At 73.2% G+C, this 57,671-nt stretch carries 47 protein-coding genes (2 of these 47 only partly in view); 18 read left to right on the top strand and 29 right to left on the bottom strand.

Annotation, left to right across the window (positions count from 1 at the left end):
- On the top strand, window positions 1–66 hold the end of the coding sequence (locus ACBI99_RS04415; RefSeq protein WP_375071713.1) for an amidohydrolase family protein. Its footprint begins 1,392 nt before the window's first position; only the last 66 of its 1,458 coding nucleotides appear in the window; its start codon lies beyond the left edge, outside the window; it ends in the stop codon at window positions 64–66.
- Between the two features lie 57 nt (window positions 67–123).
- Here ACBI99_RS04415 and ACBI99_RS04420 read toward each other — a convergent pair whose 3' ends face one another.
- Complete coding sequence (locus tag ACBI99_RS04420) at window positions 124–2,445, bottom strand: transglycosylase domain-containing protein (protein ID WP_375071714.1); 2,322 nt, start codon at window positions 2,443–2,445, stop codon at window positions 124–126.
- A 52-nt stretch (window positions 2,446–2,497) separates the two neighbouring features.
- Window positions 2,498–3,808 (bottom strand): UDP-N-acetylglucosamine 1-carboxyvinyltransferase, encoded by a 1,311-nt coding sequence (murA, locus tag ACBI99_RS04425; RefSeq protein WP_357592650.1) that lies wholly within the window; start codon window positions 3,806–3,808, stop codon window positions 2,498–2,500.
- A gap of 64 nt (window positions 3,809–3,872) precedes the next feature.
- On the opposite strand from murA, the gene ACBI99_RS04430 reads away from it, so the two are divergent.
- Window positions 3,873–4,406, top strand: coding sequence for a hypothetical protein (locus tag ACBI99_RS04430; protein WP_357592648.1), 534 nt, complete (start codon window positions 3,873–3,875; stop codon window positions 4,404–4,406).
- Window positions 4,407–4,417: 11 nt separating this feature from the next.
- On the opposite strand, the gene ACBI99_RS04435 is transcribed toward ACBI99_RS04430, so the two are convergent.
- On the bottom strand, window positions 4,418–5,839 hold the full coding sequence (locus ACBI99_RS04435; protein ID WP_375071715.1) for an amidase: 1,422 nt from the start codon (window positions 5,837–5,839) through the stop codon (window positions 4,418–4,420).
- Between the two features lie 16 nt (window positions 5,840–5,855).
- Between ACBI99_RS04435 and ACBI99_RS04440 the strand changes: the two genes are divergently transcribed.
- Entirely contained in the window at window positions 5,856–6,512 is a 657-nt protein-coding gene (locus ACBI99_RS04440) for a trans-aconitate 2-methyltransferase (protein ID WP_219502345.1), read from the top strand.
- A gap of 117 nt (window positions 6,513–6,629) precedes the next feature.
- Here ACBI99_RS04440 and ACBI99_RS04445 read toward each other — a convergent pair whose 3' ends face one another.
- The gene (locus tag ACBI99_RS04445) at window positions 6,630–7,250 is read right to left on the bottom strand and encodes a TIGR03086 family metal-binding protein (RefSeq protein WP_375071716.1); all 621 of its coding nucleotides are present in this window, start codon (window positions 7,248–7,250) and stop codon (window positions 6,630–6,632) included.
- Window positions 7,251–7,377: 127 nt separating this feature from the next.
- Complete coding sequence (dnaE, locus tag ACBI99_RS04450; protein ID WP_219502344.1) at window positions 7,378–10,905, bottom strand: DNA polymerase III subunit alpha; 3,528 nt, start codon at window positions 10,903–10,905, stop codon at window positions 7,378–7,380.
- 147 nt (window positions 10,906–11,052) lie between these two features.
- Between dnaE and ACBI99_RS04455 the strand changes: the two genes are divergently transcribed.
- Window positions 11,053–12,423, top strand: a complete 1,371-nt coding sequence (locus tag ACBI99_RS04455; RefSeq protein WP_375071717.1) for an amino acid permease — start codon at window positions 11,053–11,055, stop codon at window positions 12,421–12,423.
- A gap of 7 nt (window positions 12,424–12,430) precedes the next feature.
- Here the strand turns inward: ACBI99_RS04455 and ACBI99_RS04460 are convergent, their stop codons facing one another.
- Window positions 12,431–13,336, bottom strand: a complete 906-nt coding sequence (locus tag ACBI99_RS04460) for an RNA polymerase sigma-70 factor (RefSeq protein WP_357592642.1) — start codon at window positions 13,334–13,336, stop codon at window positions 12,431–12,433.
- 191 nt (window positions 13,337–13,527) lie between these two features.
- On the opposite strand from ACBI99_RS04460, the gene ACBI99_RS04465 reads away from it, so the two are divergent.
- Window positions 13,528–14,379, top strand: coding sequence for an SDR family NAD(P)-dependent oxidoreductase (locus ACBI99_RS04465; protein ID WP_375071718.1), 852 nt, complete (start codon window positions 13,528–13,530; stop codon window positions 14,377–14,379).
- Window positions 14,380–14,554: 175 nt separating this feature from the next.
- On the top strand, window positions 14,555–15,556 hold the full coding sequence (locus tag ACBI99_RS04470; protein ID WP_375071719.1) for an SGNH/GDSL hydrolase family protein: 1,002 nt from the start codon (window positions 14,555–14,557) through the stop codon (window positions 15,554–15,556).
- 16 nt (window positions 15,557–15,572) lie between these two features.
- Here ACBI99_RS04470 and ACBI99_RS04475 read toward each other — a convergent pair whose 3' ends face one another.
- Window positions 15,573–16,475 (bottom strand): chorismate mutase, encoded by a 903-nt coding sequence (locus ACBI99_RS04475; protein WP_219502336.1) that lies wholly within the window; start codon window positions 16,473–16,475, stop codon window positions 15,573–15,575.
- A 286-nt stretch (window positions 16,476–16,761) separates the two neighbouring features.
- Between ACBI99_RS04475 and ACBI99_RS04480 the strand changes: the two genes are divergently transcribed.
- Genes ACBI99_RS04480 through ACBI99_RS04505 form a run of 6 tightly spaced genes read left to right on the top strand, consistent with a single transcriptional unit; the run spans window position 16,762 to window position 23,901 of the window.
- The gene (locus tag ACBI99_RS04480; RefSeq protein WP_375071720.1) at window positions 16,762–18,714 is read left to right on the top strand and encodes a protein kinase; all 1,953 of its coding nucleotides are present in this window, start codon (window positions 16,762–16,764) and stop codon (window positions 18,712–18,714) included.
- 10 nt (window positions 18,715–18,724) lie between these two features.
- Window positions 18,725–20,656: a protein kinase gene (locus ACBI99_RS04485; protein WP_375071721.1), complete on the top strand. Its 1,932-nt coding sequence runs from the start codon at window positions 18,725–18,727 to the stop codon at window positions 20,654–20,656.
- The gene (locus ACBI99_RS04490; protein ID WP_308125668.1) at window positions 20,653–21,483 is read left to right on the top strand and encodes an AraC family transcriptional regulator; all 831 of its coding nucleotides are present in this window, start codon (window positions 20,653–20,655) and stop codon (window positions 21,481–21,483) included. Before ACBI99_RS04485 ends, ACBI99_RS04490 begins: the two co-directional genes overlap by 4 nt.
- A 22-nt stretch (window positions 21,484–21,505) precedes the next feature.
- Window positions 21,506–22,168 (top strand): AzlC family ABC transporter permease, encoded by a 663-nt coding sequence (locus tag ACBI99_RS04495; protein WP_219502332.1) that lies wholly within the window; start codon window positions 21,506–21,508, stop codon window positions 22,166–22,168.
- The gene (locus ACBI99_RS04500) at window positions 22,165–22,476 is read left to right on the top strand and encodes an AzlD domain-containing protein (RefSeq protein ID WP_219502330.1); all 312 of its coding nucleotides are present in this window, start codon (window positions 22,165–22,167) and stop codon (window positions 22,474–22,476) included. Before ACBI99_RS04495 ends, ACBI99_RS04500 begins: the two co-directional genes overlap by 4 nt.
- Window positions 22,477–22,485: 9 nt before the next feature.
- Entirely contained in the window at window positions 22,486–23,901 is a 1,416-nt protein-coding gene (locus ACBI99_RS04505; protein WP_375071722.1) for a protein kinase, read from the top strand.
- A gap of 4 nt (window positions 23,902–23,905) precedes the next feature.
- Here ACBI99_RS04505 and ACBI99_RS04510 read toward each other — a convergent pair whose 3' ends face one another.
- The 3 genes from ACBI99_RS04510 to ACBI99_RS04520 are packed head-to-tail and all read right to left on the bottom strand — an operon-like array spanning window position 23,906 to window position 25,777.
- Window positions 23,906–24,835, bottom strand: a complete 930-nt coding sequence (locus tag ACBI99_RS04510; protein ID WP_219502325.1) for an RluA family pseudouridine synthase — start codon at window positions 24,833–24,835, stop codon at window positions 23,906–23,908.
- Entirely contained in the window at window positions 24,819–25,409 is a 591-nt protein-coding gene (gene lspA / locus ACBI99_RS04515) for a signal peptidase II (protein ID WP_308125667.1), read from the bottom strand. The genes ACBI99_RS04510 and lspA overlap by 17 nt, the downstream gene beginning before the upstream one ends.
- Window positions 25,373–25,777 carry a TraR/DksA C4-type zinc finger protein gene (locus tag ACBI99_RS04520; RefSeq protein ID WP_246644367.1) on the bottom strand — a complete coding sequence of 135 codons (405 nt, stop codon included), beginning with the start codon at window positions 25,775–25,777 and terminating at the stop codon, window positions 25,373–25,375. The genes lspA and ACBI99_RS04520 overlap by 37 nt, the downstream gene beginning before the upstream one ends.
- Before the next feature lie 420 nt (window positions 25,778–26,197).
- Here ACBI99_RS04520 and ileS point away from each other — a divergent pair, with 420 nt between their 5' ends.
- The 3 genes from ileS to ACBI99_RS04535 all read left to right on the top strand — a co-directional run bounded on the left by ileS (window position 26,198) and on the right by ACBI99_RS04535 (window position 30,938).
- Window positions 26,198–29,347, top strand: coding sequence for an isoleucine--tRNA ligase (gene ileS, locus ACBI99_RS04525; RefSeq protein WP_357592630.1), 3,150 nt, complete (start codon window positions 26,198–26,200; stop codon window positions 29,345–29,347).
- A 137-nt stretch (window positions 29,348–29,484) separates the two neighbouring features.
- Window positions 29,485–30,327, top strand: a complete 843-nt coding sequence (locus tag ACBI99_RS04530) for an alpha/beta fold hydrolase (protein ID WP_375071723.1) — start codon at window positions 29,485–29,487, stop codon at window positions 30,325–30,327.
- On the top strand, window positions 30,324–30,938 hold the full coding sequence (locus ACBI99_RS04535) for a TetR/AcrR family transcriptional regulator (protein WP_219502319.1): 615 nt from the start codon (window positions 30,324–30,326) through the stop codon (window positions 30,936–30,938). The genes ACBI99_RS04530 and ACBI99_RS04535 overlap by 4 nt, the downstream gene beginning before the upstream one ends.
- A 167-nt stretch (window positions 30,939–31,105) precedes the next feature.
- On the opposite strand, the gene ACBI99_RS04540 is transcribed toward ACBI99_RS04535, so the two are convergent.
- The 19 genes from ACBI99_RS04540 to mraZ all read right to left on the bottom strand — a co-directional run bounded on the left by ACBI99_RS04540 (window position 31,106) and on the right by mraZ (window position 54,289).
- Complete coding sequence (locus ACBI99_RS04540) at window positions 31,106–31,741, bottom strand: MBL fold metallo-hydrolase (protein WP_375071724.1); 636 nt, start codon at window positions 31,739–31,741, stop codon at window positions 31,106–31,108.
- A 99-nt stretch (window positions 31,742–31,840) separates the two neighbouring features.
- The gene (locus tag ACBI99_RS04545; RefSeq protein WP_375071725.1) at window positions 31,841–34,102 is read right to left on the bottom strand and encodes a hypothetical protein; all 2,262 of its coding nucleotides are present in this window, start codon (window positions 34,100–34,102) and stop codon (window positions 31,841–31,843) included.
- Between the two features lie 62 nt (window positions 34,103–34,164).
- Window positions 34,165–35,031 carry a DivIVA domain-containing protein gene (locus ACBI99_RS04550; protein ID WP_219502314.1) on the bottom strand — a complete coding sequence of 289 codons (867 nt, stop codon included), beginning with the start codon at window positions 35,029–35,031 and terminating at the stop codon, window positions 34,165–34,167.
- Between the two features lie 107 nt (window positions 35,032–35,138).
- Complete coding sequence (locus tag ACBI99_RS04555) at window positions 35,139–35,432, bottom strand: YggT family protein (protein WP_049564087.1); 294 nt, start codon at window positions 35,430–35,432, stop codon at window positions 35,139–35,141.
- An 80-nt stretch (window positions 35,433–35,512) separates the two neighbouring features.
- Window positions 35,513–36,013 carry a cell division protein SepF gene (locus tag ACBI99_RS04560; protein WP_049564089.1) on the bottom strand — a complete coding sequence of 167 codons (501 nt, stop codon included), beginning with the start codon at window positions 36,011–36,013 and terminating at the stop codon, window positions 35,513–35,515.
- Between the two features lie 139 nt (window positions 36,014–36,152).
- The gene (locus ACBI99_RS04565) at window positions 36,153–36,845 is read right to left on the bottom strand and encodes a YggS family pyridoxal phosphate-dependent enzyme (protein ID WP_219502312.1); all 693 of its coding nucleotides are present in this window, start codon (window positions 36,843–36,845) and stop codon (window positions 36,153–36,155) included.
- A 166-nt stretch (window positions 36,846–37,011) separates the two neighbouring features.
- A complete protein-coding gene (gene ftsZ / locus ACBI99_RS04570) occupies window positions 37,012–38,532 on the bottom strand; it encodes a cell division protein FtsZ (RefSeq protein ID WP_357592622.1) in 1,521 nt (506 codons plus the stop codon).
- A gap of 342 nt (window positions 38,533–38,874) precedes the next feature.
- Window positions 38,875–39,537: a cell division protein FtsQ/DivIB gene (locus tag ACBI99_RS04575; protein WP_219502308.1), complete on the bottom strand. Its 663-nt coding sequence runs from the start codon at window positions 39,535–39,537 to the stop codon at window positions 38,875–38,877.
- A gap of 86 nt (window positions 39,538–39,623) precedes the next feature.
- Entirely contained in the window at window positions 39,624–41,036 is a 1,413-nt protein-coding gene (gene murC, locus ACBI99_RS04580) for a UDP-N-acetylmuramate--L-alanine ligase (protein WP_357592620.1), read from the bottom strand.
- Window positions 41,033–42,109 (bottom strand): undecaprenyldiphospho-muramoylpentapeptide beta-N-acetylglucosaminyltransferase, encoded by a 1,077-nt coding sequence (gene murG, locus ACBI99_RS04585; RefSeq protein WP_219502304.1) that lies wholly within the window; start codon window positions 42,107–42,109, stop codon window positions 41,033–41,035. The genes murC and murG overlap by 4 nt, the downstream gene beginning before the upstream one ends.
- A gap of 12 nt (window positions 42,110–42,121) precedes the next feature.
- Window positions 42,122–43,408, bottom strand: coding sequence for a putative lipid II flippase FtsW (gene ftsW / locus ACBI99_RS04590; protein WP_219502302.1), 1,287 nt, complete (start codon window positions 43,406–43,408; stop codon window positions 42,122–42,124).
- Window positions 43,405–44,784 (bottom strand): UDP-N-acetylmuramoyl-L-alanine--D-glutamate ligase, encoded by a 1,380-nt coding sequence (murD, locus tag ACBI99_RS04595; RefSeq protein WP_364172279.1) that lies wholly within the window; start codon window positions 44,782–44,784, stop codon window positions 43,405–43,407. Before murD ends, ftsW begins: the two co-directional genes overlap by 4 nt.
- The gene (gene mraY, locus ACBI99_RS04600; RefSeq protein WP_219502300.1) at window positions 44,769–45,824 is read right to left on the bottom strand and encodes a phospho-N-acetylmuramoyl-pentapeptide-transferase; all 1,056 of its coding nucleotides are present in this window, start codon (window positions 45,822–45,824) and stop codon (window positions 44,769–44,771) included. Before mraY ends, murD begins: the two co-directional genes overlap by 16 nt.
- Complete coding sequence (gene murF, locus ACBI99_RS04605) at window positions 45,821–47,245, bottom strand: UDP-N-acetylmuramoyl-tripeptide--D-alanyl-D-alanine ligase (protein WP_219502298.1); 1,425 nt, start codon at window positions 47,243–47,245, stop codon at window positions 45,821–45,823. Before murF ends, mraY begins: the two co-directional genes overlap by 4 nt.
- Complete coding sequence (locus ACBI99_RS04610; protein ID WP_375071726.1) at window positions 47,242–48,774, bottom strand: UDP-N-acetylmuramoyl-L-alanyl-D-glutamate--2,6-diaminopimelate ligase; 1,533 nt, start codon at window positions 48,772–48,774, stop codon at window positions 47,242–47,244. The genes murF and ACBI99_RS04610 overlap by 4 nt, the downstream gene beginning before the upstream one ends.
- 40 nt (window positions 48,775–48,814) lie before the next feature.
- Entirely contained in the window at window positions 48,815–51,010 is a 2,196-nt protein-coding gene (locus ACBI99_RS04615; protein WP_375071727.1) for a penicillin-binding transpeptidase domain-containing protein, read from the bottom strand.
- 731 nt (window positions 51,011–51,741) lie between these two features.
- Complete coding sequence (locus ACBI99_RS04620; RefSeq protein ID WP_375071728.1) at window positions 51,742–52,680, bottom strand: hypothetical protein; 939 nt, start codon at window positions 52,678–52,680, stop codon at window positions 51,742–51,744.
- Window positions 52,664–53,635 (bottom strand): 16S rRNA (cytosine(1402)-N(4))-methyltransferase RsmH, encoded by a 972-nt coding sequence (gene rsmH / locus ACBI99_RS04625; RefSeq protein WP_219507286.1) that lies wholly within the window; start codon window positions 53,633–53,635, stop codon window positions 52,664–52,666. The genes ACBI99_RS04620 and rsmH overlap by 17 nt, the downstream gene beginning before the upstream one ends.
- 222 nt (window positions 53,636–53,857) lie before the next feature.
- Window positions 53,858–54,289 (bottom strand): division/cell wall cluster transcriptional repressor MraZ, encoded by a 432-nt coding sequence (gene mraZ / locus ACBI99_RS04630; protein WP_219507284.1) that lies wholly within the window; start codon window positions 54,287–54,289, stop codon window positions 53,858–53,860.
- A 411-nt stretch (window positions 54,290–54,700) separates the two neighbouring features.
- Between mraZ and ACBI99_RS04635 the strand changes: the two genes are divergently transcribed.
- The 3 genes in view from ACBI99_RS04635 to ACBI99_RS04645 are tightly spaced (each overlapping or abutting the next) and all read left to right on the top strand, a layout consistent with a single transcriptional unit that may run on beyond the window.
- Entirely contained in the window at window positions 54,701–55,738 is a 1,038-nt protein-coding gene (locus tag ACBI99_RS04635; protein WP_375071729.1) for an AAA family ATPase, read from the top strand.
- Complete coding sequence (locus ACBI99_RS04640) at window positions 55,735–56,982, top strand: DUF58 domain-containing protein (protein WP_219507281.1); 1,248 nt, start codon at window positions 55,735–55,737, stop codon at window positions 56,980–56,982. The genes ACBI99_RS04635 and ACBI99_RS04640 overlap by 4 nt, the downstream gene beginning before the upstream one ends.
- Window positions 56,979–57,671 carry the start of a DUF3488 and transglutaminase-like domain-containing protein gene (locus tag ACBI99_RS04645; RefSeq protein ID WP_357586600.1) on the top strand. Its footprint extends 1,731 nt past the window's final position, so only the first 693 of its 2,424 coding nucleotides appear in the window; its start codon is at window positions 56,979–56,981; the stop codon falls past the right edge of the window. The genes ACBI99_RS04640 and ACBI99_RS04645 overlap by 4 nt, the downstream gene beginning before the upstream one ends.

A 57,671-nucleotide genomic window follows, 5' to 3' on the forward strand; every position in this document is an offset into this window, starting at 1 on the left:
GTCCCGGTCGTCCAGGACGGCGCCCTCCTCCCGGACGCCCGGCCCGGCCGCCCCGTCCGCGCCTGACCTCCACCGGGTGACGGCCCGCCACCGGGCGCGGCCCCGACCCCCTGAGCGGGCAGGTCAGTGGCGGTCGCGGCGGTGCCGGGGGGCGGCGTCGCGGCGGTGGCCGTCACCGTGGCGGCGGCGGGCCTCCGGCGGGCGGCCCTCACGGAGCGGGCCCTCGTACGGGCGCGACTCGTGGGGGCGCGACTCGTGGGGGCGGGCGCCGTGGCCGAAGAGCCAGCGGAGAAGCTTGCGGTGGCGCTTGGCGTACGCGCGGTGCCGGCCACGGCGGCCGTTCTCCTCGCCTGCTTCCTCCTCGCCCTCCTCCAGGCCCGGCGTGTTGCCGCCGCCGAAGCGGCTCATGTCGGGCCCCGGGAACCCCTTGGCCTCGGTGTGGCGCAGGGCGGCGCGCATGGAGTCCACCCAGATGGGCCCCGGCAGCGAGGCGCCCTGGACGGAGCCGTAGTACTGGTCGCCGATGCGCACGTCGGTGAGCGGGTGCTTGTAGGAGCCGCGGATGTCGCCGACGCTCACCGCCGCCGCCAGATGGGGCGTGTAGCCGGCGAACCAGGCGGAGGTGTAGCCGTTGTTGGTGCCGGTCTTGCCGGCGGCGGGCCGGTCCAGGTCCTGGCCCTTCATCGTGCCCTTGTCGAACACGCCGGTGAGCACCCAGTTGACGGCGTCGGCCACCTGCCGGTCGATCACCTGCTCGCAGGCGGGCGAGACGTGGGTGCGCCGCCCGTCGCGGTCGACGATCTCGGTGATGGCGAGCGGCTCGCAGTAGCGCCCCCGGGCGGCGAAGGCGGCGAACGACGCGGCCACGGTGAGCGGGTCCATCTCGTTGACGCCGAGCGTGAAGGTCGGCACCTCGCGCAGCGGCGTCCCGTCGGCGCGGGTCACGCCGAGCGCCTTGGCGGTCTTGACCACGTTGCAGAGCCCGACCTTGCGCTCCAGCATCATGTAGAAGATGTTGACGGACTTCCAGGTGCCGGTGGAGATGCTGTGCGGGCCGCCCTTGCCCTCGCCGCTGGCGTTGTGGATCTCGGTGCCGGGGTCGTTGACGGGCCGTCCCGAGCAGTCGCGGTAGCCCTGTGCCGGGGTCATCACGCCGGGGGTGTCGAAGCCGTCGTCGAAGCGCCAGCCCTGCTGGAGCGCCGTGGCGAGGGTGAACACCTTGAACGTGGAGCCCGCCTGGAGTCCCTGGCCGCCGCCGTGCCGCACGTCGGCGACGAGGTTGAACGTGGTCCTCGGCCCGTTCTTCTTGTTGCCGGGGTTGCGGCCGAACCGCTTGCTGGCGGCCATCGCCTTGATCCAGCCGGTGCCGGGCTCGATCATGGCCTCGGCGGCCACCTCGGTGTCCTCGGCGGAGACCCGCTGGCGGATGGCCTGGTCGGCGGCCCGTTGCGCGCGCGGGTCGAGGCTGGTCCTGACGACGAGGCCGCCTCGGGCGAGCCGCGCCCGGCGCACGTCCGCCGTGGCGCCGAACACCTCGTTCGTCATCAGCTCGCGGTGCACGTACAGGCAGTAGTAGGGGTGGTCGCTCTGCGCGCAGCCGCCGGGCTCGGGGCGCAGGCGGATGTTCAGCGGGCTGGCCTTGGCCTCGGCCGCCTGCGCCTGGGTGATGAGCTTGAGCCCGGCCATCCGGTCGAGGACGAGGTCGCGGCGCATCTTCAGGCGGGCGCGGTGCTCCTGGCCGATGGACGGGTCGGTGGAGTACGGGGCGCGGACGGCGCCGGCGAGGGTGGCCGCCTGGGTGAGCGTCAGCTCGGCGGCCGTGGTGGAGAAGAACCGCCTGGCCGCGGCCTCGACGCCGTGGGCGCCCGCGCCGAAGTAGGCGATGTTGAGGTACTTCTCCAGGATCTCGTCCTTGCGGTACTTGCGTTCCAGGGCGAGCGCCAGCCGCAGCTCGGTGATCTTGCGGGCGAGGTTGGGGGCGCGGGCCCTGTCGCGTTCCGCCTCGGTGCGGGCGCTCTCGACGAGGATGTTCTTGACGAGCTGCTGGGTGAGCGAGGAGCCGCCCTGCTTGATGCCGCCCGCCTGGGTGTTGGTGATCAGCGCCCGGAGCGTGCCGATGACGTCGAGGCCGCCGTGCTCGTAGAAGCGGGCGTCCTCGATGGCGACGATGGCGCGGCGCATCACCGCCGACACCTTGTCCAGCGGGACGACGGTGCGGTTGGCCTCGTAGAACTGGGCGAACGTCCGGCCGGTGCGGTCGACCAGCCGGGTGACCTGCGACAGCGGCTCCTCCCGGGGTGCGGGCGGCAGGTCGTTGAAGGTGTCGGCGACGCTCTTGGCGCCGATCCCGGCTCCGCTCACGACGGGCGCGGCCAGTGCCGCGACCAGCACCCCGCTGAGCGCCCCCGCCGCCCCGAGCCTGGTGATGGATTTGAGCACAGTCACGCAGATGATCTGCTACCACCCGATCACCGGCAAACGACCCGCTCTTAACTCTTTACTCTCCTCTGCGGATGTTCAGACCAAGCGACTCGAACTGCTCGAACGGGCGGTGGTAGCCGCGCTCGATGTGGTGCACGCCGCGCAGCGTCGACTGCCCGTCGGCCACGGCCGCCGCCAGCACCGCGGAGAAGCCGGCCCGGATGTCGGGCAGCACCACGTCGGCGCCCTTGAGCTGCGACACGCCGCGCACCACGGCCGAGTGGCGGGCGTTGGTGTCGTGGTAGCGGCAGGCGGGACCGCCCAGGCACTGGTCGAACACCTCGATCTCGCAGCCCATGCTCTGCAGCGCGGGCACGTACACGAGCCTGTTCTCGAAGACCGTCTCGTGCAGCACCGACATGCCCTGGCTCTGCGTGAACAGCACCATGAGCGGCGTCTGCCAGTCGGTCATGAAGCCGGGGTGGGTGTCGGTCTGCACCGCCGCCGCGCGCAGCCCCTCGGGCGGGGCGGTCGCGCACACGTACTCGTCGTTGATGTCGAACTGGGCGCCCATCCGGGCCAGCGTGGTGATCGCGGTGACCAGCCGGTCCTGCGGGCAGCCGTGCACGCGCACCTCGCCGCCCGTCACGAGCCCGGCGGCCAGGTACGAGAACGCCTCGATGCGGTCGCCGGCCAGCCAGGTGGAGGCGCCGCGCAGCCGTTCGACGCCCTCGATGACGATGCGCCGGTCGGGCGACAGCTCGATGCGGGCGCCCATCCGCTGCAGGAACAGCGCCAGCTCCACGACCTCGGGCTCCATCGCGGCGTTCTTCACCACGGTCTTGCCCTCGGCCAGCACCGCCGACATGAGGATCGTCTCGGTCGCGCCGACGCTCGGGTACGGCAGCTCCAGCCGGGTGCCGTTGAGCCGCTTGGCCTTGGCGTAGATGCCGGTGTCGCCGACCTCCACCTCGGCGCCCATCGCGCGCAGCGCCTCCACGTGGAAGTTGACCGGCCGCCGCCCGATCGGGTCGCCGCCCACCAGCGGCACGAACGCCTCGCCCGCCAGGTGCAGCAGCGGGCCGAGCATGAGGATCGGGATGCGGTTCAGTCCGGTGAACGCGTCGGGCACCCGGGGCCTGATCTCCGGGCCGCGCCCGATGCGGATCTCCGTCCGGCCGATCTCCACGCTGATGCCCAGGGCGCGCAGCATGTCGGCGGTGATGCCGACCTCGCCCACCTCGGGGGCGTTGTGGATGCTGCTCTCGCCGCTGCCCAGCATGGCGGCGACCATGTGCTTGGACACGCCGTTCTTGGAGCCGCGCACGACGACGTCGCCCCGGAGCGGGCCGGAGGGTTCGATGAGCCAGACCTTCTCTTCAATCACGAAGTGAGCCTAACCGGGAGATACCATCGGTCTGGCAGAGACTCAGAACGCGAAGGGGAGTGGCGTGGCGAGGGAAGTACGCGTTTTCGCGGTCACTGTCCTCTCCCTCGCCGCACTGGGGGTGCCCGCCGGGCTGGTGTGGTCGGCCCTGTCACCCCGGCCGCCGTACCTGGTCACCCAGGAGGCGACCGTGCTCGCCGACCCGTCCACGCAGGCGCTGATCGCCGCCGACGGCTGGTTCGCCACCGTGACCGGCGCGCTCGGGCTCGCGTGCGGGGCGCTCGCCTGGTTCCTGAGCCGCCGCCGCCAGCTCGCGGCGCTGCTCGGGCTCTGCGCGGGCGGGGTCCTGGGCGCGTACGTGACGCTCTGGGTGGGGTCGGCGTTCACGATCGGCGTGGTCACGGTGGAGGCCGCGGCGGCGCCGGGCGCGCAGCTGACGCCGGGGCCGCTGCACCTGACGGCCAAGGGCGTGCTGGTGTTCTGGCCGCTGCTGGCGGTGGGGCTGTTCGGGCTGCTGGAGGGCATGCACGGCTACCGCGACTCGCCGCTGCGGCGGCCGTACGGGCTGGCGCCGCCCCTGCCGCCGCCGGACCGCTGACCGCCTGCTCCTCAGAGCGGCGGGCGGCGCAGGCCGTGGCCGGTGGCCTGCTCGAACGCCCGGGCCACCCGCAGCACCCTGGCGTCCTCGAACGGCGCCCCCACGATCTGCACCCCGACCGGCAGCCCCTCCGGCGTGAACCCGGCGGGCACGGACGCGGCCGGCGCGTGCAGCACGCTCACCCAGTACGCCGACCGCATCCAGGTCAGGTAGTCGGGCAGCTCGATCCCGTTGATCTCGCGCACGTACGGGTCCTCGACCGGGAACGGCGGCACCTGGCTGACGGGCGCGATCAGCACGTCGTGGTCGTCGAAGAAGGCGGCCATCCGCTGGTAGAGGCGGCTGCGGGCGCGCTCGGCGCGGGCCAGGTCGGCGCCGGTCACCGTGCGGCCCTGCTCGACGTTCCACGCGGTGTTGGCGCCCAGCCCGTCGAGGTCGCCGTAGGCGAGCGCGTAGAACCAGGCCCGGTAGGTGCGGAAGGCGTCGTCGGCGTCGCTCAGGTCGAGCTCCACCTGCTCCACCCGCGCGCCGAGGCGTTCGAGCACGGCGGGCGCGGTCGCGGTGACCGCCGCCGTCGCGGCGTCGACGGGCAGCCCGCCGAGGTCCGGGCTCCACGCCACCCGCAGCCCGGCGACCCCCTCTTCGGGGTCGGGGGTGAAGGGCTCCCTGATCGCGTACGGTGACCGCCGGTCGAATCCCGAAATGACCGACATCATCAGGGTGAGGTCGTCGACCGTCCTGGCCATCGGCCCCGGCACCGACAGCGTGTACCAGGCGGCGATCTCGGACGGGCTCGGCACCCGGCCCGGCGTCGGCCGCAGCCCCACCACGTTGCAGAACGACGCCGGGTTGCGCAGCGACCCGCCCATGTCGGAGCCGTCCGCCAGCGGCGTCATCCCGCAGGCGAGCGCCGCCGCCGCGCCCCCGCTGCTCCCCCCGGCCGACCGGCTCAGGTCGTACGGGTTGCGGGTCACCCCGAAGACCTCGTTGACCGTGTGGGAGCCGGTGCCGAACTCGGGCGTGTTCGTCTTGCCGAGCGAGACGGCGCCCGCCTCCTTCAACCGCCGGACGACGAGCGCGTCCTGGTCCGGCACGTGACCCGCGTACAGCGGCGAGCCGTACGTGGTGCGGATCCCGGCCGTGTCGGCCAGGTCCTTGTGCGCGACCGGCACCCCGTGCAGCGGGCCCGCGGGCTCCGCCGCGTCGGCCGCCTTGGCCGCGTCGAGCGCCTGCTCGGCGGCCAGCGTGACGATCGCGTTGACCTGCGGGTTCGCCTGCTCGATGCGGTCCAGGTGCGCCTGGAGCAGCTCGACGGCGCTCACCTGGCGGGTCCTGACGAGGCGGGCCATCTCGGTCGCGGTCAGGTAGTGCAGCTCGCTCATCCTGCGATCCTCCCGCACCCCCTCGGGGGCGGCGACGGCAAGGGTTGCCATCTCCTAGGATGCCGGAATGTCCGAAACGCTCTCTCCCCCGCCGGGCAGCGCCGCCTCCGTCGCCCACCTATGGGACGCCCGCGCCGACCGCTACCTCGAGCTGTTCCGCCACGAACTGGCCGGCAAGCCCCACGACCGCGAGGTCCTGGCGGCGTTCGCCGGGCGTGTCGGCCCGGGCGGGCGGGTCTGCGACGCCGGCTGCGGGCCCTGCGGGCACGTCACCGCGCTGCTCGCCGGGCACGGCCTGGACGTGCTGGGCGTCGACCTGTCGCCGCGCTGCGTCGAACTGGCCGCGCGCGAGCAGCCCGGGTGCCGGTTCGCGGTGATGGACCAGCGCGACGTGACCGGCGGGCTCGACGGGCTGGTCTCGTACTACTCGCTGCACGACCAGCCGAAACGCGAGCTGCCCGGCACCCTCGCGGCATGGGCGCGAGCCCTGCGGCCCGGCGGCGAGCTCCTCGTCGTGGCCAAGCAGGGCGACGGCGACGGCGTCATCGACGACCCCCTCGGCACCGGGCTGCGCGTCTACTGGGCCGAGTTCACGCCTGGCGAGCTGGAGACGGCGGCCCGGGCCGCCGGGTTCACGATCGGCGAGATCACGGTACGGGAGGCGTACGAGGACGAGATCGCCGCCCGGCGCATCTACCTGACCGCCACCACCCGCCACCCCTGACCAGCTAGAACTACCCGCCCAGCGGCACACGCCCAGAACCACCGGCGGAGGCCCCTGCTCAGGACGGCCCGCCCGAGCCGCTGCCCGGAAGCCCCCCACTCCGTCCGGGGTGCCCGGTCAGGGGTGCCAGTGGGGGTCGCGGCCGATGAAGGCGAGGAGGCGGTCCTGGGTGGAGGCGTCGTCGCCCACCGGCACTTCGGGGCCGAACACCTCGACACCGGGACCGAAGGCGCCCGGCTCGCGGAACTTCGCCACGAGGTCGGCAGGCAGCGCCCGCATGGCGGCCCAGCCCTGTTCGACGTCCTCGGGGTCGATCGTGGCGTCCTGGGAGGTGGCGACCGCGAGGTCCCAGCCGTGCAGCGGCAGGTCGGCGCTGACCACCTGGTCGATGTGCTCGGCCGCGGTGAGCCTGCCCGCGGGCGTGTCGCAGAGGCGGCCGGCGAGCGCGGGATCGGCCAGGATCGCCTCCACGTCGGCGCGGGCGGCGCGGTAGGCGGCCACCGGGTCCTCGGCGGCCGGCGGGGCCGGGCTGAGGCCGCGGTCGAACGGCCGCAGCATCACCGCGTGCATGTCGATGATGTGCCGCAGCACGTCCAGGACCGTCCACTTGGCGCACGGGGTCGGCCCGTCCCACTGCCCGGGCCGTACGGCGACGACCTTGCGCTCGAACGCGTCGGCCCTGCGCCGGTAGCGGGCGGCGATCTCGGCGACCCTCTCGGCGGTGATCTCGCTGGTCACGGGACTTCCCCTTTCCTGGCGGACGGTGCTGCCTGACGTGCGGCTCTCTGCCCGGACAACTCCCTCGGACCGACCCCCTGGGGAAGCGGCCCGAGGTGGCCGTCCGCAGGGAAGCGGTCCCGGGGGGTCAGGCGCCCAGGCAGGCGGGGCCCAGGAGTTCCTTCAGGTCGCCCATGAGGGCCGGGGAGGGCGCCACGCGGAGCCGGTCGTCGACCCGCATGACGGTGGTCTTGGGGCCGTTGTGCACCTGCAGGTGGACCTCGGAGGTGCCCGGATGCGTGGTGAGGATCTCCTTCAGCCGGCTCACCACCGGCGGCGTGCAGCGGGTCAGCGGCAGGCTCACCAGCAGCGGCCCGCCCGCCTCCTGGGTCAGGTCGGGGGCCGTCACCTCCATGGCGATGATCTTGGCGACGTCCTCCCGCTTGTCGATGCGCCCCTTGACGAAGACGATCGCGTCCTCGGCGAGGATGGTCGAGCACAGCTGGTAGGCCGACGGGAAGATCATCACCTCGATGGCGCCTTCGAGGTCCTCCAGCTGGGTGAGCACCCAGGTGTCGCCCTTCTTGGTGACCTTGCGCTGGACGCCGCTGAGGATGCCGCCGAGGGTGACGACCTGGCCGTCGGCGCGGCTCTCGTCCTGGACGGCGGCGATGGAGCAGTCGGCGCCCGAGGCGAGGATGTGCTCGACGCCGAACAGCGGGTGGTCCGACACGTACAGGCCGAGCATCTCCCGCTCGAACTGCAGCAGCGTGTTCTTGTCCCATTCGCCGACGGGGATCTGCACGTCGAAGGTCTGGTCCTCGCCGCCGTCGATGGCGCCGAACAGGGAGTCCTGGCCGATGGCCTCGTTCTTCTTGATGTCGATGATCGCGTCGACGGCCTGTTCGTGCACCATGACCAGGCCCTTGCGGACGTGGCCGAGGGAGTCGAAGGCGCCCGCCTTGATCAGCGACTCGATGACGCGCTTGTTGCAGACGATCGCCGGGACCTTGCGCAGGAACTCCTTGAAGTCGGCGAAGCGGCCCTTCTCCTTGCGGGCGGTGAGGATGCCGTCGACGACGTTGCCGCCCACGTTGCGCACGGCCGACAGGCCGAACCGGATGTCGGTGCCACGCGGGGTGAAGTCGAAGTCGGAGTCGTTGACGTCCGGCGGGAACACCTTGATGCCCATGCGGCGGCACTCGTTGAGGTAGAGGGCCGACTTGTCCTTGTCGTCCTTGACCGACGAGAGCAGCGCGGCCATGTAGGCGGCCGGGTGGTTGGCCTTGAGGTAGGCCGTCCAGTAAGCGATGAGGCCGTAGGCGGCGGTGTGCGCCTTGTTGAAGGCGTAGTCGGAGAACGGCAGCAGGATGTCCCAGAGCGCCTTGATGGCGGCGTCGGGGAAGCCGTTGTCCTTCATGCCCTTTTCGAAGGAGGCGTACTGCTTGTCCAGCTCCGACTTCTTCTTCTTGCCCATCGCGCGGCGCAGCAGGTCGGCGCTGCCGAGCGAGTAGCCGGCCACCCGCTGGGCGATGGCCATGACCTGCTCCTGGTAGATGATCAGGCCGTAGGTGGTGTCGAGGATGTCGCGCAGCGGCTCCTCGAGCGCCGGGTGGATCGGCGTGATCTCCTGCTGGCCGTTCTTGCGCAGGGCGTAGTTGGTGTGCGAGTTGGCGCCCATCGGGCCGGGCCGGTAGAGCGCTAGGGCGGCGGAGATGTCCTCGAAGTTGTCGGGGCGCATGAGCCGCAGCAGCGAGCGCATGCCGCCGCCGTCGAGCTGGAACACGCCCAGCGTGTCGCCCTTGGACAGCAGCTCGTAGCTCTTGCGGTCGTCGAGCGGCAGCCCGAGCAGGTCGACCTTCTCACCCGTGGTCGCCTCGATCATCTTGAGGCAGTCGTCCATGATGGTGAGGTTGCGCAGGCCCAGGAAGTCCATCTTGAGCAGGCCGAGCGTCTCGCAGGTCGGGTAGTCGAACTGCGTGATGATCGCGCCGTCGGAGTCGCGGCGCATGATCGGGATGTGGTCGGTCAGCACCTCGGCCGACATGATCACGCCGGCGGCGTGCACGCCGGTCTGCCGGATCAGCCCCTCCAGGCCCTTGCCGAGGTCCATCGTCGCCTTGACGTCGACGTCCTCCTCGTAGAGCCTGCGCAGCTCGCCCGCCTCGTTGTAGCGCGGGTGGTCCTTGTCGAAGATGCCCGCCAGCGGGATGTCCTTGCCCATGACGGCGGGCGGGAACGCCTTGGACACCTTGTCGCCGAGCGCGTAGGGGTAGCCCAGGACGCGGCCGGCGTCCTTGATGGCGGCCTTCGCCTTGATGGTGCCGAACGTGGCGATCATGGCGACCTTGTCGGCGCCCCACTTCTCCGTCACGTAGCGGATGACGTCGCCGCGCCTGCGCTCGTCGAAGTCGATGTCGACGTCGGGCATGGAGACGCGCTCGGGGTTGAGGAACCGCTCGAAGATCAGGCCGTGCGGCAGCGGGTCGAGGTCGGTGATGCCCATCGCGTACGCCACCAGCGACCCGGCGGCCGAGCCTCGGCCGGGGCCGACCGGGATGCCGTTCTCCTTGGCCCACATGATGAAGTCGGCGACCACGAGGAAGTAGCTCGGGAAGCCCATCTGCTCGATGATGCCGATCTCGTACTCGGCCTGCCTGCGGTGCTCGTCGTCGTAGCCCTCCGGCCAGCGCCGGTCCATGCCCTCCCAGACGGTCTTGCGGAAGAACTCGCTCTCCGTCATGCCGTCGGGGATCGGGTAGGTGGGCATCAGGTTCTTGAACTCGAAGAACCCGGACGGGTCGACCTTCTCGGCCACGAGCAGCGTGTTGCGGCAGCCCTCGGCCCACAGGTCGGAGGAGTCGACGGCGCGCATCTCGTCGGCGGTCTTGATGTAGTAGCCGCTGCCGTCGAAGCGGAACCGGTCGGGGTCGGAGAGCTGCTTGCCCGTCTGGATGCACAGCAGGGCGTCGTGCGAGGCGGCGTCGGACTCGTAGGTGTAGTGCGAGTCGTTGGTGACCAGCGGCGGGATGCCCAGCTCCTTGCTGATGCGGGTCAGCCCGTCGCGGACGCGGCGCTCGATGTCGAGGCCGTGGTCCATGATCTCCAGGTAGAAGTTGTCCTTGCCGAAGATCTCCTGGTATTTGGCGGCGGCCTTGACCGCCTCGTCGTACTGGCCGAGGCGCAGGCGCGTCTGCACCTCGCCCGACGGGCACCCCGTGGTCGCCATCAGGCCCTCGGAGTGCTCGGCGAGGATCTCGGCGTCCATCCGCGCCCACTTGCGGACGAATCCCTCGGTGTAGGCGCGCGAGGACAGCCGCATCAGGTTGTGCAGGCCCGTCTTGTTGCGCGCCCAGATCGTCATGTGGGTGTAGTAGCCGCCCGCGGAGACGTCGTCCTTCTTCTGGTGCGGCTCGCCCCACAGCACCGGCTTCTTGTTGTGGCGCAGCTCGGGCGCCACGTAGGCCTCGATGCCGATGATCGGCTTGATGCCGGCGCCGGTCGCCTGCTTGAAGAAGTCGTAGGCGCCGTGCATGTTGCCGTGGTCGGTGATCGCGATCGCCGGCATGCCCAGGTCGCCGACCTGTTTGAACATCTGCTTGAGGCGCGCGGCACCGTCGAGCATGGAGTATTCGGTGTGCACATGCAGATGGACGAACGAGTCGCTGGACGACATGGAGCGGCGCCTCCCCGGTCTGAATGTGGTTGTGCGCTCCGACTCTAGTGGTCCCCGCCGACACTCCGGGCGCGGCGTGCCGCACCCCGCCCGGAGCTGCCGCGCCGATATCGTCGCCGTCACGGACCGTGACGAAGGAGACACCCAGTGCCTGCCGAGACGGACGAGGGATACAGGCCCGCGCTGGGCAACCGCCAGGTGCAGATGATCGCGATCGGCGGGGCGATCGGCGTGGGGCTGTTCCTCGGCGCGGGCGGCCGGCTGGCCGCCTCGGGCCCCGCGCTCGTGCTGTCGTACGCCGCCGCCGGCGTCGCCGCGTTCTTCGTCATGCGGGCGCTGGGCGAGCTCGTGCTCTACCGGCCCGCCTCCGGGTCGTTCGTCGAGTACGCGGGCGAGTTCGTCGGGCCGTGGGCCGCCTTCGCCAGCGGCTGGATGTACTGGCTGAACTGGGCGTTCACCGGCATCGCCGAGCTGACCGCGATCGCCGCGTACGTGCACTACTGGGCGCCGGCGTTCCCCCAGTGGGCGACCGCGCTGCTGGCGCTGGCGTTCGTGCTCGTCGTCAACCTGCTGTCGGTCCGGCTCTTCGGCGAGCTGGAGTTCTGGTTCGCGCTGCTGAAGGTGCTGGCCATCGTCACGTTCCTGGTGGTCGGGCTGGTGCTGGTGGTGTTCGCCGTCGGGCAGGCCGGGCCTGGCAACCTGGTGGCGCACGGCGGTTTCCTCCCGACCGGGTTCCCGATGGTGCTGATGAGCCTGCAGTCGGTGGTGTTCGCGTACGCCTCCATCGAGCTCGTCGGGATCGCCGCGGGCGAGACCGCCAGACCGCGCGAGGTCATCCCGAAGGCCGTCAACGGCGTCGTGTGGCGCATCGCGATCTTCTACGTGGGCTCGGTGCTGCTGCTGGCGATGGTGCTGCCGTGGACCGCGTACGAGGCGGGCACCTCGCCGTTCGTGACCGTCTTCGCCGGGCTGGGGGTGCCGTGGGCGGCCGACGCGATGAACCTCGTGGTGATCACCGCGGCGCTGTCGTCGTGCAACTCCGGCCTGTACGCGACGGGCCGCATCCTGCGCTCGATGGCCCGCAAGCGGGAGGCGCCCGGGTTCGCCGCGGCGCTCAGCTCGCGGCACGTGCCGGTCGGCGGCGTGGTGTTCACCGCCGCGATGTTCCTGGGAGGCGTGGCGCTGTTCTACTTCCTGCCCGCGCGGGCGTTCAACATCGCCACCGCCGCCGCCTCCCTCGGCGTGATCACCACCTGGGGCACGCTGGTCTACTGCCAGCTCCGGCTGCGCGCCACCGGGCACCGCTCGGCGTTCCCGATGCCCGGCAGCCCGTACACCAACTGGCTGACGCTGGCGTTCCTGGCGCTGGTCGTCGTGCTGATGCCGTTCGCCGACGAGGACCAGCGGGTGGCGTTCTTCCTGCTGCCGGTGGTGGCGGCGGCGATCGCGGCGGGCTGGGCGGCGCTCAGGCGGCGGGGGCGCGCCGCCGCGCCCGCCGATCCGGCCGTGGCCGACTGAGCGGGGTTCAGCGGAGGGTGAGCCGGACCTCCGACTCGATGCGGGTCAGCTTGTGCGGGTTGCGGACGTAGTACAGGCCGGTGATGCGGGCCCCCTCGACCTGGAGGGCGATGACGCCGTCCGTCTCGCCGTCCACGCGCACGACCAGGCCGGGGGCGCCGTTGATCACCGTGGGCTCGCCGGTGAGCGTGACCTGTGCCTTGCCGATGCCGCCGACGATGTAACGGGCCACCTTGCCGGCTCCGCTGATCGGCCTCGGCGCGGCCTGGCGGACGCCGCCGCCGTCGCTCAGCAGGACGACGTCGGGGGCGAGCACGTCGAGCAGGCCCTGCGTGTCGCCGGTCTCCAGGGCGCGCAGGAACGACTCCATCACCGCGCGGGTCTCGTCCGGCGAGACCGTCTCGCGGGGGCGGCGGGCCTCGACGTGCCTGCGGGCCCGGTGCGCGATCTGTCGGACGGTGGCGGGGGTCTTGCCGACGGCCTCCGCGATCTCGTCGTACGCGACGTCAAACACCTCGCGCAGCACGAACACGGCCCGCTCGGTCGGCGACAGGGTCTCCAGGACGAGCATGAGCGCCATCGACAGGCTCTCGGCGAGCTCCACGTCCTCGGCCACGTCGGGCGTGGTGAGCAGCGGCTCGGGCAGCCACGGGCCGACGTACGCCTCCTTGCGCCGCTTCAGCGTGCGCAGCCGGTCGAGCGCCCGCCTGGTCGTGATCCGCACCAGGTAGGCGCGCTCGTCGCGCACCTGCTCCAGGTCGATCCTCGTCCAGCGCAGCCAGGCCTCCTGAAGGACGTCCTCGGCGTCGGCCGCCGAGCCGAGCATCTCGTACGCGACCGTGAACAGCAGGTTGCGATGGGTGAGGAACGCAGCGGTCGCCTGGTCCGTCGTCGGGTCGCTGTGCTCGTCCATCTCCGGCTCCTGTCCGTCCCGCTGTGTCTCATGCACAAGGCGCCGGCCGGGGCCCCGGCGTGACAGCCGTGACCGGTGACACACGTCACACCATCGCGGCTGTCACAGCCGCCAGGGGGCCGGCGACTCATGGGCGTCAGCGTGCCGCACGGCACACACCCCTGACGACTGAGCATGAACGGGAGAACGCCATGAGCAAGGTCTGGTTCATCACCGGCACGTCCCGCGGCCTGGGCCGTGAGTTCGCCGAGGCGGCGCTGTCGCGCGGCGACCGGGTGGCCGCGGCCGCCCGTGACCCCAGGAGCCTGGAGGCGCTGGTGGACGCCCACGGTGACGCGGTGCTCCCCCTCGCCCTGGACGTGACCGACAGGGCCGCCGCCTTCGAGAGCGTCAGGCGCGCCCAGGAGCGGTTCGGCCGCCTGGACGTCATCGTGAACAACGCCGGGTACGCCCAGGTCGGCGCGGTCGAGGAGCTGACCGAGCGGGAGCTGCGCGACCAGATGGAGACGAACCTGTTCGGCGCCGTGTGGGTGGTCCAGGCCGCGCTGCCGTATCTGCGCGAGCAGCGTTCCGGGCACATCGTCCAGCTCTCGTCGGCGGCCGGGCTCATCGCCATGCCGCTCGGCGGCGCCTACCACGCCTCCAAGTGGGCGCTCGAAGGGCTCAACGAGGCCCTGGCCGGCGAGGTCGCCGGGTTCGGCGTCAAGGTGACCGTCATCGAGCCCGGCGGCTTCGCCACCCGCGACGGCAAGAACCCGGACCCGCTGGCCAACGGTCACATGGCCAGGATGGACCCGGCCTACGACGAGCTGCGGCAGCGGCTCGGCGCCGCCGCCGGGAGCCAGCCCGCCGGTGACCCGGCCGCCGCGGCCCAGGCGCTGCTCACGCTCGTCGACCTGGACAACCCGCCGCTGCGGGTGCTGTTCGGGCTGGGCTTCCAGCCGATGATCGAGCGCGCCTACGCCGACCGGCTCAGGACCTGGGCCGACTGGCAGGACCTCTCGGCGCGGGCGCAGGGAGCCGGGGCGAGCGCCCGCGCCTGATCATCCGGTGTTCTAGGCTCGGTGGCGGAATGGCCGTCACCGGGGGGAGGCAGCGCTGGACGGGGCGAGGACGCGCACGGAGCGGTGGGCGGGGCTGAAGACAGCGATACGCGGGTCAGCCTGGATCGCCGGGCCGGCGGGGAAGGTCAGGCTCGCCCTGGCCGCCCGGATCGGTGTGGCCGTGGTGGCGGGGGCGGCGCTGGCGCTGTCGGTGGTGCCGCTCGGGCTGCACACCGTGCTCGGCTGCGCCGTCCTCGACGTCGGCTGCGCCCCGGCCGAGCCGCGCGGGCGGCTGCCGGAGCTGACCCGGCTGACGCCCGTGGAGGTGGCGCTGAGCGGCGGCTACGTGGCGCTCGGCGACTCCTACTCCTCCGGCGAGGGCGTCTACGACGGCGCGGGGGCGCCCGCCGGTGAGGGCGCGGCGCGCTGCCACCGCTCCGAGGGCTCCTACGCGCCGCAGGTCGCGGGCGCGCACGCGTTCGGCGGCGAGGCGGGCTTCTGGGCGTGCAGCGGCGCCACCACCGGCCAGCTCCTGCGCGGCCAGCACGGCCACGCGCCCCAGGTCAGCCGCGTCAGCGCCGGGACGAGCCTGGTGACGCTGAGCATCGGCGGCAACGACGCGGGGTTCGCCCCCGTGCTCACCGAGTGCATCGCCAAGCTGCCGTGGTCGTCGGCCTGCGTCGACCAGGACGCCCGGGTGCGGCAGCGCATCGACGAGCTGCGGCCCCGGCTGCGCCAGGTGCTGGCCGGGATCCGGGCGCGGGCGCCCGAGGCGCGGGTGATCGTGCTCGGCTACCCGAGGCCGTTCCCCGCCGCGCCGTCGAAGACCGTCACCAACCTCTCCGCCGCCGACCAGCGCTGGCTCAACGGCGTCACCCGCCTGCTCAACGACGCCGTGGGGGCGGTGGCGCGGGAGTTCGAGCAGCTGATCACCGCGTTCGGCGCGCCGGGGAGCGTCGAGTACGTGGACGCCTACGACGCCTTCGACGGGCACGAGGTGGGGCAGCCGCGCCCGTACCTGAACGGGCTGGTCGTGGACCTCGGCGAGCTGACCGTCAACGCGCGCAGCTTCCATCCCACCGCCGACGGCTACCGCCGCTTCGCCGAGCTGGTCAACGAGCGCATCGCCGCCGGGCCCGGCCGCCCGATGAACAACTTCCGCCTCGCCACCCCCTGACCCCGCCCGGGACGGGTCACCGGCGGGCGCGCTCTTCGGCGAGGTGGAGTCCGGCCTCGATGACGGCGTTCATGACGGGGGCCAGGCGGGCCTCGCCGAGCTCCGGGGCGCGCTGCGCCATCCGGGTCACCAGGGCGCGCTCGCGGGCCGGGTCGCGGCCGGCGAAACCGCCGACCGGCTTGAGGCGCTGCACAATTCCCGCCAGCTCGGCGCGGCGCTCCAGGAGGGTGGCCAGCGCGGCGTCGACCCGGTCGATGGCCTGGCGGCAGTCGGCGAGCGTGCCGGGCGCCTCGGGGCGCAGCAGCGCGCCGACGAGCGTCACGGCCTCCTCGGCCAGGGCGCGCTCCTCGGCGGAGCCGTCGACGACGAGCCCGTCGGCCCCCGCCGCCACGGCCGCCGCGCTCAGCTCCGCGCCGAGCCGCACGCCCTGCGCGCCGCCGCCCGGAGCAGGGTCGGGGCTCGTGCTGATATTTCCGGACAAGTCGGCGAACACCGGCAGGCCGGACGCCTCCCGGGCGGCACGCATTAGCCCCAGGTCGGCGCTCTCGCACAGGATGACCTGGTCATTGCCCTCGGCGGCCACGTAAGCGGCCACCCCCAGCCACTCCTCCAGCGTCGCCGACGGGCGGCGCTCCACCACGACCGGCAGCCCCAGCGCGGCCACCGCCCGGATCAGCGGGATGTCGCGCGTCCACGCCGACCCGATCACCACGCCTCCGGCCCGCGCCGCGATCGCGGGCAGGTCGGCGGCGCCGGCGGGCTCGGCCAGCGTCACCCCGTCGCGCAGCCGTTCGGCGGCGTCCGCGCCGCGCCCGCCGCGCTCACGCAGGCTCACCCGGTCGCTGATCACCACGGCGGGGCCCTCGCCCACCCGCAGCCCGCCCAGCGTGACCACGTGCCGTTCCAAGGTCGATGACATCTCGGCTCCCCAATCGGCCGGCTCTCCTGGAACCGGCGGAAAAACCAAAAAGGCAGAGACGCGGCGTCTCTGCCTTGTGCCGACTCCAGGTGGTCGCTAGCTGACGACCGGCCCTCCCGGAGCCGGCTCGGTAAACGCGTAGCGACAAGTCATGTCTGAACCTTACACCCGTCATCCACCTGCCGGGACATCGTTCCCGAATGGTGGACTGGCCTTCCGGCGAGTCGCCGTTGATCCGTGCCTATGGGAGTATTTCTTGGCCGAGAGGGAGGGTTTGAGGCCGTTGATGTCGGATCGCAAGCAGGACGGACGCCGCATCGCCGGCCGGTACCACCTGCAGGAGCCCATCGGCAAGGGCGGCATGGGCATCGTGTGGCGCGCCCATGACGAGCTCCTTGACCGCACCGTCGCTGTCAAGGAAGTCAGGTACGCCGCCGCCCTGGGTGACGAGGTGCAACTGCTGAACCGGCGGACGATGCGCGAGGCACGGGCCGCCGCCAGGTTCGAGCATCCGAACGTGATCGTCGTCCACGACGTGATCGAGGAGGACGGCCGGCCCTGGATCGTCATGCAGCTCGTCCAGTCGCGCTCGCTCGGCACGGTGATCAAGCAGGACGGGCCGCTGCCCCCCGCCCGCGTGGCGGAGATCGGCCTGGCGGTGCTCGACGCCCTGCACCGCGCGCACGAGTCCGGCGTGCTCCACCGCGACGTCAAGCCCGAGAACGTGCTGCTGGCCGACGACGGCCGGGTGGTGCTGACCGACTTCGGCATCGCCACGCTGGAGACCGAGACGCAGCTGACCGTGACGGGCCTGGCGGGCACCCCGGCGTTCATCGCGCCGGAGCGGCTCAAGGGCCTGCCCGCGCGGCGCGAGTCCGACCTGTGGGCGCTCGGCGCGACGCTCTACACCGCCGTGGAGGGACGCTCCCCGCACGAGCGCGGGATGGCCCTGGCCACCATGCACGCGGTGCTCACCGACGAGCCCGACCCCGCCCCGCACGCGGGGCCGCTGGCGCCGGTGATCGCGGGCCTGCTGGCCAAGGAGCCGGTGCAGCGGCTCACGTACGAGGAGACCGCGCGGATGCTGCGGCGGATCAGCCAGTCCGGCGGCGGCGAGCCCCGGGCGGTCCCCCGCGCCGACCCGCCCACGCGGGTGCAGCCAGCGACGCGGGTCCAGCCCGCAATCGAGGACGACATGCCGACGGACCCGAACCTGGCGCCCGTCCAGCCCGCGCAGCCTGTCCGGCCCGCGCAGCCCGTCCCGCCCGCGCGGCCGTCCCGTCCCGCGCCCTTCGCCGAGACCGGGGCGCGCTTCCCCGAGCCCGGCGCGAACCGTCCCCAGGGCGGCTCCCGCGCGGCCGAGACCCGCGCCCGCCACGAGGACCGCGACGGCGGCTTCCCCCAGGCGGGCGGCGCCGGCCGCGCCCCGCGCGAGGTCGAGGAGCGCCGCCCGGAGAGCGAGTCGCTGTTCGCCGAGGCCGCCGACCGGTTCGGGCCCGCGACCGCCGACCCGGTGACCGGCGACCCGACGCGGCTGAGCGGCGACGGCAAACGGCAGGCCGTGCCCGTGGTCGTCGCCGTCGTCGCCGTCGTGCTGATCGCGGCCGTAGGCGGCTATCTCGGCCTGCGTTCCACCGCCGGCGACACGCCGGAGGAGCAGCAGACGGCCGCCGCGAGCACCGCCGCCACGCCCGGCGGCACCGGATCGCCGGCGCGGCCGTCGTCCGAGCCGTCGAGCACCGCCCCCACCCCGTCCGAGACCGCGGAGAAGGAGGAGGACCCCGCCTCCGCCCTGCCCGACGGCTGGAAGCTCTACAAGGACAAGAAGCTCGACTTCACCATGGCGCTGCCCAAGGGCTGGGAGGAGTTCAAGCGCGAGGGCAACCAGGTCTTCTTCCGCGGCCCCGGCGCCGCGTCCAACGCCTTCGTGTCGGTCGACCGGGCCTCCAACCCGGGCTCCGACCCGTACAAGGACTGGAAGAAGCAGGAGAAGACGGCCCGCTACGGGTTCGGCGGCTACAAGCTCATCGGCATCAAGAAGGTCGACTACCAGAAGGCCGCCGCCGACTGGGACTTCACCTGGCGCACCAACACGGGCCTGACCCGGGTCCGCAACCGCGGCTTCGTCACCGAGAACGGCCGCGGCTACGCGATCTACTGGCACAACCTCAACAGCCGCTGGAAGAAGGACTATCACTTCTTCGAGACGTTCTGCGCGACGTTCAAACCCGACCAGTAGGCTGCGGGCGATGGACAGGCAGGTCGGCAACCGCTACCGCCTCATCGAGCCCATCGGCGAGGGCGGGATGGGCGTGGTCTGGCGCGCCCACGACCAGCTCCTCGACCGCACGGTCGCGATCAAGGAGGTCCGCTACACGGGCGTCGGCGACGCCCAGCGGGCCGCGCTCAACCGGCGCACCATCCGGGAGGCGCGGGCGGCGGGGCGGCTCGACCACCCCTCGGTGGTCGTCGTCCACGACGTCGTCGAGGAGGACGGGCGGCCGTGGATCGTCATGCAGCTCGTCCGCTCCCGCTCGCTCGCCGAGACGATCCGCGACGGCGGGCCGCTGCCGGCGGCGCGGGTGGCGGCGATCGGCGCCCGCGTCCTCGACGCGCTGCGCGCCGCGCACGCCACCGGGGTGCTGCACCGCGACGTCAAGCCCGAGAACGTGCTGCTGGCCGACGGCGGCCGGGTGGTGCTGACCGACTTCGGCATCGCCGCCGTGGAGACCGACGCCGGGCTGACCGCGACCGGCGGGCTGGTGGGCACGCCCGCGTACATGCCGCCGGAGCGCCTCAACGGCGAGGCCGCGCGGCCCGAGTCGGACCTGTGGTCGCTGGGGGCGACGCTGTACGCGGCGGTGGAGGGCGCGCCGCCGTACCGGCGCGACACGTGGGCGGCCACCGTGGCGGCGATCCTGCGTGACCCGCTGGTGCCGCCGGCCCACGCCGGGCCCCTCGCGCCGGTCATCACCGGGCTGCTGGCCCGCGACCCGGCCACGCGCATGCCCGCCGCCGAGGCGGCCCGGCTCCTGGAGTCGATCGCCGCCCAGCCTGCCTACCCGGGCCCCGTCCCCGGGCAACCGGCCGGAGGGGCGTACCCGGGGGTCACGCCCTCCCCGGCAGGCCCGCCCCCGCATGGGGGCGCGCCCGATCATGGGGGCGTGCTCGCCTATGACGGCACGCCCAGCCACGGCGGCGTGCTCGCCCACGGCGGCGGGTCCTCCCAGGGCGGCTCACCCGCCCCTGGCGGCGCGTCCTCCCGGAGTGGCGCGTCCCTTCAGGGCGGCGCACCCTCCCAGCACCGCGCACCCACCCAGGGCGGCGCGGCCGGTCATGGTGGGACGCCCGCTCACGGGGAGGCGTGGCGCGAGGAGACGGCCGGTCAGCTCGGCGGGATGCCGACCGGGGGTGTGCCGGGCGGGGACACCGTCCCCGTGCCCCGGGGCCGGCGGTGGGCGGGGATCGGCGTGGCCGTGGTCGTGGCGGCGGCCGTGGGCGCGGGCGGCGTGCTGGTGGCGCTGGAGCTGAGGTCGCCGGGCTCGGACGTCGCCGCCCGGGCCACGCCGACCGGCGCCTCGACCGGCATCTCGGCGGACACCCCGACAGGCAGCCCGGCAGGCGACCCCACGGGCGCCCCGACCGGCAGTCCGACCGGCAGCTCGGCCGAGCCGACCGCCTCGGCCTCCGGGGAGCCCACGGCCACCGGGTCCGCGCGCCCGCCCGCCGGGTGGCGGACGTACCGCAACGCCGCCGGCGGGTTCTCCATCGCCCTGCCGCGCGGCTGGCGGGCCGCCAAGAGTCCCACGCGCGACAGCGTCACCCTGTCCGGCCCCGGCACCGCCGGGAAGATGGTCGTCGAGTGGACCGTGCCCGAGGTGCGTCACAGCACCCCGGAGGCGCACTGGCGGGCGCTGGAGCGGGAGATCAGGGACAAGGGCGAGTTCCCCGGCTACCGGCGGATCGGCATCACGCCGCTGACGTACCTGGGGGTCCCGGCGGCCGACTGGGAGTTCGTCAGGCCGCGTGACGGCGCCCTGCTGCACGTGGTGAACCGGGGTTTCCGCACGGCCGACGGCCGCCCGTTCGCCCTCTACTGGGAGACGGCCCACACCCGGTGGGAGCGCGACCGGCACTACGTCGAGGCGTTCCTGCGCACGTTCCGCCCGGTGCCGAGGTGAAGGAGCAGGCGCGGTTCTGGCGGCATCCGGCGGTGCCGGAGGTCGACCTGCTCAAGGCCCGGTACGTCACCCACCGCTTCTCGCGGCACGTGCACGACGGTTACGCGATCGGCGTGATCACGTCCGGGGTGGAGGAGTTCGACTACCGGGGCACGCTGCACCGGGCGGGGGCCGGTGAGATCGTGCTGGTCAATCCCGACTCGATGCACACCGGCCAGGCGGGCGTGGAGGACGGCTGGTCGTACCGGATGCTCTACCCGACGGTGGAGGCGGTCGCGGAGGTAGCGGCGGAGCTGGGCGTGACGTACGGGACGCCGTACTTCCCGCAGCAGGTGGTCGGCGACCGGGAGATGGCGGCGGCGCTGGCGGCGGCGCACCGGGCCGCGGAGGTGGGCGACCGGCTGGCGGCCTCGACGCTGACGCGGACGCTGTTCGCGGGGCTGCTGACCCGGCACGCGGCGGGGCGGCCGGCGGTGGCGCTGGCGCCGGAGGGGCTGCGGGCGGTGCGGGAGGCGATGGGCGTGCTGCGCGAGCGGCTGGTGGACCCGCCGGCGCTGGAGGACCTGGCGCTAGCGGTGGGGGCCAGGCCGTTCCCGCTGCTGCGGGCGTTCAAGGCGGCGACGGGGCTGCCGCCGCACGCCTATCTGACGTCGCTGCGGGTGCGGCAGGCGCGCCGGCTGCTGCGGTCGGGCATCCCGGCGGCGCGGGTGGCCGCCGACGTGGGCTTCACCGACCAGGCGCACCTCACCCGGCACTTCAAGCGGATCGTGGGCGTGCCGCCCGCGGCGTACCAGCGGGCCGCAGGAACGTACAAGAAACACGGCTGACCTGCCCATACCCTCGTATGACATGGAAAGAACGACATATCGCTCGGCCGCGATCCGGGACGGCCTGGGGGTGGGCCTGGCCGTGGGCCTGTCGGGCGTCGCCTTCGGCGCGGCGGCGATCACCGCGGGCCTGAGCGTGCCGCAGGCGTGCGTGCTCAGCCTGCTGGCCTTCACCGGGGCCTCGCAGTTCGCGCTCACGGGCGCGGTGGGGGCGGGCGGCGACCTGGTCGCCGCCGCGTCGGGGGCGCTGCTGCTGGGCGGCCGCAACACGCTGTACGGGCTGCGCCTGGCCGACCTGCTGGGGGTACGGGGGCCGCGCAGGCTGGTGGTCGCGCACGGCGTCATCGACGAGACGACGGCCGTGGCGCTGGCCCAGCCGTCGCCGGAGTCGTCCCGTACGGGATTCGTGACGACGTTCGCCACCCTGTACGTGACGTGGAACATCACGACGCTGGCCGGGGCGCTCGGCACGTCGGCGCTGGGCGATCCGGGCATGCTGGGGCTGGACGTGGTGGGGCCCGCGACGTTCCTGGCGATCCTGTGGCCGCGCCTGGCGGGCAGCGGCGAGCTGCGGCTGCTGGCGGCGGCCGGGGCGGGGATCGCGCTGCTGGCGACGCCGTTCCTGCCGCCTGGGGTGCCGGTGCTGCTGTCGGCGTTCGCGGTGCTGGTGGTGATGGCGCGATGACGCTGTGGTGGGCGATCGCGGCGGTGTGCCTGGGCTGTTACGCGCTCAAGCTGGCCGGGCTGGCGGCGCCGCGTCAGGTGCTGGACCATCCGGCGGTGCGGCGCTTCGCCGAGCTGGTGCCGGTGGCGCTGCTGTCGGCGCTGATCGCCGTGCAGACGTTCACGGCGGACGGGGCGCTGGCCTTCGACCTGGCCAGGACGGCGGGGCTGGTGGCGGCGGTGGTGGCGCTGGTGCTGCGGGCGCCGTTCCTCGTGGTGCTGATCGCGGCGGCGGCCACAACCGGGGTTGTCAGGCTCTTTCTCGGGTAGGCGCCCCGCATGTCCGATTCTGCGGGGATTGTTGGGGGCCGCTACCGGCTGGTGCGGACGATCGGCCGTGGCGGCATGGGCACCGTGTGGCAGGCGCACGACGAGGTGCTCGGCAGGGACGTGGCCCTGAAGGAGGTCCTCCCGCCCCCCGAGCTGACAGGGCCGGAACGCGAGGTGTTCACCACCCGGACGTTCCGCGAGGCGCGAGCGGCCGGGCGGGTGGCCCATCCGTGCGTGGCGGCCGTCTACGACGTGCTGGAGGAGCACGGGCACCCGTGGATCGTGATGCAGCTCGTCCGCTCCCGCACGCTGGGCGAGCTGGTGCGCGACGACGGCCCGATGTCCCCCGCCGAGGCCGCGCACCTGGGGCTGCAACTGCTGGAGGCGCTGCGGGCCGCGCACACGGCCGGGGTGCTGCACCGTGACGTCAAGCCCGACAACGTGCTGCTGACCGAGGACGGCCGGGCGGTGCTGACGGATTTCGGCATCGCGACCACCGAGGACGAGGCCCCGGTCACCCGCACCGGGATGCTGATCGGCACGCCGGCGTTCATGGCGCCGGAGCGGGCGGCGGGCGGGCAGGCGCGCCCGGAGTCGGACCTGTGGTCGCTGGGCGTGACGATGTACGTCGCGGTGGAGGGCCACTCCCCCTTTCACCGCTCGAACGCGCTGGCCACGCTGGGCGCGGTCATGCACGCGGAGCCGGCTCCGCTGGCGCGGGCGGGGGTGCTGGCCCCGGTGCTGCTCGGGCTGCTGCGCAAGGACCCGGCGGAGCGGATGACGCTGGAGGAGGCGGAGGCGCGGCTGACGGCGATCATCGCGGGCAGCCCGCCGGAGCCGACGGGGCCCGTCCCGGTGCCGGTCCCGGCGCCGCAGGCCGAGCCGCCGCCGGGCCGCACCCGGCCGCCGCTGCTCGCGCTGGGCGTCGGGTCGCTGCTGGTGGCGCTGGTGACGGGCGGGTGGGCGTGGTGGTCGAACCGGCCGCCGGAGACGGCCAGACCGCCCGCCGTGCCGGCCGTGGTGAGCACGCCCAGCTCCGCCGGGCCCGCCGAACCCTCGTCCCCCGCCGACGCGCCGTCGTCGTCCCCGCGCTCCGGCCTCCCGCCCACCGGCTCCGACCCCACGTACGCGACACCGCGCGACGAGGAGACCGGCAAGCAGGCGAGACCGTCGGACCGCCCGTCGGACCGCAAGCCCGACCCGAAGCCCACGAAGTCCCCCAAGCCCAGCGACTCCGCCGACCCCCAGGAGCCGGAGAACCCCGAAGGCACGGACGAGCCGGACGGCCCGTCGCCGACCAAGCCCGGTCAGGTGGACCCGGAGCCGGACGGCGGCGACCAGGCGCAGGCCCATCCCGAGAAGCCCGGCAAGTCCGCGAAGTCCGCCAAGAACGCGAAGAACGCAAAAAAGGCGGAGAAGACCTGACCGGCTAGGACTCGGCGCGCACGACGTCGAGCGCGTGGCGCAGGTCGTCCGGGTAGTCGGTGGTGAACGACATCCACTCGCCGCTGGAAGGGTGCTCGAACCCGAGCGACACCGCGTGCAGCCACTGCCGGGTGACGCCCAGCCGGGCAGCGATCGTCGGGTCGGCGCCGTACATGAGGTCGCCGACGCACGGGTGGCGCAGCGCGGACATGTGCACCCGGATCTGGTGGGTGCGGCCGGTCTCCAGCTTGATGTCGAGCAGCGAGGCCGCCCGGAACGCCTCGATCGTGTCGTAGTGGGTGATGGACGGCTTGCCGCCCGCGACCACCGCGAACCTGCCGTCACCCGAGGGGTGGCGGTCGATCGGCGCGTCGACGGTGCCCCGGAACGGGTCGGGATGCCCCTGGACCAGCGCGTGGTAGCGCTTGTCGACGGTGCGCTCCTTGAAGGCGCGCTTGAGGAAGGAGTAGGCGTGCTCGCTCTTGGCCACGGCCATCGCGCCGGTGGTGTTGGCGTCGAGGCGGTGCACGATGCCCTGCCGCTCGGCCGCGCCGCTGGTGGCGATCGTGTGGCCGGCGCCGAGCAGGCCGCCGATCACGGTCGGGCCGGTCCAGCCGACGGTCGGGTGGGCGGCGACGCCGATCGGCTTGTTGACCACGACGATGTCGTCGTCCTCGTACACGATCGTCATGCCGGGGACGGGCTCGGCCACCGGCATCGGGGTCGCCACCGGAGGCGGCAGCGTCACCTCCAGCCAGGCTCCGGCGTGGACCCGGTCGGACTTGGCCGGCTCGCGGCCGTCGACCATGACCTCCCCGGCGCCGATGAGCTCGGCCGCGCGGGTGCGCGAGAATCCGAACAGCCGGGAGAGCGCGGCGTCGAGCCGCTCGCCCTCCAGCCCGTCGGGCACGGGCAGACTACGCTGCTCGGCCACTCTTGCCCTCCCTCGTTCCGTCGATCTGGTAGCCACGCCAGGCCAGGACGACCGCCACGATGCCGCCGCACACGATCGCCGAGTCGGCGACGTTGAACACCGGGAAGTAGTCGATCACCGGGAAGTTGCCGGGCAGCACCTCGACGAAGTCGACCACGTGCCCCTGGAACTGGGTGGACCTGCCGAAACCGGAAGGGTAGCGCAACAGCCGGTCGGTGAGGTTGCCGAGCGCGCCGCCCAGCAGCAGCCCGAGCGTGATCGCCCAGGGCATGCTGCGGAGCTTGCGCGCCGTGCGGATGATCGCGACGACCACGCCGGCGGCGATGAAGGTGAAGACGAACGTCATCCCGGTGCCGATGCTGAAGGCGGCCCCGGAGTTGAAGATCACCCGGAACTGCAGGACTCCCGGGATGACGACCAGCGGCGGCTCGCCCTCCAGCGTCCGCAGCACCACCGTCTTGGTGACGAGGTCGGACACGTACAGGACGGCCGCCAGGCAGGCCAGGACCGCGATCAGGCGGCCCCGGCGCCCGCCTGCTACCGGCGTTCCTCCTTCTGCTTGCAGGCCACGCACAGCGTCGCCCTCGGGAACGCCTGAAGGCGTTCCTTGCCGATCGGCTTGTGGCACGATTCGCACACTCCATAGGTCCCTGCGTCGATCCTGGCGATCGCACGTTCGTTCTGCGCGACCAGGTCGCGTGCATTCAGGGTAAGGGCGATCTCGCGTTCCCGCTCGTACGTCTTGGCGCCGGCGTCCGCCTGGTCGTCGCCCGCTCCCTGGGTGACGTCACCCGAGGCGATCTCCGTCTCGTGGCGGCGGATGTCGGCGTTGAGCTCGTCGATCTCCGTCTGCAGACTGCCGCGTACCTCGGCCAGCTCCTGTTTCGACCACATCGACGGTGTTGCGGTGGTCTGCGTGACTGCCACCATGGCTGCCTCCATGCTGATCAAGGCCGTGAATGGTGCGGGCAGCTTAGGTCTCCGATAACGGAACGGCAAACGACCCGCCGGACGGTTTACCTCTGCCGTACTATCCCGCCCCGCAGTTCTCACTCCTGCTCAGTGGACTCCATTCCCACAACTTTGTCGCTTGCAGGCACTTCCACGGCACGAGGAAAGGCGGAAGCGACCGGCCTCCGCTCTGCGTTAAGGTGTGAAGCTGCAAGGCGTTGATGGGGCCCTCGTGTGAGGGATATCACCCCGGAGCCGCCGGAAGAACGGCTCGCCTCGAGCTCACTAGACCCGGCAGCAGCCAAACGAAGAGGGCCCCTCAGGGGCCAAGAAGGGTGGTACCGCGGAGCCCGTGCGGCTTCGTCCCTTCACGCCGGTCCGTCCAGTCGACGCGTGGAGGTCCCACCCGAAATGTCTTCGCCATCATTCCGCTCTCTTCCCGCGCAGGTCGACCTGCCCGCGCTCGAGCGCGAGGTCCTGGACCGCTGGCGGGACGGGAAGATCTTCGAGCGGTCGATCCAGCAGAACGAGGGCAACCCGTCCTGGGTCTTCTACGAGGGCCCGCCCACCGCCAACGGCCTGCCCGGCGTGCACCACGTCGAGGCGCGCGTGTTCAAGGACCTGTTCCCGCGCTACAAGTCGATGCGCGGCTTCAGCGTCCCCCGCAAGGCCGGCTGGGACTGCCACGGCCTGCCCGTCGAGGTCGGCATCGAGAAAGAGCTCGGCCTGTCCGGCAAGCGCGACATCGAGGCCTACGGCATCGCCGAGTTCAACGCCAAGTGCCGCGAGTCCGTGCTGCGCCACGTCGACGCGTTCGAGCAGCTCACCGAGCGGATGGGCTACTGGATCGACCTGTCGACGGCCTACCGGACCATGGACCCGGCCTACGTCGAGGCCGTGTGGTGGTCGCTCAAGGTCGTCTTCGACAAGGGGCTGCTGTTCCGCGACTTCCGCATCACGCCCTACTGCCCGCGCTGCGGCACCGGCCTGTCCGACCACGAGCTGGGCCAGCCCGGCGGCTACGAGACCGTCACCAGCCCGTCGGTCTACGTCCGCATGCCCGCGACCTCCGGCCCGCTGGCCGAGCTGGGCGCCTCGCTGCTGATCTGGACCACCACGCCGTGGACGCTGGTGTCCAACACCGCCGTCGCCGTGCACCCCGACGTCACGTACGTCGCCGCCCGCACCGCCGACGGCGAGGTGCTGGTCGTGGCCGAGCCGCTGCTGACCGCCGTGCTCGGCGAGGACGCCACGGAGCTGGCCCGCTTCACCGGCCGCGAGCTGGAGCGCACCACGTACGAGCGGCCGTTCGAGCTGGTCGACATCCCCGACGCCCACTACGTGGTGCTCGGCGACTACGTCACCGTCGAGGACGGCACCGGCCTGGTCCACCAGGCGCCCGCCTTCGGCGCCGACGACATGGCCGTCATCAAGCGCTACGACATGCCGGTCGTCAACCCGATCGGCCCCGACGGGCGCTTCCTGGACGACGTGCCGATGGTCGGCGGCGTGTTCTTCAAGGACGCCGACGAGCGGCTGACCGACGACCTGCGCGGGCGCGGGCTGCTGTTCCGCGGCGGCCACTTCGACCACAGCTACCCGCACTGCTGGCGCTGCCACACGCCGCTGCTCTACTACGCGCTCCCGTCGTGGTACATCCGCACCACCGCGGTCAAGGACCAGATGCTGGCCGAGAACGCCCGCACCAACTGGTACCCCGACACGGTCAAGTGGGGCCGCTTCGGCGAGTGGCTGCGCAACAACGTCGACTGGGCGCTGTCGCGCTCGCGCTACTGGGGCACGCCGCTGCCGCTGTGGGTGTGCTCCGCCGACGAGAGCCACGTGACCTGCGTCGGCTCGCTGGCCGAGCTGGGCGAGCTGGCCGGGCAGGACCTGTCGGCCCTCGACCCGCACCGGCCGTTCGTCGACGACGTGGCCTTCCCCTGCCCGACGTGCTCGGCCGAGGCCCGCCGGGTGCCCGACGTCATCGACGCCTGGTACGACTCCGGCTCGATGCCGTTCGCCCAGTGGGGCCGCCCCGGCAAGCCCGAGGGCGTCTACCCTGCGCAGTTCATCTGCGAGGCCACCGACCAGACGCGCGGCTGGTTCTACTCGCTGATGGCCGTGGGCACGCTGGTGTTCGGGCAGTCCTCGTACGAGAACGTGCTCTGCCTGGGGCTCATCCTGGCCGAGGACGGGCGCAAGATGAGCAAGCACCTGGGCAACATCCTGGAGCCGATGCCGCTGATGGACCAGCACGGCGCCGACGCGCTGCGCTGGTTCATGGCCTGCTCCGGCTCGCCGTGGGCGGCCCGCCGGGTCGGCCACAACGCGCTGGAGGAGATCGTCCGCAAGGTCCTGCTGACCTACTGGAACACCGCCTCGTTCTTCACCCTGTACGCCAACGCCGAGTCGTGGTCGCCCGCCATGCTCGCCGACGCCCCGCCGGCGGCCGAGCGCCCGCTGCTCGACCGGTGGGCGCTGGCCGAGCTGCACCGCACGGTGGCCGAGGTCACGGCGGCGCTGGACGAGTACGACACCCAGCGGGCCGGGCGCAGGCTGGCCGAGTTCCTCGACGACCTGTCCAACTGGTACGTGCGCCGCTCGCGCCGCCGGTTCTGGCAGGGGTCGCGGGAGGCGTTCGCCACCCTGTACGAGTGCCTGGAGACGGTCACGCGACTGATGGCGCCGATGACGCCGTTCGTCACCGACTATCTGTGGGACGTGCTGCGCGGCGAGGACGCGCCCTCCTCGGTGCACCTGGCCTCCTGGCCGGCCGTGCGCGAGGACCTGCTCGACCCGGCGCTGTCGGAGCGGATGGCGCTGGTGCGGCGGCTGGTGGAGCTGGGCCGCTCGGCCCGCGCCTCCTCCGGCGTCAAGACGCGTCAGCCGCTCGGCCGCGCCCTCGTCGGCGCGCAGGGCTGGCCGTCGCTGCCGGGCGAGCTGCGTGACCTGGTCGCCGACGAGCTGAACGTCCAGGCTTTGGAGGACATGTCCGGCTTCAGCGCCGATCTCGTGTCCTACACGGTCAAGCCGAACTTCCGGGCGCTCGGCAAGCGGTTCGGGTCCCAGACCAAGCTCGTGGCCGCCGCCGTGGCCGCCGCCGACGCCACCGCGCTGGCCCGAGGGCTGCGCTCCGGCGCCGCGGTGACCGTGGACGCGGGCGAGCTCGGCCAGGTCGAGCTCGGACCGGACGAGGTCATCGTCACCGAGCAGCCGCGCTCCGGCTGGGCGGTGGAGACCGGCGCCGTCGACACCGGCACCGGCGAGACGGTCGCGCTCGACCTGGAGCTGACCGACGAGCTGCGCCGCGCCGGGCTGCTGCGCGAGGTCATCCGCCTGGTGCAGGACGCGCGCAAGTCGAGCGGCCTGTCCATCACCGACCGCATCGACCTGTGGTGGACGGCCTCGGGCCCGGACCTGGCGCAGGCGCTGCGCTCGGGCGGCGGCTCGGTCGCCGACGAGGTGCTGGCCTCCTCGGTCACCGAGGGCGCCGAGCCCGGCCTGCCCGAGCACACCGACCCCGACCTGGGGCTCACCTTCCAGCTCCGCCGCGCCTGAGACGTCCCGCGCTCCCTCCCGGGCGGCGGTAGGGCCTGCCCTACCACCGCCCGGGGGGAGCGCCTTCCTTGTCCGGGAACCGGGCCCCCGCAAGACTTGGCCAAGCGCCCATTTGCTTCCGGAAGGAGCTCGTCCCCATGCGAGTCCAGGTCAACGGCACCACCCTGTACGTCGACGTCGAAGGCGCCGCTCTGGAGCCCGACGGCTGCACGATGCGGGAGAAGCCCACGCTCGTGCTGCTGCACGGCGGCCCCGGCCACGACCACACCATCTTCAAGCCCGCCTACCGGCAGCTCGCCGACGTGGCCCAGCTCGTCTACGTCGACCAGCGCGGCAACGGCCGCAGCCAGGACTCCGACCCGGCGACCTGGCACCTCGACCAGTGGGCCGACGACGTACGCGCCCTCTGCGACACCCTCGGCATCGTCAGCCCGATCGTCCTCGGCTGGTCCTGGGGGGGCGCCGTCGCCATGAACTACGCCGCCCGCCACCCCGGCCACCCCGCCAAACTGATCCTGCAGAGCACCGTCGCCCGCTGGGACGTGGACCGCGTCGTCGAGGGCTTCCGCGCCGAAGCGGGCGAGGAGGCCGCGCTGGCCGCCAAGGCGTTCCTCACCGAGGGCACGCCGGAGACGTTCGCCGCCTTCGGACGGCTCTGCGCCCCCGCCTACAGCCCCGACCCGGCCTTCCCCTCGGAGGCCGACATCCAGGCGATGGCCCGCATGACCCCCAACCCGGAGCTGACCATGAGCTTCATGTCCACCGCCCGCTTCGACCTGCGCGACCGGCTCGCCGCAATCCGCTGCCCGACGCTCGTCGTGGCGGGCTCCCGCGACCCGATCACGCCCCTGGACACCGCCCAGGAGATCGCCGCCGGCGTGCCCGGGGCCCGGCTGGAGGTGTTCGAGGGCTCCGGCCACTTCGTCCCCGACACCGAGGGCGAGCGGTTCTTCTCCCTGCTGCGCGCGTTCGTCGCATGACGTACCTGCCGGCCGGGGAGCGGCGCCGGCTCATCGCCGACGCGGCCATCGAGGTGATCGCCGAGGAAGGGCTCGCGCACGCCACCACCCGGCGCATCGCCGAACGCGCCGGCACGCCGCGCGCCACCATCCACTACTGCTTCCGGGGCAAGGACGAGCTCATCATGCTCGTCCTGGAACGCGCCGGCGCCACCATGCGCGCCGCCTTCGACGGCCTCGACCCCGCCGCCGGGCTGGAGGCCACCCTGCGCGCCCTCGTCGCCACCTACTGGCGGTGGATCCGCGACCACCCCGGCCTGCACCTGGCCCTCATGGAGCTGACCATGTGGGTCATCCGCAACAAGGACAGCGTGCTGCCCGGCTCCCAGGACGTGTGGGAGGCCGTCAACGGGCCGCTCGGCGGCGACCTCATCCGGTCCGCCCTGGACGCCGCCGCCGACGCCGACGGCATCCGGCCCGCCGTGCCGACCGGGGAGCTGACGCGCTTCCTCATCCACCGGATGGACGGGCTCGTCTTCGAGTACGCCGAGACAGGCGACCCGGCCGCCTGCGAACGCCAGGCCACCCTCCTGGCCGACGCCCTGGTCACCCTGACCCGAGCCCACCCCTGAGCGAGCCCACCCCCCGCACCCGGCCTCACACCACGGCCGGGGTGTGAGGCCGGGGTGTGAGGCCGGGGTGTGAGGCCGGGGTGTGAGGCCGGGGTGTGAGGCCGGGGTGTGAGGCCGGGGTCACGCCTGGACCGGGTCGCGCCGCGGCCGGGGGCGGGGCGGGGGCGTCAGAGGTCCACGGTGCCGCCCACGGGCAGGCGCCGGATGTCCGCGCCCAGGCCGTCCCGCTCGCTCTCCAGCACGCCGTCGAGCACCTTCAGCCCCCACTCGTTGAGCAGCCCGTCATGCACGGCGAACGCCCTGCGCGGCCGCATCGCCCGCAGGTAGCCGATCAGGTCGGGCACCGTCATCCACGGCGCCTGCCCCGGCACCAGCAGCGTCGGCACGTCCACCACGGTGAGCGCGTCACCTGGGTGGAACACCTCCCCGTCGACCAGGAACCCCACGTTGCCCACCGGCGGCACGTCGGGGTGGCTCACATGGTGCCGCTCCCCCACGACCGCCACCTCGAACCCGGCCGCCTTCACCACGTCACCGCCCCGCACCACCTGCACCCGCTCGGCGAGCTGCGGCAGCTTCCGCGCCACGGCCTCACAGGTGTAGATGACGAGGTCCGGCTTCTCCTCGGCCGCCGCCCGCAACCGGTCGGCGTCGAAGTGATCCCAGTGCTCGTGCGTGACCAGCACCGCCTCCGCCCCGGCCAGGGCGGCGGGGTCCGGCATGATCATTCCGGGGTCGATGATCAGTGCCCGCGAATCCTTCTCCAGCCGTACGCAGGCATGTCCGTACTTGGTGAGCCTCATGCGGCCATCCTGCCGCCCGTACATCGCCCCGCAGGCCCGGCTTCGCGTACAGCTCAACCCGCCGCGCGCCCTCTCGGACGCGGGGCGGTGTCGTCGATGTCAGCCGACGGTCTCGCGCTCGTTCTGGCAGACCGAGCAGCTCGTCAGCCCGGCCGCCTCGGCCTGCGCCTGCGTCATGGTCTCCACGCCCGAGTCGCCGGCGCCCTGGATCAGCGGGCACGCGGTGCTGTGGTAGCGCCGGGTCCCGACGATGACCTTCACCGTCCCGCCGCCGTTCTTGCCCTGGGCAGCGGCGGCCTCACGGCCCTTGCCCGCGGCACCGGCCGTCCCCTTGGCTGACTCCGCCGACGAAGTCGGGCGCCCCGGACCAGCGGACTCCCCCGCCGTCCCGGCCGTCCCTTCCTCGGCTGCCCGAGACTGCGCCTTCCCCTTGCCCGCGCCGGAGGCACCGCCTTCCGCGGCCCCCTTCCCGGCCCCACTGCCCGAAGCGGCCCCGCCCTTGGCAGCGGAACCCTTGGGCGCTGGGTCCTTGGGCGCGGGGCCCTCGGTCACGGGGCCCTTGGCGCCGGTCGAGGCGGCACCGGTAGAGGTGCCGCCACCCGACGCGCCACCCGTTCCGGCGGCCCCGCTCGCGGCGGCGCCCGTCGGCCTGCCACTCCCGGAGGTTCCGGCGGCTCCGCTCGCGGAAGCGCCCGTAGATCTGCCGCCACCTGAGGTTCCACCCGTTCCGGCGCTGCTCGGGGTGGCGTCTGACGGGGCGGCCCCTCGTGAGGCGCCGGTGGGAGCGGTCCCCTGGGAACCGCCCGTCGGGCCGGTCTCCTTGGAGTCACTGGCCGAGCTCGTCCCCTTGCGATCGCCGGCCGGGGCAGCGCCCTTGGGGGCGTCGGCCGGGGCAGCGCCCTTGGACGTGCCGGCCGGGGCTGCGCCCTTGGAAGCGCCCGCCGGGGCGGCGGTCTTCGCGTTGCCTGTCGAGGGGCGGTCGGCCGGGGTGGCGTTCTTGGGGTTCGTGCCGGAGGGCAGGGGGCCGCTGGGGCGGGCCGACTCCGCGGACGAGGCCGGGCGTTCCGGCGCGTCACCCGCTGGGGAGCCGGGCCGGGCGCCGCCTGCGGCGGGTCGCCTGACCCCGCTGGGCGGCGTCATCTCGGAGGCCGCCTCAGCCTGGCGGGACGTACTGGAAGAGGACGGGCCGGAAGAGGACGGGCCGGAAGCGGGCGAGCCGCCCGACGCGCTGGGCCGCTCCGTGCGGCCCGGGGCGGCGGCGGGAGGCTGCGGGACCGGCGTGCCGTCGGCGGTGACGCGCGGCTGCGGCTGAGTGTCGGGATCGCGGTCCGCCGGGTCGGCGGCGCGGTCGGCAGTGGGCCGCCCCGGCTTGGCGCCGGGCAGCGGGAGGGAAGTCCTGGTCTCCGTCTCGTCCTCGTCGGAGGCCGTGGCGCTGCCGCTGGGACGGGAGCCGGAGGGGGTGTCGTCAGGCTTGGCGGCCGGGCGGGCGAACCAGCCGGACGCGCTCTCACCGTCCTCGGCGGACGAGGCGGGCGAGGCGGACGGGCCGTCGGCAGGCGCGGGGCGCCCCTCGGCGGGCGAGGCGGCTGCGGCCTCGGCACGCGACCCGGTCGTACGCTCATCAGGCGAAGCGGGCGAGCCCGGCGACGCGGATGAACCGGACGGGGTGGGGGTGGAAGCCTGGGGGCCGGACTTCGGCGGGGCGACCGGGGAGCGCAGGTCGCGCGTGGGTTCGGCGGGTTCGGCCAGATGTGCGGCGGAGACCGCGGGCTCGGGGTCGGGGTCGGCGGCAGGCGGCAGCTGCCGTCCGCCGAGCGCGGCGTCCGGGAGGCAGGCGGTGCAGGGCGTGAAGCCCTCCTCCCGCGCCTCTTCGTACGTGAGCTCCTCGTGATCCCGTCCGGCGAGCTGGCGGCATCCCGGCACGTGGTAGCGCCTGCGTCCGGGAATGACCAGCACGATCGCGTCCGGGGAGATCCCTCCGGCCGTCGCGGGGCGGTGCGTCGCGGGTGCCTGCGCGGGCCGGGCCGCGGGCACAGGTGCGGGCATCGCCGGAGTCCGCTGGTACGGGTGCGGACCGGACGGCTGTTGTGTCCCCATCGGGGCCCCCATCGAGGTCCCTGCCGAGGTCGTCATCGGGCCGGTGCGGGTGTGCGGCGCCCCGGGGGGCACGAGCCCTGCCGGAGGGGGGGTGGCCGGCGCAGCGGCCTGCCCACCACCGGGGAACAGCTCGTGACGCCGCAGCAGCGCTCCGATCACCAGGAACAGCGCCGACAGCACGCTGACCACGATGGACCACATGATCAGGAACGGCTTGGCCAGTACGAAGCCCGCGATCAGCAGCACGACCGCCGCGAGCACCAAACCAGCACTGATAAGGATCACTAGGGGCTCTTTCGAGTGACGGGTCCGGTCGACCCGTTACTTTACCGGCGGTCGTTGTGGGGACCGTCACCGCCGGGGAAGGCGCCCTGCGGAGCCTCGCCGCCGAACGGGTTCTGGCCACCGGGCAGAGGCTGCTGACCACCCTGAGGCACGGCGTGCGACATGGCGGGAGCGCCGGGACCGCCCGACATGACCGGGAACCCGCCGCTGCCCTCCGCGGAGACGTTGAGCTCGGCGAGCTGGTTCTCCAGGTAGAGCTTGAGGCGGCTGCGGTATTCGCGTTCGAAGCTGCGCAGCTCCTCGACCTTGCGCTCGAGCTCGTCGCGGGTCTGGACGAGGGAGCCCATGGCCTGACGGTGGCGCTCCTGCGCGTCGCGCTCGAGCGTCTCGGCGCGGGCGCGGGCGTCGCCGATGACCTGCTCGGCCTGGCGGCGGGCCTTGGTGAGGATCTCGTCGGCCTCGCGGCGGGCGCGGGTGACGGTCTCGTCGGCCTCGCGGCGGGCGTCGGCGATCGCCTGGTCGGCGGTCTGCTGGGCGAGGGCGAGAACGCGGGCCGCGGTGTCCATGTTGTCCTCGGCGGGAGGCATGTTCATGGCCACGGGAACCGGCTGGGGCTGCGGCTGCGGCTCGGGGGCCCGCATGGGCTCCGGCTGCGGCGGCTGCATCATCTCCGGCTTGGGCTGCTCCTGGACCGGCGCGGAAGCCATGGGCATGTTCATGCCCCCAGGCACCTTGCCGCGCAGGCACTCGGCCAGTTTGGCGCGCAGCTCCTCGTTCTCCTGGATGAGGCGGTCAAGCTCGGCCTCGACCTCGTCGAGGAACGCGTCGACCTCTTCCTCGTCGTAGCCCGGTCGCAACCGGGTCGTGCTGAACTGCTTGTTCCGCACATCAGCGGGCGTAAGCGGCATCTTTTGGTCTCCTTGGCGCGCTTTGGAGTCTGTCCGGAGGGACGGTAACCCGAATCACTTCAGCGCGGACACGAGTTGGATCACGACCTGTGCCCCGCGGCCCCCACTCATCGGCCGCCGAACGATCCTACGATGTTGATCAGCAGCAGGACGATGATGAAGAGGACAGTGAAGCTTAGGTCAAAGGCCACCGTACCCAACCGGAGCGGGGGAATGAAACGGCGGAGGAACTTGAGAGGCGGGTCGGTTGCGGTGTATGTGGCTTCGGCGAGCACGAGGACGACCCCTGAAGGCCGCCACTGCCGGGCGAAAGCCTGCACTGTCTCGAAGATCATCCGGCCGATGAGCAGCACCAGATAAAGAGACAGGACGACGACCAAGATCTGGCTTACGATCCCCACGGTCCGGCCGTCCCTCCACTTCCGATGTGTCCGCCCGGTCTCGGGGAGACCTGGTTGGATCCGATAGGCATACAGAGACTCTAACTCTGGTTGAAGAACCCGCGTTCCGCGATTCGAGCCTTGTCCTCGGCGGTCACCTCGACATTGGCAGGGGACAACAGGAACACCTTGTTGGTAACACGTTCAATGCTGCCATGTAGCCCGAAGACCAGACCTGCCGCGAAATCGACCAGCCGCTTTGCGTCGCTGTCAACCATTTCCGTCAGGTTCATGATGACCGGCGTGCCGTCGCGGAAGTGCTCGCCGATGGTCCGGGCCTCGTTGTACGTCCGGGGGTGGAGGGTCGTGATGCGGGCCAGATCGGTCGTACGGCGCTCCAGGACGGTCGTGGCGGGCCGCGGCGCGGGGACCCCGGGCTCGGCCTCCTCTTCACGGTCCTGGACCGTTACGGGACGTTCCTCGCCGGTTCGCGGCCCGTCGTCCTCGTAGGTGTACTCATCCGTGTAGGGCTCGTACCTCTCGTAGCGGTCGTCCTCCACGAGACCGAGGTAGACCGCCATCTTGCGCATCGCGCCGGCCATCGCTAAGTCGTCCTCCTGCTCATGGTCGCACTCGCTCGGGCCTGTCGCCGGGCCCGAGGCGGTAGCCGTACCCCCTTGGAGCTCACCGCTGATCGACCTCTACCGGATCGCGGGCCTTGAAGACCCACTTGAGGGGACATTACCTGACGAAGAGCTTGCGGCGGCCGAGCAACGCCGTACCGATCCGCACATGTGTGGCGCCGTGCGCGACAGCCTCGGCCAGATCGTCGCTCATACCCGCCGAAATCATCGTGGCACGTGGATGCCGGTCCTGTACGGCCAGCGCCACTTCGCGCAGCCGCGCGAACGCCGCCCCCGGGTCCTCCCCCAGCGGCGCCACGGCCATGACTCCGCCGAGCCACAGGCCCGGCGCGGCGGCGATCTGCGCGGCGAGCTCGGGCACCTCGGCGGGACGGGCGCCGCCCCTGGCCGGATCGTCGTCGAGCGCCACCTGGACCAGGCAGCCGACCTCGCGGCCCTGCCGTACGGCCTCGCGGCTGATCGCCTCGACCAGCCGGAGCCGATCGACGGAGTGGATCACGTCGGCGTAGCCGACGACGGAACGGACCTTGTTGGTCTGCAGCTGCCCGACGAAGTGCCAGGTCAGCGGGAGCCCGGCGCACTCGCGCGCCTTGGCCGCCGCCTCCTGGTCCCGGTTCTCCGCCACGTCGCGCAGGCCCAGCTCGGCCAGGATGCGCACGTCGTCGGCCGGGTAGGTCTTGGTCACGGCGATCAACGTCACTTCGCCCCGGTCACGCCGCGCCGCCCGGCACGCCTCCCCGATGCGTCCTTCGACCTCGGTGAGGCCCGAGGCGATCTCTTCCCTTCGCACGCCTCTCCTTCCTGTGCGCCCCCATCCTCCCGCACCCGGCTCCCCGCCACGGCCCCGCCCCCTGGTGGGAACGGTCCGCGGTCACGTACGAGAAGAGGGTCACAGGCCCCTGACACAGCGGCGCCGCTCCCCTGGATGGACGAGGGAGCGGCGGGGGCCTGCGGTGCTATTTGAGGAAGTCGGGGACGTCGAGCTCCTCCTCCTGCTCCTCGAAGACCACCGGCCGACGTTTGGCGGGCTCCGACATGCGGGAGGTGATGGGCGTGGGCGGGTTGGCGGGCTCCGGGGTGGGCCGCGGGATGGAGACCGGGCCGGGCTGGTCGTCCTGGCCGGCGGCCGGCTCCTGGGCGCTCTCGGCGGGCCGGGCCGGCTCCGGGCGGGACTCGGGCCGGGGCTCCGGCCTGAAGTCCGTACGGGGCGGCTCGGGACGCGACTCGGGCCTGAAGTCGGCACGCTGCTCCGGACGCGACTCGGCGCGGGGCTCGGGGCGCGGCTCGGGCCTGAAGTCGGCGCGCTGCTCGGGACGCGACTCCGGGCGGAACTCGGAGCGGGGCTCGGGGCGCGGCTCGGGCCTGAACTCGGCGCGCGGCTCCGGGCGGAGCTCGGGCCTGGGCTCGGGCTTGACGGCGGCCGGTGGCGTGCTGGAGCGCGCGGGCGGCGGCACGGGCGGCGCGGCGGGCTGCGCCGGCGCCTGGGCGGCGGGACGCGCCTGCGGGCGCGGCAGCGGCTTCTCGGCCGGCGGCAGGTCGTCGAAGCCCGCGGCGATCACGGTGACCCGCACCTCGTCGCCGAGCGCGTCGTCGATGACCGTGCCAAAGATGATGTTGGCGTCGGGCGCGGCCGCCATGGAGACGAGCTGGGCCGCCTCGTTGATCTCGAACAGGCCGAGGTCGGAGCCGCCCGCGATCGACAGCAGCACGCCGTGGGCGCCGTCGATGCTGGCCTCCAGCAGCGGGCTGGAGACGGCCATCTCGGCCGCCGCGACCGAACGGTCGTCGCCGCGCGCGTGGCCGATGCCCATGAGCGCCGAGCCCGCGCCCGACATGACCGACTTGACGTCGGCGAAGTCGAGGTTGATCAGGCCGGGCGTGGTGATCAGGTCGGTGATGCCCTGCACACCGGAGAGCAGCACCTGGTCGGCCGCCTTGAAGGCGTCCAGGACGCTGACCTGCCTGTCGGAGATCGACAGCAGCCGGTCGTTGGGGATGACGATGAGGGTGTCGACCTCGTCGCGCAGCGTCTCGATGCCCGCCTCGGCCTGCATGGCGCGGCGGCGGCCCTCGAAGCTGAACGGCCGGGTGACTACGCCTATCGTCAACGCGCCCAGCGATCTGGCGATGTTGGCCACGACGGGCGCGCCGCCGGTGCCGGTGCCGCCGCCCTCGCCGGCCGTGACGAAGACCATGTCGGCCCCCTTGAGGACCTCCTCGATCTCCTCCCGGTGGTCCTCTGCCGCCTTGCGGCCGACGTCGGGGTTCGCCCCCGCGCCGAGGCCGCGCGTGAGCTCGCGGCCCACGTCCAGTTTGACGTCGGCGTCACTCATCAGCAGCGCCTGGGCGTCGGTGTTTATCGCGATGAACTCGACGCCCTTGAGTCCCTCTTCGATCATCCGGTTGACGGCGTTCACTCCGCCGCCGCCGATGCCGACGACCTTGATGACCGCGAGGTAGTTCTGCGGTGCTGCCACGACGAGGGGCCTTTCCGCTCGTTGACTTGCCATTTCGGTGCGGATTTCTCCGCGTCTTGTCAGTTCGGGTAACTCTCAACCTCAAGTTGAGATTTAGATTTATGTCAACCTGAGATTGATACGGACAGTAGGAGTTACGCTCCGCGCGGGTCAACTAACCGCGCCGCAAGCACGTCCGGCGTGTCGCGGGCTGTCCGTTTCGCTCCGTGGTCACGCCTGGTCGGGGGCCTCCACCGCCGTTACCCGGGGTACAGGCTCTCACGGCGGGAGGCCCGCGACGGACAGGCTCGGCGGTGCCGCGGCCCCGAGTTTGGCCGCCCGGGTAACCATGAGGGCCGATCCTCACCTGAGCGTCACCACGTCGGGCGAGCTCACGTCGTAGACCTCGGCCTCGCGCCGCAGCATGCTCGCCAGGATGCGCGCCTTGGCCTCCGGGCGGTCCACGCCGCCCCAGATGACCGTGCGGCCGTCGGAGAGCGTCAGCGTGACGTCCTCGGCCGTCGTGGCGGCCACCTGGCGCACCCGCCCGGCCAGCTCCCCCGGCAGCCCTTCGACGACCTTGAGCGCCGCCATGGTGACCGGGTCGCCCGCGGCGGGCGCGGCGACCTTCAGCACGGGCAGCAGCGGCGGCGCGACGTCCTGCACCTCGATGACCACGCCGAGCTTGTCGATCAGCGCCACCTGGCTCCCGGCGGGCACCTGGGCGACCGGCTCGCGCTCGGCGACCTCGATGCGCAGGGTGCCCGGCCAGACCCGGTCGACCTTGGCACCGGCCACCTGCCTGATGGCCTGCACCCGGGCCTGGACGCCGGCCAGGTCGACGGTCGCCAGCGGGTGCAGGTCGGGGACCTGGGCCGCCTGCCTGATCCGGTCGGCGGGCACTGTGACATTTCCCACGATCTCCACCGATCGCACGCCCAGCACCGGCGAGAAGAAGATCAGCCACGCCGCCGTCCCCACCACTCCGGCGGTGAGCAGCACCAGGAACACCTTCCGCGCCTTCATCGCCCTCCCCGCGTCACCCTGTGACCCCCGAACCTACGCCGCCGGCCCGGGGGACGCCGTGGCGCCACGCCCGCCTGTCAGCCGTGTCAGCCGCCCGACAGGCGGGCGACGATCTGCGGGCCGAGCTCGGTCACGTCGCCCGCGCCCATCGTCAGGACGACGTCGCCGGCCCGCGCCCGCGCGGCCACCAGCGCGGGCACCGAGGCGCGGTCGGGCGCGTAGGCGACCCGCTCGGCGGGCAGCGGCACCCGCCCGGCGACCAGCGCGCCCGACACGCCCGGCTCGGGGTCCTCGCGGGCCCCGTAGACGTCGAGCACGATCGCCTCGTCGGCCAGGCCGAGCGCGGCGCCGAACTCGTCGGCGAAGAAGCGGGTGCGCGAGTAGAGGTGCGGCTGGAAGATCGCGATGACCCGGCCGTGGCCGGAGTAGGAGGCGACCACGTCGCGGGCGGCCCGCAGGTCGGCGGCCAGCTCGGTCGGGTGGTGGGCGTAGCTGTCGAACACGGCCACGCCGCCCGCCTCGCCCTTGGCCTCGAAGCGCCGCTTGGCCCCGGTGAAGGCCGCCAGGCCGTCCCTGATCTCCTCGAAGGGCAGGCCCAGCTCGTCGGCCACGGCGATGACCGCGGTGGCGTTGAGCGCGTTGTGGGCGCCGGGAACGGCCAGCCGCACCTCGCCGCCGCGCCCGCCGGGGCCCTCGACGGTGAACACGGTGCCGAACCCGTCGGGCCGCACGCCGGAGATCCGGTAGTCGCCCTGCTCGCCGTAGGTCACCACGCGCAGCCCGCGCGCCCGCGCCTGGGCGGCCACCTCGGCCGCGCCGGGGTCGTCGGAGCAGGAGACCAGCAGCGAGCCGATCCGCTCGGCGAAGCGGGCGAAGCTGTCGTGCACGGCGCGCGGGTCGCCGTAGTTGTCCAGATGGTCGGCCTCGACGTTGGTCACCACGGCGATCTCGGGCGCCAGCATGAGGAACGAGCCGTCGCTCTCGTCGGCCTCGGCCACGAACACCTGCCCGGACCCCTCGTCGGCGCCGAGCCCGGTCGTGACGAGCTGCCCGCCCACGCAGTAGGACGGGTCGGCCCCGCACTTCTGCAGGGCGACGGTGAGCATCGAGGTCGTGGTGGTCTTGCCGTGGGTGCCGGCGATGGCCACGCCGGTGCGCCCGGCCATGACGGAGGCCAGCGCGGCGGCCCTCGGGATGACCCGCAGCCGCTGCTTGAGCGCCTCGCCCAGCTCGGGGTTGGAGTCGCGGATGGCGGTGGAGACGACGACGGTGTCGACGTCGCGGATGTGGGAGGCGGCGTGGCCGATGTGCACGGTGGCGCCCAGCTCGCGCAGCTCGGTGACCTGCTCGCCACTGCGGGCGTCGCTGCCGGACACGCGCACGCCGCGCTTGAGCAGGATGCGCGCGATGCCCGACATGCCCGCGCCACCGATGCCGATGAAGTGCACCCGGCCCAGGTCTTCTGCGGCTACGGGATCGACCAGCTTGACGAGGCTCATCGGGCTATCTCCAACACTTTCCTGGCGAGTATGAGGTCGGCGTCCTTCCTCCCCAGTGTGGAGGCGGCCTCCGACATGGCGGCGACCCGTTCGGGGTCGTGGAGGACGGGCAGCACGTGGTGGACGATCCATTCGGCGGTCAGCTCGGCGTCGTCGACGAGCAGCCCGCCGCCGCCCGCGGTGACGCGCTCGGCGTTGAGCCGCTGCTCGCCGTTGCCGTGGGGCAGCGGCACGTACGCGGCGGGGAGCCCGACCGCGGTCAGCTCGGCGCAGGTGAGCGCCCCGCTGCGGCACACCGCCAGGTCGGCGGCGGCGTAGGCGAGGTCCATGCGGTCCACGTACGGGAGCAGGACGTACTGCGGGTCGCCGGGCGGCGGCTCGTGGTCGACGGTGTTCTTGGGGCCGATGACGTGCAGCACCTGGACCCCGGCGCGGCGCAGCGCGGGGGCGGCGGCCAGCGCGGCCTCGTTGATCGAGCGGGCGCCCTGGGAGCCGCCGAACACCAGCAGCGTGGGCCGGTCGGTCTGCAGCCCGAACCACGAGCGCGCCTTGTCGCCGGTGGACAGCCGGTCGAGCTCGACGATCTCGCGGCGCAGCGGGGTGCCGATGAACTCGGCCTTGCCGATCGAGCTGTCGGGAAAGCCGGTGAAGACGTGGTCGGTCAGCCGGGCGCCGAGCCGGTTGGCCAGGCCGGGGCGCGGGTTGGCCTCGTGCACGACGATGGGCACGCCGCGCCGCTTGGCGGCCAGGTAGGCGGGGGTGGCCACGTAGCCGCCGAAGCCGACCAGGACGTCGGCCCGGACCCGGTCGAGGACGGCGGCCATGGCGTTGACCGCCCCGGCGAGCCTGCCGGGGACGGTGAGCAGCTGCGGGGTGATCGCCCGGGGCAGCGGCACGGCGGGGACCAGCTCCAGCTCGTAGCCGCGGGCCGGGACCAGGCGCGTCTCCAGCCCTCTGTCGGTGCCCACGCAGGTGACGCCGACACCCGGATCGAGGCGGCGTAGCGCGTCGGCCAGGGCGAGAGCCGGCTCGATGTGCCCGGCCGTCCCGCCACCGGCGAGGACCACCCTCATGTCGGTCACTCCCTAACGTCTGTCTCGGCGTCTGCTCGTACGCCCCAGGCCAAGCCAGCTTAGGCCCCGGGCGGCCGGTCCGGGGCCACGTGCGGCCAAGGCCTCGCGCGCTCCGGGCTCCCGTTTGGCGAACGACAGCAGCATGCCCAGCGCGGCCAGCGTCGGCAGCAGCGCCGAGCCGCCGTAGGAGACCAGCGGCAGCGGGATGCCGGTGATGGGCAGCACGCCGAGCACGGCGCCCATGTTGACGAGCCCCTGGCCGACGATCCAGGCCACCACGGCGACCGCCACGAGCCGGACGAAGGCGTCGTTGACGCGGGTCGCCACGCGCAGCCCGGCGTAGCCGAGCAGGCCGAACAGCGCCACGACCAGCAGCGTGCCCATGAGCCCGAGCTCCTCGCCGAGGATGGCGAAGATGAAGTCGCTCTCGCCGTGGGGCAGCCACGACCACTTCTGCCGGCTGCTGCCCAGCCCGAGCCCGAACCAGCCGCCGGAGCCCATCGCGATCTGCCCCTGCACCGCCTGGTAGCCGGCGCCCTGCGCGTCGGCCCACGGGTCGAGGAAGGAGCCGACGCGGGCCATCCGGTACGGCTCCACCCGGATCATGATGATCGCGGCGAGCATGGCCAGCGCCAGGATGCCGCCGAACAGCTTGACCGGTGCCCCCACCACCCACAGCAGCGCCAGGAAGATCATGAAGAGCACGATCGTGGTGCCGAGGTCGCTGCCGAGCATGACCATGGTGGCCAGGATCGCGGTGCCGGGCATGAGCGGGATGAGCATGTGCCGCCACTCGATCCGCCCGGCGCGGGCCCGGCGCGCCAGCAGGTCGGCGCCCCACAGCGCCAGCCCGAGCTTGGCGGGCTCCGACGGCTGCAGGAAGATCGGGCCGAGGTCGAGCCAGCGCTGCGCGCCCAGCTCCGAGCGGCCGAAGGCGAGCACCAGGATCAGCGCGATGATCGACAGCGCCATCAGCGGGTAGCCCGCCCACCGGAACACCTTGTACGGCAGCCGCGTGCACAGCCACATGACCAGCACGCCCAGCGCGGCCGACATCGACTGCCTGATGAACCAGGAGAACGGGCTGCCGGTCTTGTGCATCGCCTCGATGCTGGAGGCCGACAGCACCATCATCAGCCCGAGCGCGAGCAGCAGCGTCACGCACCCGATGATCAGGTAGTAGGTGGTGAGCGGCTTGTCCAGCAGCTCCCGCAGCGAGACGAGCTGCTCGCGGGCCCAGCCTGACGGCTCCTGCGTGGCGCGCGAGCGCTGTTCCTTCTCGGAGGCCGGCGCGCTCACGTGGCCGCCTCTAGCCCGCGTACGGCACGCGCGAAGGCCTCCCCTCGCGCCGGATAGTTGGCGAACATGTCCAGCGACGCGCCCGCCGGGGACAGCAGCACGGTGTCTCCGGGGGAGGCCAGCCGGGAGGCTTCGGTGACGACTCGGTCCATCACACCAGTGTCTTGGCCGGAGATGTCCACGACGGGGACATTCGGCGCGTGTCGCGCGAGAGCTTCGGCGATCCGGGCCCGGTCGGCGCCGAGCAGCACCGCGCCGCGCAGCCGGGGGGCCGCCTGCCGGACGAGCTCGTCCACGTCAGCGCCCTTGAGCTGGCCGCCGGCCACCCACACGATCGACGGGTAGGACGAGAGCGCGGCGGCGGCGGCGTGCGGGTTGGTGGCCTTGGAGTCGTCGACGTAGTCGACCTCGCCGACGCGGGCCACGTGGGCCAGGCGGTGCGGGTCGGGCGTGAAGTCGCGCAGGCCCTGCCGTACGGCCTCCGAGGAGACGCCGAGGGTGCGGGCCAGCGCGGCGGCGGCCAGCGCGTTGGCGACGTTGTGCGGCGCGAGCGGGCGCACGTCGGCCAGCGTGGCGAGCTCCTCGGCCGACTCGGCCGGGTCGGCGACGAAGGCCCGGTCGACGAGCAGGTCCTCGACCACGCCGACCTGGCCGGGCCTGGGCACGCGCAGCGTGAAGCCGACGGCGCCCGGGTAGGGGGCGGCCAGCCGGGCGACCTCGGGGTCGTCGGCGTTGTAGATCACGGTGCCGGCCCGCTCGTACAGCCGGCCCTTGTCGGCCGCGTACGCCTCCATGGACCCGTGCCAGTCGAGGTGGTCGGGCGCCAGGTTGAGGATCGCGGCGGCGTGCGGGGCCAGCGTGGAGGACCAGTGGAGCTGGAAGCTCGACAGCTCGACGGCGAGCGCGTCGTACGGCTCGCCCACGGCCTCCACCACGGGCACGCCCACGTTGCCGACGGCGGCGGCCTTGCGCCCGGCGGCGAGCAGGATGGAGGTGAGCATGCGCACGGCGGTGGTCTTGCCGTTGGTGCCGGTCAGCGCCAGCCAGGGGGCGGCCCGGCCGGGCCGCAGCCGCCACGCCAGCTCCACCTCGCCGACCACCTCGACGCCCGCGTCGAGGGCGGCGGCGATGAGCGGGTGGTGCGGCGCCCAGCCGGTGGTGACCAGCCGGGTGACGCCCTCGGGCAGCTCCAGCGGCCCGAACCTGACCTCGACGCCGTGCCCGGACAGCTCGGCCGCGGCGGCGAGCTGCCGCTCCCCCTCGGCCGACTCCACGACGACGACCCGCTCGCCCCGCGCGGCCAGCACGCGGGCGGCGGCGGTGCCGGAGACGCCGAGCCCGGCGACGCAGGTGAGGCTCATCAGCGGGGCATCCATTCGAAGTAGAACAGGCCGAGCCCGAGCGCCGCGCACAGCCCGGCGACCAGCCAGAAGCGCACCACGATCGTGGTCTCGGCCCAGCCCTTGAGCTCGAAGTGGTGCTGCAGCGGCGCCATCCGGAACACTCGTTTGCCGGTCATCTTGAAGAAGCCCACCTGGATGATCACCGACATCGTGATGACGACGCAGAGCCCGGCCAGGATGATGAGCAGGAGCTGGGTGCGGGTGGCGATGGCCAGGCCGGCCAGCACGCCGCCGAGCGCGAGCGAGCCGGTGTCGCCCATGAAGATCTTGGCGGGGGGCGCGTTCCACCACAGGAAGCCGACCAGGGCGCCGAGCACGGAGGCGGCCACCACGGCCAGGTCGAGCGGGTCGCGCACCCAGTAGCAGTTGGGGCCGAGCTGGTCGATGCAGTTGTTGCGCAGCTGCCAGTTGCCGATCAGCACGTACGCGCCGAGGACGACGCCGGTGGCGCCGCTGGCCAGGCCGTCGAGGCCGTCGGTGAGGTTCACCGCGTTGGAGAACCCGACGATCATGATGAGGACCCAGATGGTGAATCCGACGATGCCGATCGACGGGCCGAAGTCACGCAGGAACGACAGCCTCGGCTCGGCGGGCGTGATGTCGTAGATGTTGGGGTTCTGCGTGACGAGCACCGCGAAGATCGCGCCGATGATGAGCTGGCCGAGCGCCTTGGCGCCGCTGCGCAGGCCCAGGGAGCGCTGCTTGTAGATCTTGATGAAGTCGTCGAGGAAGCCGACGGCGCCGAGCCCGGTCATCAGGAACAGCACCAGCAGTCCCGAGATCGTCGGCTTGGCCAGCGTGGCCAGGTGGGAGGCGCCGTAGGCGAGCAGCGAGGCCAGCACGATGACCGTGCCGCCCATGGTGGGGGTGCCACGCTTGCCGTGGTGGCCGGACGGGCCCTCCTCGCGGATCTCCTGGCCGTAGCCGCGTCTGGAGAACAGCCGGATGGCGAGGGGGGTGCCGAGCATGGAGAGGATCAGCCCCACCGCGCCGGCGATGATGATGTCGGTCACTGGGCGGCACCCCCGAGCAGCAGCTCGGCCGTGCGTTCGAGACCCATGGCCCGGGGGCCCTTGACGAGCACGACGTCACCGGGCCGCAGCCACCGGCCCAGCTCGGCCGCCGCCGCCTGCGCGTCGGGCACGTGCGTGATGAGCGGCGGCCCGCCCGCTCCCGGGGGCCCGCCCGCCTCGGCCAGCCGCCTGGCGGCCTCGTGCGCGCCTTCGAGCACCGGCCCGGCGTCGGCGCCTGCCACGACCAGGCCCGCCAGGCCGCTGCCGCCCGCCAGCCGGCCGAGCTCGGTGTTGAGCTCCTGGCTCTCGTCACCCAGCTCGCGCAGGGCGGCGATGACGGCGAACCGGCGGCGGCCCCGGCCGAGCGCGGCCAGCGCCTCGAACGCGGCCCGCATCGAGTCGGGGTTGGCGTTGTAGGCGTCGTTGACGACCGTGACGCCGTCGGGCCGGTCGGTGACCTCCATCCGCCACCGGCTGCGCGGCTCGGCCTGCGACAGCTCCTCGGCGATGGTGGCGACCGGCAGGCCCAGCTCGTAGCCCGCCGCGGCCGCGGCCAGCGCGTTGTCCACCGCGTGGCCGCCGTACAGCTTGAGCCTCACGGGAGCCGCGCCCGAGGGGGTGCGCAGCGTGAACGCGGCGCGCCCGCGCTCGTCCACGGTGATCTCCTCGGCCCGCACGACCGCGTCCTCGGATCGGCCGAACAGGGTGACGCGCGCCTGCGTGCGCGAGGCCATCGCGCGCACCAGCGGGTCGTCGGCGTTGAGCACGGCGACGCCGTCGCCCGGCAGCGCCTCGACGAGCTCGCCCTTGGCCTTGGCGATGGCCTCCTTGCCGCCGAACACGCCGAGGTGGGCGGTGCCGACGTTGAGCACCACGCCGATCCGCGGCGGCGCGATGCGCGCCAGGTCGGCGATGTTGCCGATGCTGCGGGCGCTCAGCTCCAGCACCAGGTAGCGGGTGGTGGCGTCGGCCTTGAGGACCGTGAGCGGATGGCCGATCTCGTTGTTGTGGTTGCCGGCGGGCGCGATCGTCGGGCCGATGCGGGCGGTGAGCCTGGCCAGCAGGTCCTTGGTGGTGGTCTTGCCGGCCGAGCCGGTCACGCCGATCACGGTCGCCGAGGGCAGCGCGGCGGCCTGCGCCGTGGCCAGCTCGGCGAGCGCGGCCGTGGCGTCGGGCACGATGATCGCGGGCCCCTCGACCGGGCGGCCGGCGAGCACCGCGACGGCGCCGGCCCGCAGCGCCTGCGCGGCGAAGTCGTGGCCGTCGACCCGGGCGCCCTTGTAGGCGACGAACAGCGATCCCGGCGCGGCTTCCCTCGAGTCGATGACGACGGGACCCCGCACCACCGCGCGGGGGTCGGCCATGCCCGACAGGGCGCCCGAGGTGATCTCGGCGATCCTGGCCAGAGGCAACGGGATCATGCGTGCTTCCTGCTTTCCTTGCGTGCGTCGATCGCGGCGGCGACCACCTCCCTGTCGTCGAAGGGGATCACCTCGCCTGAAACGTACTGGCCCTGCTCGTGGCCCTTGCCGGCCACGACTATCACGTCACCGCGCCCGGCGCGGCCGACCGCCAGGTCGATGGCCGCGGCGCGGTCGGGCTCAATGATCACATGGGCGCGCTCGTGCCGGGGAACGCGGAGCGCCCCCTCCATCATGGCGGCCAGGATGTGCAGCGGGTCCTCGGAACGGGGATTGTCGCTCGTGAAGACCGCCACATCGGCCAGCCGGGCGGCGGCCTCGCCCATGAGCGGCCGCTTGCCCGAGTCGCGGTCGCCGCCGCAGCCGAGCACGACCGTGAGCGTGCCGTCGGTGACCTCGCGCAGCGAGCGCAGCACCGACTCGACCGCGGCGGGTTTGTGCGAGTAGTCGACGACGGCCTGGAACGCGTCGCCGGAGCCGGTGACCCGCTCCATGCGGCCCGGCACTCCCGTCAGCGTGCCGACGCCGCGCACGGCGTCGGACAGCGGCGCCCCGGACTCGACGAGCGTGACGACCGCGCCGAGCGCGTTGGCGACGTTGAACGGGCCCGGCAGCGAGATCCGCGCCCGCGCCTCCACGCCGCCCGGACCGGCCACCAGGAACTCGCTGCCGTCGGCGCCCAGCCGGACGTCCAGCGCCCGCCAGTCGGCCTCCGGGTCGCCCAGTGCCGAGAACGTCGTCATCGGCACCTTGGCCACGCTCAGCAGCTCGCGGCCGTAGGCGTCGTCGAGGTTGGTGACGCCGCAGCGGCTCAGCTCCGGCTGGAACAGCCTGGCCTTGGTGGCGAAGTAGTCGTCGAAGTCCTTGTGGAAGTCGAGGTGGTCCTGCGACAGGTTGGTGAACAGCGCCACGTCGTAGCAGACGCCGTCGACCCGGCCCAGCGCCAGCGCGTGGCTGGAGACCTCCATGGCGGCCGCCGTGACGCCCTGCTCGCGCATGAGCGCGAACAGGCCGTGCAGCTCGGAGGCCTCCGGCGTGGTCAGCCTGGCCTCGAAGCGCAGCTCTCCGGCGCGGATCTCCACGCCGCCGACCAGGCCGGCCGTGTGCCCGGCCGCGCGCAGCCCGGCCTCCAGCAGGAACGTGGTGGTCGACTTGCCGCTGGTGCCGGTCACGCCGAGGACGGTGATGCCGTCGGCGGGCCGGCCGTAGACCCAGGCCGAGACCTGGCCCAGCACGGCGCGCGGATCGGGCACGATCAGCACCGGCAGGCCGGTGGCGACGGCCGCGTCACGGCCGCCGGGATCGGTCAGCACCGCCACGGCGCCGCGGGCCAGCGCCTCGGCGGCGAAGTCCGCGCCGTGGGCGCTGGCGCCCGGCAGGGCGACGTACAGATCTCCGCGCCGCACCTGGCGGGAGTCGATGGTGACGCCGGTCAGCGCGGCGCGCGGCGAGCGCGCGGTGCCTGAACCGGCGTCGAGCATGGTCGCCAGCCCGGTCAGCGGGCGGGGCGGACTGCTCGTTGGACGCATAGACGACGGGGGACGCACGGCGGCAGCGTACCTTTCCCGGTCACTGTCCCGCGCGTGTCCGCACCGGGGAGGCGGCGGAGCCTGTGGGAGGAATCTTCCTGCTCTTGATGGCGAACGTCATCACATCCTTGAACACCGGCGCGGCCAGCTGCCCGCCGAAGTGGCCGTTCTTGGGGTTCTGCAGCACCGACAGCACCACCAGCCGGGGCGCGTCGGCGGGCGTGAAGCCCACGAACGAGGCGGTGTAGCCGTCGTAGCGGCCGAGTTCGGCATCGTAGCGGTTGGCCGTGCCGGTCTTGCCCGCCACCCGGTAGCCCGGGATGGCGGCGAGCTCGCCGGTGCCCTCCGCGCTCACCGCGGCCTCGAGCATGGTGCTGATCTCCTTGGCGGTCTCCTCGCTGGTCACCCTGGTCTGCTTACCAGGAGGAGCGGGGACGAACCTGCCCGCCGCGTCCGTCGTGCCGGCGACGATCTGCGGCTCGATCTTGACGCCGCCGTTGGCGATCGTCTGGTAGACGCTGGCCATCTGCAGCGCCGTGACCGAGACGCCCTGCCCGTAGGCGACCGTGCAGCTCTGGCTGCCCGACCAGGTCTTGTAGTCGGGCAGCAGCCCGGCCTCCGCGCCCGGCACCCCGCCGCCCGGCCGCGTGCCGAACCCGAACGCCTTGAGCATCTCGTACAGGCCCTGGCTGCCGACCTTGCGCGCGGCCATGACCGTGGCCACGTTGCTCGACTCGGCCACGGCCTGCTGGAAGGTCATGTTCTGCGGCGGGTGCGCGTGCGCGTCGCGCAGCACCCGGTCGGCGCACTGGATGTTGTCCTTGACGTGGAACACCGTGCCCGGCTCGACCACGCCCGCCTCCAGCGCGGCGGCGGCGGTGATCACCTTGTTCGTGCTGCCCGGCTCGAACACCTCGGCCGCGGCGCGGTTGACGTAGTGCGACTCGGGTGCCTTGCGCCAGTTGGCCAGGTCGAGCTCGGGGGCGTTGGCCATGGCGATGATCTGCGCCGTGCGGACGTCCATGACGATCACGGTGCCGCTGCTCGCGCCCGACTTCCTCGTCTGCTCGGCGATCGCCTTCTGGGCCGCCCACTGGATGTCGCGGTCGATGGTCAGCCGCACGTCACGGCCGTCGACCGGCGGCGTGCGCTGGCTGCTGGTCATCGGGATGCGCAGGCCGTCACGGCCCGTCTCCATCCGCACCTCGCCGTCACGCCCCGCCAGCACCGAGTCGCGGGCCTGCTCCATGCCCGCCAGGCCGCTCTTCTCGTCGCCGACGAAGCCGATCAGGCTGCCCGCCAGGTCGCCGCCGGGGTAGACCCGCCGGTACGTCTCCGTGGCCGTCAGCGACGGGATCGGCTCCTTCAGCAGGCGGGTGGCCACGACCGGCTCCACGTCCCTGGCCAGGAGCTGGTAGCGGGTGTCGACGCGGGCCAGCTTGGCGGCCAGCTCGCGCTCGTCCTTGCCCAGATGGCGCGCCAGCAGCGCGGCCACCTTCCCGCGCACCTCCTCGGGCACCTTCGTCGGGTCGATGGCGATCTCCCGCGCCTCGACCGTCACGGCCAGGTCGTGGCCGTTCACGTCGGTGATGGAGCCGCGCTTGGCCTGGATCTCCTCCGTCTGCTGCCGCTGGTCCACCGCCGCCGCCTCGTACACCTTGGAGTCGAGGCCCTGCATCTGGATCAGGCGGCCGGCGAAGATCGACAGCACGAACGTCATGCCGATCAGGCCGATGTTGATCCGCCGGCGCGGGTTGCCCAGGCGCAGCACCAGTGGCGGCCTCGGCGGCACGGGCGGCCGCCCGCCGCCCTGGCGCGGCCCCCGGGGCGGTGGACGGCGGCCGCCGTCCTCGCGGGCGCTGCGGTAGCCCTCCCCGCCGTCGCGGCCCCGGTGCCCGTCGGAGCCGTCGCGCGTGCGTCCCCTGGGGCCCTGGGCGGAGTCACGCGACGTCCGCCTGGCGCTCCCGGGGGCCTCCCGCCCCCGCTCCGCCGGGCTCGGCCTGCGCCCGCCCCCGTCGGGGCGGCGGTCGTCCTGGGGGGCGCGCCGGTCGTCCTGGGGGGCACGGCGGTCGTCAGCGCCGGGGCGGCGCTCGTCCGGGAACGGGCGGCGGCCGCCCGTGGTGGGGCGCCTGCCCGGCGCGTCCTGCCTGTCGCCCCGGCCCCTCGGCCGGTCGTCGCCCTGGGGTCCGCGGCTCCTCGGCCGCTCGCCACCGTCACCTGCCCGCCCGCGGGCCACATCGCCACCATCCTGCCGGGCACGCCCACGCGCCCCCGGCCCCTCATCCTGCCGGAACCTGCCGCCCGGCCCGTCCTCACCACCATCACCGGAGCGACCCCCGGAGGGCCGTCCACGACGGGCCCCGTCACGCGGGCCCTCGCCGTCGTCACCCCGCGACCGCCCCCTCGGGCCGTCACCGGCCCCGCCGTCCCGTCCCTCCCCCGCACCACGACGCGACCGCCCGCGCGGCCCGTCCTCGTCGCCTCCGTACGGCCCCTCCCCGCCACGACGGGACCGGCCGCCCGAGGCGTCACCCCGGTACGACCCGTCCCGTTCACCCCGGGTGCGGCCTTCCGGGACGTCACCCCGGGACGGCCCCTCGCCGTCGCGGCGGGAGCGGCCCCGGAAAGCGTCGCCCCGGGACGGCCCGTCCCCGTCATCTCGGGAGCGCCCACCGGGGGGGTCACTCCGGGACGGCTCCTCACCGTCGCGGCGGGGGCCCCTGGGGGCGTCGCCCCGGGGCGGTGGGGTGTCGTCGCCGGGCTCGTCGGGGGTGAAGTCGCGGGTGAAGGGGAGGTCGAACGGGTCGGGCCGTTCGCGGGGCTCGTCCGGCGGCGTGGGGCGGGCGGAGGTGTTGCGTCCCGCCCGTCCTGGGCCGCCCGGCGTACGACGAGCGGCGCCGGGCCCTCCTTGAGAGCCGGCGCCGCCTGTGCCGCGACCGGGACCTTGACCCCTGCCGCTGGTGCCGCTCACCGCCCCTGGACCGCCTGGCCGGGCTCGGCGGTGTAGGGGTCGACGCTGTCCCACGCCGGGCGCATGCCGAGTTCCTCGGCCTGCCTGGCGATCTCCGTGGGCAGCTTGCTCTGCTCGTTCTTGCGCTTGAGGTCCTCGTTGTGCTGCCGCTCGCTGGCGATCTCGTCCACGAGGGTCGAGGCGGTGATGGAGTCCTGGGCCAGCACGGTGTTGAGCAGCAGCAGGCTCACCAGGCCGCCGCAGAGCAGCCCGACGACGAGCAGCACGAACGGGGCGCGCTGCCGTCGTGCCGGGCGTCGCCGGACGGCGGGGCGCGCCTGCCCGTCCAGCCCGCCGGCGACGCCGCGCCCGCGGTCGGTGCGGGGCCTGCGCGTGCGGGGGTCGGCGCCGGGCCGGGTGCGGGTGGCGGCAGACCGCGGGGCGGCCTCGGTCCTGGTGCGGCCGGCGCGCTCCGAGGCCGCGCCGGCGGACCGCTCGGCCGCCGTCCGCCCCGTACGCTGCGCGCCGTCGGACGCCGTGCGTGCCGTGCGTGCCGTGCGCGCCGCGCCGGAGCGCTCCGCGTCGGCGGCCGTCCGCCCAGGGCGCTCGGCGCGCTCGGCGCCCGTACGTCCCGGGCGCTCGGCGCCCGTACGTCCCGGGCGCTCGGCGCCCGTACGTCCTGGACGCCCGGAAGCGTCAGGACCCGGGCGGCCCGCGCGGTCGGCGGCCGGGCGGGGGGTGCGGGATCTGGTGTCGGGCGACGGGCGGGCGCCGCGGGCCGGGCGCGGGTCGGTCTCGGGGACGGGCTTGGCCGGGTGCGGGACGTCGGGCCGGCGCCTGCCGGTCTTCGGTCCGGCCGCGGCCGCGGGCGTGCTCCCGGCCGCGGGACCGGTCGTGGGCACAGTGCCGCGGGCGGGCGCGCCCCGCCGGGTCTCCTGCTCAGTCCTGGTCGTCAACACGGATCCTCTCTGCGGCCCTGAGCCGGGCCGAAGCCGCCCGCGGGTTGCGGGTCAGCTCTTCTTCGCTCGGGAGCTCGGCTCCCCTCGTCAGGAGGCGGAACCGCGGCTGGTGAGCCGGCAGCGGGACGGGCAGCCCGGGCGGGCTGGTGTCCTTGGTTCGCGCCGTGAGGACCTGCTTGGTGAGCCGGTCCTCCAGGGAGTGGTAGGAGAGCACGACGACTCTCCCGCCGAGCGCCAGCGCGTCGAGGGCCGCGGGCAGGGCCGCCTCCAGGGCGGCCAGTTCCGCGTTGACCTCGATGCGCAGCGCCTGGAACGTTCGTTTGGCGGGGTTGCCCCCGGTGCGCCGGGTGGCGGCCGGAATCGCCTCGCGGACGATGTCGGCCAGCCGCTTCGTCGACGTTATGGGGTCTTTGGCCCGTTCCTTGATGATCAGGCCCGCGACACGCGGGGCGAACCTCTCCTCGCCGTAGACGCGCAGGATGCGGGTCAGCTCGGCGGCGGGGTAGGTGTTGACCACGACCTCGGCGGTGAGCTCCTGGTCGGTGTCCATGCGCATGTCGAGCGGGGCGTCGTAGGAATAGGCGAAACCGCGCTCGGCCTCGTCGAGCTGGGGCGAGGAGACGCCCAGGTCGAACAGCACCCCGTCGACCGTGGTGCGCCCGGCGCGGGCCAGCACGGCGGCCATCTCGTCGGACGAGGCGTGGACGAGCGTGGTGCGCCCGGAGTAGGGGGCGAGCCTGCGCGTGGCGTGGTCGATCGCGAACGGGTCGCGGTCGATGCCGATGAGGTGCAGCGCGGGGTGCGCGGCGAGCAGTGCCTCCGCGTGGCCGCCGAGGCCGAGGTTGGCGTCGACGACGACGGGGTCCGGGCCGGTGAGCGCCGGAGCGAGCAGCTCCAGTACGCGCTCGAGCATGACCGGAACGTGACCGCCCTTGGCTGCGTCGTCGTGCATCTCCAAACCCCCCTCTCGCGTCCTGGCTCGCGGATGACGCGGCCGGTCGATGTGTCCGTCCTGCAAAGGGTCCCCACCCCGGTGCCGTCCGGCCAGGTCCCCATCCGCACCCTCTTCGTGGACGCCTGCCATCTGACACCGGGGAAGGTGCATCAGCTGGCCGGCAGTGGTTGCGGGTGGAGACCTCGCCGAACGACATCTCCGACGGCTCGACCGTGACTTCTAGAGAATCCCTGGCAGCACCTCCTCCGACAGGTCGGCGAACGCCTGCTCCTGCGCGTTGAGGTAGGTGTCCCAGGCCTGCGCGTCCCAGATCTCCAGCCGGGTGTTGGCACCGATGACCACGCAGTCACGCTGCAGGCCGGCGTACTGCCGCAGCCCCTGCGGGATCGTGATGCGTCCCTGCTTGTCTGGTTTCTCGTCGGACGCGCTGGCGAAGAAGACGCGGCTGTAGTCGCGCACCGCCTTGGCGGTGACCGGGGCGGTGCTGAGAGCCTCGGTTATGCGCTGGAACTCCTCCACGGGAAAGACGTAGAGGCATCGCTCCTGGCCTTTGGTGATCACAAGACCCTCCGCCAGCTCCTCACGGTACTTAGCCGGCAGGAACAGCCGTCCCTTGTCGTCCAGACGCGGTTGATGGGTGCCGAGGAACATCGGCCCCACCTCCCGTGCCTCGTGAAGCGCTCGGCGCTGGTGCACCGGGCCCTCCACTGCGCACCACCATACTCCACTTCTCCCCACCGTCAACTGATTCGAACCCGGTTCATCCGTCGTTTTCCACGCGTTATCGCAGGTCAGCGCGATGGGGTCGGGTGGGGGGCGGGGGCGGGCGCACGGCGGCCCGTGGGCGTGTCGAAGCGGGAAAAGCCCGGCGAATAACCGGCGGAGCCGCTAGAGGGGGCGGCGGTGGGGGAAAGTGGCGCGCCGCGTGGGGGGCGGTGTCACGGCATTCGCACGGCAATGCGACATGAACATGAACAACCTCTGGCTTCTCTGGAATATCCGCAAAAGTCGCTCCGGAACCCACAGAGTCGTAGGGTCGTACAGATAATGGAAAACAATGGCATGTCTCCCGCAAAGGCACCCTTGGGCGGGGCAGGCCGTCGCACCTCTCATGGAGGCCTGGTGGCAGTAACCCATGACGTCCCTCCCCAGCTCGGCGAGCTTGTCTCCACCGCGCACCGGATCCGGCAGGCCATCGAGTCCGTGATCGAGGGGAAGAGCGACGCCGTCCGCCTGACGCTGACCGTCCTGCTCGCCGAGGGCCACCTGTTGATCGAGGACGTCCCGGGAGTCGGCAAGACCATGCTGGCCAAGGCCCTGGCGCGGTCCATCGACTGTCCCGTGCGCCGGGTGCAGTTCACCCCCGACCTGTTGCCCAGCGACATCACCGGTGTGAGCGCTTACAACCAGCAGACCCGGGAGTTCGAGTTCAAGCCCGGGCCGGTGTTCGCCAACATCGTGGTCGGCGACGAGATCAACCGCGCCTCGCCGAAGACGCAGTCGGCCTTGCTGGAGTGCATGGAGGAGCGCCAGGTCACCGTCGACGGCAGGACGTACGAGCTGGACGCGCCGTTCATGGTGATCGCGACGCAGAACCCGATCGAGATGGAGGGCACCTATCCCCTGCCGGAGGCGCAGCGCGACCGGTTCACCGCCAGGGTGGCGATGGGCTATCCGGAGCCGACGGCCGAGCTGGAGATGCTCGACGTGCACGGCGGCACCTCCCCGCTGGACAAGCTGCAGCCGGTGGCGACCGAGGCGGAGGTGCGCGCGCTGATCGCGGCCGTGCGCGGGGTGTACGTGTCGCAGCCGGTCAAGAAGTACGCCATCGACCTGGTCGTGGCCACCCGCCACTCGCCGGACCTGCGGCTGGGCGCCTCCCCCCGGTCGACGCTGCAGCTCGTCCGCGCGGCCAGGGCGAACGCGGCGCTGTCGGGCCGCGACTACGTCATCCCGGACGACCTCCAGGAGCTGGCCGTGCCCGTGCTGGCGCACCGGCTGCTGCCGAGCGTGGAGGCGCAGGGCCAGCGCAGGCTGCCGGAGCAGGTGGTGGCGGAGCTGGTCAGGCGCGTGCCGGTGCCGGAGACCCGGGCGTCGTGAGAGCCGGACTGCGGGCGCTCACCTCGCGGGGACGCTCGTTCCTGGCCTCGGGGATCGCCGCGCTGGTGATGGCGTTCCTGCTGGGCGAGGACGACCTGTTCAGGATCGGCGTGCTGGTGACGGCGCTGCCGCTGCTGGCCGCCCTGGTGGTGGCGCGCACGCGCTACCGGCTGAGCTGTGCCAGGCGGCTGGACCCGGCCAGGGCGGAGGCGGGCGGCGAGGCCACCGTGACGCTGCGCCTGGAGAACGTGACCAGGCTGCCGACCGGGCTGCTGCTGATCGAGGACACCGTCCCGTACGCGCTGGGCGTGCGGCCCCGGTTCGTGCTGGACCGGGTGGAGGCCCGCGGCGTCCGGGAGATCGACTACAAGGTGCGCTCGGACCTGCGCGGCCGCTACCCGATCGGGCCGCTGTCGGTGCGCATCGCCGACCCGTTCGGCCTGGTGGAGCTGACCCGGGCGTTCACGATCACCGACACGCTGGTGGTGACGCCGCAGGTGGTGGCGCTGCCGCACGTACGGCTGTCGGGCGAGTGGACCGGCGGCGGCGACAGCCGCACCCGCAGCGTGGCGGCGGCGGGCGACGACGACGTCGCGCCGCGCGAGTACCGGCAGGGCGACGACCTGCGCCGGGTGCACTGGCGCTCGACCGCCCGCCACGGCGAGCTGATGGTGCGGCGCGAGGAGCAGCAGTGGCAGAGCCGCGGCGCGCTCCTGCTCGACACCCGCCGCTTCGCCCACCGCGGCGAGGGCCCGCGCTCCTCCTTCGAGGTGGCGGTCTCGGCGGCGGCCTCGATCGGCGTGCACCTGGCGCGTGAGGGGCTGGGCCTGCGGCTGGTCACCGACCAGGGCGCCGAGCACCTGACGGACACCGGGCTGAGCTGGTCGCTGCTGGACACGCTGGCGATGGTGCGCGGCAGCTCGGCCAGGTCGCTGGAGATGGGCGTCTCGGCGCTGCGGCAGGGCGGCGGCGACGGGCTGATCGTGGCCGTGCTCGGCTCGCTCGACCCCGAGGAGGCCCGCGAGCTGGCCCGGCTGCGGCACAGCGGCATCACCGCGGTGGCGGTGCTGCTCGACGTGGGCACCTGGGACGGCGGGCAGACGGAGAACTACGACGCCGTGCAGACGGTGCTGGCCGGGTACGGCTGGCGGATCGTCCGGCTGCCCGCGGGCGTCTCGATCGCCTCGGTCTGGCAGGACGCCGGCAGCCGCGGCAGGTACGTGCTCAGCGGAGGTTCGGCATGAGGCTTTCTGTGGCGTCCGCCGTGGCGACGTTCGCCGCGGCGATCCTGCTCTACCCGCTCTTCGAGGGCGGCTCCTGGTTCTGGGCGTCGCTGGGCGCAGTGCTGGCGGTGATGGCGGCGAGCCTGGTGAGCGGACGGCTGTCGCTGCCGTCGTGGGCGGCGGCGCTGGTGAGCGTGGCCGCGCTGGGCCTGTACCTGACGGTGTCCTTCACCGCCGAGGAGGCCTGGGCGCTGGTGGTGCCGACCAAGGAGTCGGTGCTGGAGCTGGCCGACCTGCTGACCACCGGGTGGGCCGACATCCAGCGCTACGCCGCGCCGGTGCCCGCCAACGAGCCCATCTCCCTGCTGACCTCCGGCGGCGTGGGCGTGATCGCGATCATCGTCGACCTGTTCGCCTCCCGGCTGCGGCGGGCGGCGCTGGCGGGGCTGCCGCTGCTGGCGCTGGCCACGGTGCCGGCCACGATCCTGGCCGACCCGATCAGCTGGCCGGCGTTCATCCTGGCGGCGCTCGGCTTCACCAGCCTGCTGATCGCCGACGGGCGCGAGCGGGTGGGGCACTGGGGCCGGGCGGTGCTGGTGCGCCGGACCCGCGCGGCCCAGCAGACGCCGCGGGCGGGCGGGCAGGCCGACACCAGCGGGCTGCGCCTGTCGGGCAAGCGCATCGGCTTCGCGGCGATCGCGCTGGCGGTG

It is taken from the genome of Nonomuraea sp. ATR24 (assembly GCF_041950485.1).
GTDB classification, from domain to species: Bacteria; Actinomycetota; Actinomycetes; order Streptosporangiales; family Streptosporangiaceae; genus Nonomuraea; species Nonomuraea ceibae.

Coding starts and splice junctions, on each gene's coding strand:
- rsmH (WP_219507286.1), bottom strand. CDS start 53,635: ATGCACGACGACGCAGCCAAGGGCGGTCACGTTCCGGTCATGCTCGAG.
- ACBI99_RS04465 (WP_375071718.1), top strand. CDS start 13,528: ATGAGCAAGGTCTGGTTCATCACCGGCACGTCCCGCGGCCTGGGCCGT.
- ACBI99_RS04540 (WP_375071724.1), bottom strand. CDS start 31,741: ATGAGGCTCACCAAGTACGGACATGCCTGCGTACGGCTGGAGAAGGAT.
- ileS (WP_357592630.1), top strand. CDS start 26,198: ATGTCTTCGCCATCATTCCGCTCTCTTCCCGCGCAGGTCGACCTGCCC.
- murG (WP_219502304.1), bottom strand. CDS start 42,109: ATGAGGGTGGTCCTCGCCGGTGGCGGGACGGCCGGGCACATCGAGCCG.
- ACBI99_RS04440 (WP_219502345.1), top strand. CDS start 5,856: ATGTCCGAAACGCTCTCTCCCCCGCCGGGCAGCGCCGCCTCCGTCGCC.
- murC (WP_357592620.1), bottom strand. CDS start 41,036: ATGAGCCTCGTCAAGCTGGTCGATCCCGTAGCCGCAGAAGACCTGGGC.
- murF (WP_219502298.1), bottom strand. CDS start 47,245: ATGATCCCGTTGCCTCTGGCCAGGATCGCCGAGATCACCTCGGGCGCC.
- ACBI99_RS04635 (WP_375071729.1), top strand. CDS start 54,701: ATGTCTCCCGCAAAGGCACCCTTGGGCGGGGCAGGCCGTCGCACCTCT.
- ACBI99_RS04560 (WP_049564089.1), bottom strand. CDS start 36,013: ATGGCCGGCGCGATGCGCAAGATGGCGGTCTACCTCGGTCTCGTGGAG.
- ACBI99_RS04480 (WP_375071720.1), top strand. CDS start 16,762: ATGTCGGATCGCAAGCAGGACGGACGCCGCATCGCCGGCCGGTACCAC.
- ACBI99_RS04550 (WP_219502314.1), bottom strand. CDS start 35,031: ATGCCGCTTACGCCCGCTGATGTGCGGAACAAGCAGTTCAGCACGACC.
- ACBI99_RS04435 (WP_375071715.1), bottom strand. CDS start 5,839: ATGGCAACCCTTGCCGTCGCCGCCCCCGAGGGGGTGCGGGAGGATCGC.
- murD (WP_364172279.1), bottom strand. CDS start 44,784: ATGGATGCCCCGCTGATGAGCCTCACCTGCGTCGCCGGGCTCGGCGTC.
- ACBI99_RS04505 (WP_375071722.1), top strand. CDS start 22,486: ATGTCCGATTCTGCGGGGATTGTTGGGGGCCGCTACCGGCTGGTGCGG.
- ACBI99_RS04500 (WP_219502330.1), top strand. CDS start 22,165: ATGACGCTGTGGTGGGCGATCGCGGCGGTGTGCCTGGGCTGTTACGCG.
- ACBI99_RS04460 (WP_357592642.1), bottom strand. CDS start 13,336: ATGGACGAGCACAGCGACCCGACGACGGACCAGGCGACCGCTGCGTTC.
- ACBI99_RS04610 (WP_375071726.1), bottom strand. CDS start 48,774: ATGCGTCCAACGAGCAGTCCGCCCCGCCCGCTGACCGGGCTGGCGACC.
- dnaE (WP_219502344.1), bottom strand. CDS start 10,905: ATGTCGTCCAGCGACTCGTTCGTCCATCTGCATGTGCACACCGAATAC.
- ACBI99_RS04535 (WP_219502319.1), top strand. CDS start 30,324: ATGACGTACCTGCCGGCCGGGGAGCGGCGCCGGCTCATCGCCGACGCG.
- ACBI99_RS04485 (WP_375071721.1), top strand. CDS start 18,725: ATGGACAGGCAGGTCGGCAACCGCTACCGCCTCATCGAGCCCATCGGC.
- ACBI99_RS04530 (WP_375071723.1), top strand. CDS start 29,485: ATGCGAGTCCAGGTCAACGGCACCACCCTGTACGTCGACGTCGAAGGC.
- ACBI99_RS04575 (WP_219502308.1), bottom strand. CDS start 39,537: ATGAAGGCGCGGAAGGTGTTCCTGGTGCTGCTCACCGCCGGAGTGGTG.
- ACBI99_RS04520 (WP_246644367.1), bottom strand. CDS start 25,777: ATGGAGGCAGCCATGGTGGCAGTCACGCAGACCACCGCAACACCGTCG.
- mraZ (WP_219507284.1), bottom strand. CDS start 54,289: ATGTTCCTCGGCACCCATCAACCGCGTCTGGACGACAAGGGACGGCTG.
- ACBI99_RS04475 (WP_219502336.1), bottom strand. CDS start 16,475: ATGTCATCGACCTTGGAACGGCACGTGGTCACGCTGGGCGGGCTGCGG.
- ACBI99_RS04495 (WP_219502332.1), top strand. CDS start 21,506: ATGGAAAGAACGACATATCGCTCGGCCGCGATCCGGGACGGCCTGGGG.